This window comes from Polaribacter marinaquae, from assembly GCF_038019025.1.
GTDB lineage: Bacteria > Bacteroidota > Bacteroidia > Flavobacteriales > Flavobacteriaceae > Polaribacter > Polaribacter marinaquae.
Genome location: NZ_CP150496.1, coordinates 546,139 through 603,809 on the forward strand (window position 1 = coordinate 546,139; position 57,671 = coordinate 603,809).

Genomic DNA, 57,671 nt, shown 5'->3' on the forward strand with positions numbered 1-57,671 from the left:
TTGCGCTTTTTCCAGAGTTTTTTAATGCACCTTTAATGGCTGCTAATAATCATTTACCAGAATCGCAAGCCATAAGAGAATTGGCTAAATATACGCCAGAAATTGTTCAAAAATTCTCTGAATTAGCTATAACATACAACATCAATATCATTACCGGTAGTATGCCAGAAATTAAAGATGGCTTATTGTATAATGTTGGTTATCTATGTAAAAGAGATGGTACAACAGACCGTTACGAAAAACTACATGTTACACCAGATGAAGCAAAGGTTTGGGGAATGCAAGGTGGTAATGAATTAAAAACTTTTGATACCGATTGTGGTAAAATAGGTATTTTAATTTGTTACGATTCTGAGTTTCCAGAATTAAGTAGATTGCTTGCAGATGAAGGTATGGATATTCTATTTATTCCTTTTTTAACCGACACACAAAATGGCTATTCTAGAGTTAGACATTGTGCGCAAGCAAGAGCTATAGAAAATGAATGTTATGTGGCCATTGCTGGTAGTGTTGGTAATTTACCAAAAGTAAATAATATGGATATACAATATGCCCAATCTATGGTTTTTACGCCTTGTGATTTTTCTTTTCCGGCTAACGGAATTAAAGCAGAAGCAACTACAAACACAGAAATGATTTTAATTGCTGATGTTGATTTAGATTTATTAAAAGATTTAAACAAATTTGGTTCTGTTAGAAACTTAAAAGACAGAAGAAAAGATATTTTTGAATTGAAAAAGAAGAAATAATTAGATAATAAATAAAAAGCTCCGAAAATTTCGGAGCTTTTTTACTTATTAAGAATCTAAATCGTTAAATTGAAATTCGTCATCAAAAGAATCTTCATCTTCTGCATAATCTTCCATTGTTTGCTCTAATTTAGTACTAATCTTCACCAAATAAATGGTTTCCTCTGTCCTAACTTCAACAGCTTTTATATACTCTCCTTTTGCATTTTTAAAAGATAAAATATCCGAATAATCATATCCATCAGGATATTTTTCTATCAACAAATCTAAAATATCTGTTGTTAGTTTTGCATAATCTACAATTACTCTTTTCATATATATAGTTTTTAAATTGGCCTAAAAGCAAAATTTAAGTGTTACATTTCTAGTAAATAAGCAAATATTAAAGGCGCCACAATAGTTGCATCACTTTCTATGATAAACTTAGGTGTATCTATATCTAATTTTCCCCAAGTGATTTTTTCATTAGGAACTGCTCCAGAATAGGATCCATAACTTGTTGTAGAATCAGAAATTTGACAAAAATAACTCCAAAATGGTGTATCAGTTCTTTCCATATCTTGATACAACATTGGTACAACACAAATAGGAAAATCACCAGCAATTCCACCACCTATTTGAAAAAAACCAATGCCGTTTTTAGAATTCTCTGTATACCAATCGGCTAAAAAGGTCATATACTCTATTCCAGATTTTACTGTAGAAGCTTGTAATTCTCCTTTTAAAACATAAGATGCAAAAATGTTACCCATTGTAGAATCTTCCCAACCAGGTACAACAATTGGCAAGTTTTTTTCTGCCGCCGCATACATCCAAGAATCTTTTAAATCTATTTCATAATGCTCTTCTAAAACACCAGAAAGTAACAACTTGTACATATACTCGTGCGGTAAATAACGTTCTCCGTTCGCCTCTGCATCTTTCCAAATTTTTACAATATGCTCTTGAATTCTTCTAAAAGCTTCTTCTTCTGGTATACAAGTATCTGTAACTCTATTTAAGCCTTTTTCTAATAAATCCCATTCGTCTTGCGGTGTTAAATCTCTATAATTCGGTACACGCTTATAGTGAGAATGTGCTACTAAATTCATAACATCTTCCTCTAAATTTGCGCCTGTACAAGAGATAATATGAACTTTATCTTGACGAATCATTTCTGCAAAAATTTTACCCAATTCTGCCGTACTCATTGCACCAGCTAAAGAAACCAACATTTTGTTTCCTTTATTAAGTTGCGTTTCATAACTTTTTGCAGCATCTACTAAAGCCGCTGCATTAAAGTGAAGAAAATACTTTTCTATAAATTCTGATATTGGTTTTTGATTAGTATTCATCTTCATCATTTTTAAATTTTGCCACTTTTTTAAACACATTTTCTTTTGTAAGATCTTCTCCTATATCATAAGAATCTTCATTTGATGAAAACTTATAACTTAACATTTTGTAAAATAATTTTGCTGCTAAAAAATCAGATGATTTTTCATTTTCATTTGGGCAAAGTTCAACCATATCAAAACCAACAACATTTTTTTGCTCGAATACTGTTTTTAAAAATTCTAACGTTTCATAATAAAACAATCCACCTGGTTCTGGTGTTCCTGTAGATGGCATAATCGACGGATCTAAAGCATCCAAATCAAACGTAATAAAAACATTTTTACCTAATTGGTCGATAACATCTTCCATCCAATCTTCATTTACAGCCATATCGTGTGCAAAGAATACCTTATCTAAATTCATATTTCTTTTTTCAGAAATATCCATACTTCTAATACCAACTTGCACCAAATTTGTATTTTGATTTGCCTCATAAACAGCACAAGCATGGTTACAAGAAGAACCTTCATATTCTTTTCTTAAATCTGCATGTGCATCAATATGTAGTACTGTTAAATCGCTAAAACACTCGTTAAATGCTCTAATTGTCCCTATAGAAATAGAATGTTCTCCACCAAAAACAGTTACAAATTTATTTCTATTGATATATTTTTTTGTTATTTGATGTACTTCTTCTACCATTGCTTCTGGAGATGAATTTTCAGTAATCGCGTCAGCTAAATAAACGCCTTCTTTGTAAACCTCTGTATCTGTTTCTATATCATACAGCTCCATGTTTTCTGATGCATTTAAAAATGCTTCCGGACCTTTGTCTGCACCTTTTTGCCATGTACTTGTGCCATCATAAGGAACAGGGATAATTACTATTTTTGAAGTTGACAGGTTTCCGAACTCCTGCGGAATTCCTGCATATGTTTTATTTGTGTTCATTTTATTTGAGATACTTGTAATTGTAAAATCAATTAATAATTAAATTTAAAATCTAATTGATTATTTTCTTTTTAATAACCTAATATTGATAATAATTCGTTGCTTTTTTGTTGTTCTTTAAAAACGTTAAAAGTTAATTCTCCGTTTTCATCTCTATCGATTAATAAGTGTTTTGGGTGCGGAATTAAACAATGTTGCAAACCACCAAAACCACCTATAGATTCTTGATACGCACCGGTATTAAAGAAACCGATGTATAACGGATTATTCTTCTCATAAACAGGTAAATAAATTCCGTTTATATGTTGTTCAGAATTGTAATAATCATCACTGTCGCAAGTTAAACCGCCCAACAAAACTCGTTCGTACTGCTTGTTCCACTTATTAATTGGCAGCATAATAAAGCGTTTATTAATTGCCCAAGAATCTGGTAACGTTGTAATAAAAGACGAGTTTATCATGTTCCATCTTTCTCTATCGTTTTGTTTTTTCTGATATAAAATTTCATAAATAGCAGCACCGGATTCGCCAACAGTAAAGCTTCCAAATTCTGTAAAAATGTTTGGTACATCTACATCTGCTTCTTCGCAAGCCAATTTAATTTGATTGATAATTTCATCAATCATATATTGATAATCATATTCAAAACCCAAAGAGTTTTTTATGGGAAAACCACCACCAATATTTAAACTATCTAAAGACGGACAAACTTTTTTAAGGTTGATATAAACGTTTAAACACTTCATCAACTCGTTCCAATAATAAGCATTGTCTTTTATGCCTGTATTGATAAAAAAATGTAGCATTTTTAAATCTACTTGAGTATTATTAGCAATTTCTCTTTCATAAAAAGAAACAATATTTTTATAGCCAATACCTAATCTAGATGTGTAAAATTCGAATTTTGGTTCTTCTTCGGATGCAATTCTAATACCAACCTTAAAAGGTTTTTCTGTTTCTTTTTGCAACAACGGTAACTCCTCAAAATTATCAATAATAGGAATTACATTTTTATAATCAGAATTAATTAAATCACCAATATTTTTAATGTATTGATCCCTTTTAAATCCATTACATATTACAAATGTGTTGTCTTTAATTTTACCTTCTGCTTTTAATTTTTTTACAATATCGATATCAAAAGCAGATGAAGTTTCTATATGAATATCATTTTTTAAAGCTTCATTTAAAACATGCTTAAAATGAGAACTTTTAGTACAATAACTATAAAAATAGTCTGCTTTATAGTTATGCTTTTGCATACTATTTTCAAACCATTCTTTTGCTTTATTGATGTTTTCTGATATTTTTGGCAAGTAGGTAAACTTTAACGGTGCACCATATTTGGCTGTTAATTCCATTAAATTTATTCCGTGCCAGAATAATTTATTGTTTTCAGTTTTAAATTCTTCTTGAGGAAAATCGAACGTTTGTTCGATTAAATCTTTATATTTTGTGTTCACTTGTATTTTTAAATTAATTGTACGATAAACCTGTCTGAACTAAAACATTTTTAAGTTTTAGAATAGATATTATAACCTTTTAAAAAAGGGTTTATCACTGTAATATTTGCAAGTAAACTACATGCAACTTAGAAAAAAGCTGCAATTCTTGAAGAATTGAAAATGGAGATACCTTAATTTTTTCGTTGCATTTCCAAAATGCGATATAATTTTCATTCTCCGTTAGAAAATTATTTCCGAAATAAGAAAAACTAAACATTTTACTTAAATAAGTTAATCAAATGTATATTATTTTTCAATACAAAAAACAAAAGTGAAAAAAAATTTACTTTTATTTAATATGCAGTATTTCTTCTTTTAAACACTAAGGTTGTTCGACTTATTATTATCAAAAAAAATAATATTTAATGTAAAAAGTGTTTTTTAATTACTTTAAAAAAGTCTAAAACAAAAAAAAGCTCTGAATTAACAGAGCTTTTTATATTTATTCTTCAATTGGCGGATGCCCATGAATTTTTTCGAAATCTTCGTCGAAATTTGCACGTAAATATGCATTTAATTTCTTTCGATAATCATCTTTTAACCAAGTAACAAAATTGTGTGTACTTTTAGAAATACATTTAGCATATCTATTAATTCTATCATCAATTTCTTCACCTATCATTTTTGCTAAAATTAAAGCATCAAAAACATCTTCACTATTTTCGATACACATTTTTGCATGATGTACTATCGATTTTTCTAATACTCGCTTTGAAGATTCACCTGCTTTAATTGTATCTATATATACTTTTTTCATATCGAAATAAGTATCTGTAGATTTTGCAAATTCTTTTTTAATATCTGCAGGTAGTTCGTATTTAAAAGTACTTTCGATTTCTTCATCAGAAAGTATAGAATCTAAATAATAATCTGGCGCTCTAAACATTTTTTGCCAATCTAAATCTGCACCCCAAGGTCCAAATCTATGAAAGTTGTTACCTAAATCGATAACTTCAAAAGTTTTCTTGTCTCCTAAAATACGAGAACCACGACCAATCATTTGGTAATATAAAGTAAGCGATTTTGTTGCTCTATTTAAAATAATGGCTTCTATACTTGGCTCATCAAAACCTGTAGTTAAAATACTTACAGAAGTAATAATAGCGTTTGGTGTTTTATGAAACCACTTTAAAATAAGCTCTCTTTCTTTTTTAGTATTTGTATTATCTAAATGGGCAATTGGGTACCCCGCTTTTTTAAATGCATGAAATACTTGTATCGAAGTATTAATACCATTATTAAAAATAAGTGTTTTTTTACCTTTAGCTGTTTCTTCGTAAGCGCTTACTAATTTAGTAAGCATGTCTGTATTCATATACAAATCTTCAGAAGATTTTACTGTATAATCTCCGTTAGCACCAACTTCTAAAGAAGTTAAACCAACATTGTAAGAATACATATTTGCTTGTGCTAAATAACCACTTTCTATTAAATGATGAATTGGTTCTCCTACAAAAAGTTCTTGGTAGTTCTCGTACATTGGTAATTTAATGTTAGAACTTAAAGGAGTAGCTGTTACACCTAAAATAAAAGAATCATTAAAAAACTTAAATATTTTAGTAAAAGAGTTATAATGCGCCTCATCTACAATAACCAAACCGATATCAGAAATGTCTAACTTATCATCTGTAAGTCTATTCTTTAGCGTTTCTACCATGGCAACAAAACAATTAAAATCGTTTTGATCGTCTAATTTGGCTGTAGAATTAATAATTTTATTGTGCACACCAAACTCATTAAGCATCTTAGATGTTTGCTTGCTTAATTCTATTCTGTGTGTTAAAACTAATACTTTCTTCTGAAATTTTTCTATGTAACGTCGAACAATTTCAGAAAAAATAACAGTTTTACCACCTCCTGTAGGTAATTGATATAATAAATGATAATCTTTTGGTGCAGTTTCAAAACGATTAAAAATCTCTTGAAGTGCATCTTTTTGATATCCGTATAATTCTTTTCCTACCTTTACTTGTGAAGTGTTTGTTTCTGCCAAAAGTTTAAAAATTTTAAGCTACAAAAGTAAGACTTAAAATAGGTTTTTCCCAAATTTAAGCTATATAAATCTTGATAAGTTTGTTTGAGTGATATCATAATGCGATGCGTTATGCACAGAAACACCATTTTTTACCACAATTAGTTGTGGTGATTGGTGCATAATTTGAAACTTATACCCTACTTCATCAGAAATATTTCTATAACTTAATAAATCTAAATAATAGACTTTTAAATTTTGATGTTCTTCTAAAAAAAGGTTTTCAAACTGTTTTATAACCATACTACTAATTCCGCATCTAGTAGAATGTTTAAAAATTAAAACAGCCTCTGTTTCAGATTGTTTCTCTATAATCTCTAATTGATCTATACTATTTAAAGGAATCCAGTTTAAATATGACTTTTTTTCTGGTTTTGATTTTTTATCACTATTTCCTCCAAATACGTTGTTAAATATACCCATTTACTTGTTTTTTTACTTTGTCGATACAAATATAAGAAACTTTCATCAGTCAAAAAGTCAGTTAAAATAAGTGATTTACAGACATTTTGACCTATTTAAAGTTAAATAATCTAATGGTATTAAAATTGCTTTAATCTTATCAAAAAAACAAAAAAATAGAAAATGAATTTTAATAACTATACAACAAAATCGCAAGAGACCATTCAAATGGCGCAGCAAATTGCGCAAGGTTTTGGTCATAATCAAATAGAAAATGAACACATATTTAAAGCATTAACACAAGTAGACGAAAATGTTTTGCCTTTTCTATTAAAGAAATTAAATATAAATACAGCAATTTTAGAGCAAGTAATAGATAAACAATTAGAAAGCTTGCCTAAAGTTTCTGGTGCAGAATTAATGCTTTCTAGAGAAGCTGGTAAAAGTTTAAACGAAGCATCAATTATTGCTAAAAACATGAAAGATGATTATGTTTCTATTGAGCATTTAATTTTAGCAATCTTTAAATCGAAAAGTAATATTGCACAAGTTTTAAAAGACCAAGGTGTGAGTGAAAAAGATTTAAAAGCTGCTATTGACGAGTTAAGAAAAGGAGAAAGAGTTACTTCTCAATCACAAGAAGAAACGTATAATTCTTTAAATAAATTTGCTAAAAACTTAAATCAATTAGCGCAAGATGGCAAACTAGATCCGGTAATTGGTCGAGACGAAGAAATTAGACGTTTACTACAAATTTTATCTCGTAGAACTAAAAACAACCCAATTTTAGTTGGGGAACCAGGAACTGGTAAAACGGCTATTGCAGAAGGTTTAGCACATAGAATTGTAGATGGTGATGTACCAGAAAATCTAAAAGATAAATTAATTTTTTCTTTGGATATGGGCGCATTAATTGCTGGTGCAAAATATAAAGGTGAGTTTGAAGAACGCCTAAAAGCAGTTATCAAAGAAGTTACAACTTCTGATGGAGATATTGTACTTTTTATAGATGAAATTCATACGTTAGTTGGCGCAGGTGGCGGACAAGGTGCTATGGATGCTGCTAATATTTTAAAACCTGCTTTGGCTCGTGGAGAACTACGTGCAATTGGAGCTACTACTTTAGATGAATATCAAAAATACTTTGAAAAAGATAAAGCATTAGAAAGACGTTTTCAAAAAGTTCAAGTTGATGAACCAGACACAGAAAGTGCTATTTCTATTTTACGCGGAATTAAAGAAAAGTACGAAACTCACCATAAAGTTCGCATTAAAGATGAAGCCATTATTGGTGCTGTAGAATTATCTCAAAGATATATTACCAACAGGTTTTTACCAGATAAAGCCATCGATTTAATGGATGAAGCTGCATCTAAATTGCGTATGGAAATCAATTCTAAACCAGAAGAATTAGATGTTTTAGATAGAAAAGTAATGCAGTTAGAAATTGAAATTGAAGCCATTAAACGAGAAAAAGATGAAGTTAAATTAAAATCTTTACGTTCTGATTTGGCAAATCTAAAAGAAGAACGCAATGAAATTAATGCAAAATGGAAATCAGAAAAAGAGGTAGTAGATAATATTCAGAATGCAAAATTAGAAATAGAAAACTTTAAACTAGAGGCAGAAAAAGCAGAAAGAGAAGGTAATTATGGCTTAGTTGCAGAGTTGCGTTATGGTAAAATTAAACAAGCTCAAGAAAATTTAGAGCTTTTACAAAAAACATTGCAAGAAAATCAAACTGAAAGTTCTTTAATTAAAGAAGAAGTTACTTTAGATGATATTGCAGAAGTTGTTGCAAAATGGACAGGTGTTCCGGTTACAAAAATGATTCAATCCGAAAGAGAAAAATTATTAAAACTAGAGCAACAACTGCACAAAAGAGTTGTAGGTCAAGAAGAAGCAATTGTTGCTGTTTCTGATGCCGTTAGAAGATCTAGAGCAGGTTTGCAAAACCCAAACAAACCAATTGGTAGCTTTTTATTTTTAGGTACTACAGGTGTTGGTAAAACAGAATTAGCAAAAGCATTGGCAGAATATCTTTTTGATGATGAAAATGCCATGACTCGTATTGATATGAGTGAATATCAAGAAAAACATTCTGTTAGTAGATTGGTTGGTGCTCCTCCTGGTTATGTAGGTTATGATGAAGGTGGGCAACTTACAGAAGCGGTTAGAAGAAGACCTTATTCTGTGGTGCTTTTAGATGAAATAGAAAAGGCGCATCCAGATACTTTTAATATTTTATTACAAGTTTTAGACGAAGGTAGGTTAACAGACAATAAAGGACGTGTTGCAGATTTTAAAAACACCATAATTATTATGACATCTAATATGGGAAGTCATATAATTCAAGAGAAATTCAGCGACCCTAAAGCAGATTTAGAAGCTGTTACAGAATTGGCTAAAATTGAAGTTTTAGGCCTTTTAAAACAATCTGTTAGACCAGAATTTTTAAACAGAATTGATGATGTAATTATGTTTACACCACTTAAACAGTCTGACATTTTTGAGATTGTAAAACTTCAAATTGAAAGTTTAAAGAAAATGATTGGGAAACAAGAAATAACTTTAGACGCTACAGATGAAGCTATAAGTTATTTGGCTAAAAAAGGATATCAACCAGAATTTGGTGCAAGACCTGTAAAAAGAGTTATTCAAAAAGAAGTTTTAAACCAACTTTCTAAAGAAATTCTATCAGGAAAAATCACAACAGATAGTATTATTCTTTTAGATTCTTTTGATGACAAATTAGTGTTTAGAAATCAATCAGATCTGGTAGAAAAGTTATAGTTTAGTTAGGTTAATTAGTTAGTTAGTTGAAAGCGGTACTTTAATAAGTATCGCTTTTTTTTTATTTATATTCGTACATCAAAACAAATTATCATGAAAAAATATATTCTAGTATTTGGCTTAATTTTTAGTTTATTAGTTTCTTGTAACTCTCAAGAAACAACAACCTACTATTTAATTCGTCATGCAGAAAAAGACAGAACAGATAGCGGAAATAAAAATCCAGATTTAAATGAAAATGGATTAAAAAGAGCTAAAAAATGGGCAGAATATTTTAAAAACATCGATTTAGATGCCGTGTATTCTACAAATTACAATAGAACACAACAAACTGCAAAACCTACTGCTAGCAGTAAAAATTTAAATATTACAAGTTACAATCCTGGTAAAATGTACGACTCTGTATTTAAAGCAAATACCAAAGGTAAAAAAGTGTTAATTGTTGGTCATAGCAACACAACACCTGTATTTACAAATAAAATATTGGGTAAAAAGATGTATGAAAACATGAGCGATAATGACAATGCCAGTTTATTTATTGTTACTATTTCAGGTGATGATAAAACTAGTAAAATTGAAAAAATTGATTAGCATAATGTTTTCTAACACTAGAAAAGACTTGTAATTAGATATCTATCAAACTACAAGTCTTTTTCTTTTTTAAAACTACTTAAGTAATTTAACTTCAATATTTTCTAAAATAATTTCTGATACTTTTTTAAGCTCATTTTTTTCGAAAGCTTTATCAATATCAATAAGAGAAATTTCTTTATGCAACGGTTTGTAATTTTCGAAATCTACAAAACGAATTCCGTTTTTTATTGACTCTTTTTTTAAAGCTCTAAAACGTTTTCCACCACCGTTTGTGTGGTAAGAATACGCCAAGTAATCAATTAAAAAATCTTCTTTACCAATCCAATAAATAAATACATCTTCAAAGTCTTCTCCTCCTCCATCTTTAGAAAAAGTAACTTCAATTTTATGATAATCTTTACCTTTAATTTTTGATGATGCCAATAATTTCTTATGAACAGCTTTGTCATTTAAACCAAATGGTAAAACAGAAAAATAATGTACAGAATTTACCGCATTAGCAATAACATTTGCTATAGAATCGTTTGTTTTAACTAATTTACCATCAACAAAACGCTTAAATCCATTATTAGAAAGTACATCTTCTACAGTTTTATTATCAGAATTATTTGTAAATCGAAATAACTCAAAATTTCCATTTTTACGAACCGCAGCGTAATCTACATCTCTAAACTTAAACCCAATTTTAGAGTTTTTAACTTTATCTGCACCAGAAGAAACCATTGTTTTATCTATAATTTCTTGTGCATTCAACTCTTTCTTAGCAGGTTTACAAGAAATTGCAATCAGTAAAAAAAGTAATACTATTTTTTTCATTTTATAAGAATATTAGTTCTAGAATAGAATTCAAAATTACGTTTCTTTCCCGAATGTAAAAATGTATCTTTGTTAAAAATTTTTAAACATAAAATCAGTCTATGGCTGTACAGAAAAAAATAAACATACAGAATAAAAAAGCGAGATTCGAATTTGAAATTCTAGATAAATTTGTGGCCGGAATTCAATTAACCGGAACAGAAATTAAATCTATACGACTAAGTCAAGCAAGAATTACAGAGAGTTTTTGCGAGTTTAATGATCGCGGAGAATTGTTTATTGTAAATATGTACATACAAGAATACATGTTTGGGCATCATTTTAATCATAAGCCAAAAAGCGAACGTAGATTGTTATTAAACAAACGAGAATTACGAAGTTTAAAAAAAGATGTTGAAGCAAAAGGAAACACAATTGTGCCTCTAAGATTATTTATTAATGATAGAGGATTTGCAAAACTAGAAATTGCCTTAGCCAAAGGAAAACAAATTCACGACAAAAGAAATACGCTAAAAGACAGAGATAATAAAAGAGATTTAGCTAGAATTAAAAAGAACTTCAACTAAAATGCCTATTTTTTTAAAACTGATTCGTTATAAAAACCTCTTAATGGTTTTATTGACAATGGTTTTGACTAAATACGCATTATTAGAATCTAACTTTTCAAATACATTATTATCGCATTTTAATTTTATTATTTTAACGACCGCTGTACTTTTAATTACCGCAAGCGGATATATTATTAATGATATTTTTGATATTGAAACTGATAAAATAAACAAGCCATCAAAATTATTCTTAGATAAAAACTTTTCGATTAAAAAAGCTTGGTCTTTTTATATTTTACTTAACGTCTTTGGTTTAGCTCTTGGTATTTTTGTTTCCATCGCAACAAATACACCTTTAAACTCATTATATTTTATTGTAACTGCGATCATCCTGTTTTACTATTCTAAAAGTTTAAAAAAAATCGCTTTAATTGGTAATCTTATTGTAAGTTTCTTATGTGCTTTAGTGATTTTTTTAGTTTCTGAATTCGAATTTATTGGCACAAATTTAGAATCTAGTTCAAAAATTTCTTCTGATTTAATAATTGCTATTTATTTATTGTTTTCTTTTACAATAACATTAATTAGAGAGATTATAAAAGATATTGAAGATGTAAACGGAGATTTAAAAATAAAAGCTAAAACATTGCCTATTCTTATAGGAAGAAAAAGATCTGCAAGAATTGCTTTTTTTATCAGTTCTATGATGTTAGTTTTTATACTGATTATCTTACAATCAATAAAAAACGAATCATTATTCTTTTGGTATATTTTATTCTTAATTTGCATACCACTACTCTATTTATTATCTAAAATATGGTTTGCAAGAACTAAAAAAAACTACAATGTTATTAGTAAATTACTAAAAATTATTATGTTTTTAGGAATTTTATCGATGCTTTTATTTAGGTTTTAGAAGTACCTGTAACATTTTTCACTTTTCTTTTTCTTGAAGTGATAAAGTAAACTCCAGATAACAAAACTACAGATGCAATTATAGATTGAGTAGTTAATTCTTCATCTAAAAAATACCAACCTAAAACTAAAGCCACAATAGGATTCACGTATGCAGAAGTTGCTACTTTTTCTGTAGAAACTACTTTTAGTAAATAATTAAAAGCTGTAAAAGCAATAATACTTCCAAAAATTATCAGCATAATTACCGAAAACTGAACTTCTATTGCCCAATTTAAAGGAGAAGACATTGTTTCATTAAAAGAAAAACTCATCAATAATAATAACAATCCTGCAAATAGCATTTGGTATCCTGTTGTTACAAAAAAGTTTTTGGGTAAATCTGCTTTAGAAACAAAAACACCACCATAAGCCCAACTTAACACACATGTAAGAATCATAAAGATTCCTAATAAACTACCTTCTGAAGTTGTAATTGATTTTTGACTAACCAAAAGATACATTCCTACAATACCTAAACCAACACCAATAATCGATTGTCTTTGCATTGGTTTTCTATCGATCAATCTTAATAAAATTAGCACAAACAATGGTTGCGTAGCAGCCAATAATGCAGCAAAACCACTGTCTACATATTTTAAAGCCCAAACAAAAACTCCGTTACCATAAACCAAAAAAAAGAATCCAGAAACAGCACAGTTAATTAATTGCTTTTTAGAGATTTTTAAGTTTAACTTCATAATTTTAGAAATTATAAGTATTAAAACCGCAGAAATTAAAAACCTTACAGATGCCATAAAAAAAGCTGGTAAAGCAGTTACAGCAATTTTATTAAACAAATATGTAGACCCCCAAACAACGTAAATTGTAAAAAAAGCGAGAACTATTAATATTTTAGAATTTTTTAAAAACATCTATTTAAATTTAAAAAGCGAAAATACTACTATTAAAAATAAACAATGCATAAATTTTCGTCAGTTCTTATACTGACAAAGAAAATATAACTAAACATTAAAATTATTTTAAAGAAAACATAAGTTTTATCTTCTTATAAATATATTTTAAACCTATTTTTAAGAAATTTTAGAAATAGTATATTTAATTTTATATATTTAATTGAATAAATGAAAGGAGAAATTTTTGATAAACAACGTGTAATAAGTTTTAGTGATGCTGTCTTTTCTATTGCAATTACTCTTTTAGTTTTAGACATTGTAGCACCAACTTATAAAGAGTTAAAAGCAGCAGATACTTTACAAATTCTACAAAATAGAATTCCAAGTATTATTGGTCTAATAGTTAGTTTTATTGTGATAGCTCTATATTGGGTAGCACATATGAGAATTATGAAATATGTTTCTACAATAAATAAAAAGATATTACGATACAATATTTTCCTTTTATTTTTTATAGTTCTTCTCCCTTTTTCAACTGCTTTTTATGTTAGAGGCTTTATGTTAAAAGGCCCATTTGCTTTTTACTGCTTTAACTTATCTGCAATTGGTTTTTTTAATTATTTGCTTAACATTTACATTCCTAAAAAAGAAAAAGGTTTAACTGGCATAACCTCCGTTTTAGCCAAATATTTTAAATACCGAGCTTTAATTGCATTTATTATTTGGGTTTTGGCGGGTATTTTTGCTTTTTTGCTTCCAATGTTTGCCAGATTGTTATTCTTATTTATTTTTATATTAGAAGCTATCTTAGTTAAGATCTACAAAAAAAAACTAATTAGTGAAAAAACTATTGTATAGAAAATATCCTTTTGATCCATCAATAAAAAACCATTGTATTGTTGCTTTTGGTTTGGCTATTTGGGTGTTTATATTCTTGTTTTACACAGAACCTTTTGACGTTAATCAATTTAAAGATGATGAAATGCCACTTTACATGTCTTTATATGGATTGTTGGTAGGAACTTGTTATTTGGTATTTATACCAATACAAGAGATTTTATTTAAAAAGTATAAAGAAAATTGGTATGTTATATCAGAAATATTATTTCTATTAACTTATGTTATAATAAGTATTATAGCTGCAAGGTTATTTTATTTATATGCAGTTGTACCCGGAGAACCATACCCATATACCTTGGGTTATCATTTAAAAGCAATTTTAATACCTGCTTTTTTAACAATTTTACCAATTGTTATTTTTGGAAGATTTGCTTTTGGAAAATATAAAAATAAAAAAACTGAAGCAAAAAAAATTGAAATAAAAGGCGAAGGTAATTACGAAGGTTTGCGTTTACTTTTTAATGATGTAATTTGCATACAATCATCAGACAATTATATAGAAGTTTTTTACTTAAACGGTTCTATTTTAAAGAAGACTTTAATTAGAAATAAACTTTCAGTGATTGCAAATGAGTTTCCAGAATTATTAAGAACTCATCGTTCTTATTTGATAAATCCTTATCACTTTTTACAATGGAAAACAGAAAAAAGCAAACTATTTATTCTCTTATTTCACCACATAGAAGTACCCGTTTCTAAAACGTATCAAAATAATGTAAAAAGCATTTTAAATTCTACCACAGAATAGCTGTATTTCGCCCCAAACACTTATAAATATTGAGTTTTTTGTTGATTAGTTTATAGTTTTGTATCAGAAAGTTTAATCAATTAAAACCTCATTATGAAAACTCTAATTACATTAATTATCGTATTTATTTTATCAATTTCTAATTTATCAAGTCAAGAAAATCAACAAGAAATTTTAATTGTTGGCACAATGCACACAGTCCCTAAAATTGTAAAAAATAGCTACAAACCTATGTTACGATTTGCAAAAAAATACAAACCAGAAGCAATCTATGTAGAATCGCCAATGGCCAACGATTCTATTTCTTGGGAATATTTAAAAAAAGGTTGGTCTAAAGGATATCAAAAATTTTACAAATTATCAGATTCTTTACAAAAGACTTTTAATTATAACAACGTTAAATTTAACGCTACTATTGGAAAAAATTTTTCAAGTATGAGTGATGATGATTTAGATTACCTTATTAAATCATTTATTTACAAAAGAGATAATGGAAACTATGAATTATACACCTATTTAAAAAAATATGGTGTAAATGGATCTAAAAACCCAACAAGACATGAAGACGGAGATTTGACATATAAATTAGCATTAGCTATGAACCATAAAAGAGTGATTAATATGGATGATCAACAAACCAATAAAGAATATCATTTAGCTTGGAATAAGTGTAGTAAAGAAAGTGCTAAAAATGGCAATAACACAGCAAATTCTAAATTGTATAAAAAAAGTTATAATAGCGCTATTTTACCTGCTGTTTTTAGAAAATTGGGTAAACATACAAATAAAAGAAAATCATTGCAGCAATTGCATGATATGGCTTCATTTTCTTATGTGATTAAAGACACTGAAGGCTGTAAAGAAGGAAGGAAATATTTTGACGAAAGAAATATGAGAATGGCTAAAAACATTGCTAAACAAATTTTAGTTTCTAAAAAAACAAAAAATATTATTATTGTTGGTGCAGCACATGTAATTGGTTTAGAAAAAGAGTTTAAAAAAAACTATCCTCACCTTAAAGTAATTCTAATGAATGAGTATTAAACTTTCTATTTTTACTTTTAATTAGAAAACGCTCACAATATTTTGTGAGCGTTTATTTTTTAAACCTCATAAGTTTAAGCTTATGAGGTTTTGGTGTACAAACCATTATCAAACTAACTATTTTCTTCTTCAGTTTTAGTTTTGATAAAATCAAGATCTCTAGTATTTTTTTGAACAGTAATTGCACCAAATAAACTTAATAAGTAAGATATGGCGTAGAATCCTTTTTCACTTAAAAGTAAATCAGCATTTCTCAATCCAACTATTAATAATAGTAAAGATGCAATTACAATAACCCAACTAATTCCATAATAAATTTCGCTTACTTTTATGTCTTCAGCTTTATCTCTTACTGCTTTTTGTAGAGAAATAACAGCATAAATTCCCATTAAAAGAATAGCAAAATAATACCCTTTTTCATTTAACTGCATGGTTGCATTCCAGAGTCCAATACAATAAGAAAGTAATCCAATAATTACAACTCCCCAAGTTGCACCTACATAAGCAGATGTTGGTTTTTGGTTCAATTCATTTTTTAATTTGTTCTTTGCTCTTTTGTTCTTAGTCTCTTCTTTTGATGAAACTGTTGTTTGATAATTCATAATATTTAGTTTAATAATTATGATACAAATTTGCGACAGTTTTGAAGTTCTTAGAATTTAATTTCAATCAATTACTGACGATTAAAAACAACCAATAACACAATCAAAACAATAATAAATTATATTTACATATATTTTACTGACGATATAATGATAAATTTAAAAGAAATATTAGAAACTTTTACGAAAGAAAATCGGCAAGAGTTTATTTTATACTTAGAGAAAAAGAACAAAAGAAAAGATGCAAAAAACATTGCTTTAGTTCGTGTTTTATTGTCAGACAACTTTTCTTCTACAGAGATTTCTCTCAAATTATATGGCAAACAAAATAAAGTAGCATTAAACGCTTTAAGAAAAAGGTTATTTAAGTCTTTGATTGATTTTACAGCAAATCTAAGTATGAAAGAAGAAAATTCAATTGATATACAATTGATTAAATATATTCTTTCTGCAAGAAATTTTCTTAAAAAAGGACAAATTAAAATTGGATATCAAATTTTAGACAAAACTGAAAATATTGCTATTGAACATCAACTTTTTACAATTTTAAACGAAATTTATCACACTAAAATTGAATATGCTCATTTAAATAAAACTTTAAATTTTGATAATTTGATTTTAAATTTTAATGACAATCAAAAGCAGTTAATTATAGAAGACAATATTAATATTGCCTGTGCTAAAATTAGAATTTCATTAGCCGAATATCAACAAAAAAAATCAAAAGAAGATATCAAAACACTGATTCAAAATGTTTTAAAAGAGCAAAATATTATCATTTCAGATTCATTATCATTCAAATCTTTATATCAAATAATTCAAATTACTAGCATTTCTTCAGCGCAAAAATTTGATTACTGGAATATTGAAAAATTTCTGGTAGACACTTATGCTATTATTAAGCATCATACATCTAAAGACAAACAACTTTACTATCATATCGAAGTGTTATACCTTATTGCAAATGTTCTTTTTAGAAGCAAAAAATTTACAGAATCTAAGAAGTATTTAGCGTTAATGTATTTTTATATGAATGAAAAAAAGCAAAAATATTATTCTGATTTTGCTCCAAATTATCATTTATTATTGAGTTTAAATTATAACTATCATAATGAACAAGAAAAAGCTATAGAACTTTTAGAACCCTATATTACTAAGAAAAATATAAATCTTGTTTCTCAATTAGACATTTTACTTTCACTGATTGTTTATTATTATCAAAACAACTCTCTAGAAAAAGCTAAAAATTTGTTGGCTACTTTTTATCATACTGACAATTGGTATATAGATAAAGCAGGAATTGTATGGACCATTAAAAAAAATCTTATAGAAATTTTACTTCATATTGATTTAGGAAATATTGATTTGGTAGATTCTAGGTTTATAAGTTTTAAAAGAAACTATTTTAAACATTTATCTGAAATAAACCAAGAAAGAGTAATCTCTTATTTAAAATTGATTGAAATCTATTATAAAAAACCAGAAATAGCTACAACTATTGAATTCTACAATAGAGTAGAAAAATCATTTAATTGGATAAATAGAAATAATGAAGATATTTTCTTAATGAGTTTTTACGCTTGGTTAAAAGCAAAAATGACCAAACAAAATATTTATTTTGTTACTTTAAACTTGATAAATAATTAACTTTTTTACATATAAAATGGATTATATGCTCTTGGCATAATAGTTGGTTAAAAACTATTTAAAATCAACAATCATGAAAAAAATCTATGTATTCCTTTATATTTTCACCACATTATTATTGTTTAACTGCAGTAAAGAGAACAACGAAATAGATTTTAAATATACAGCAGCAGATTTAAAAAAAATAAATGATGATTCTTCTAAAACCTGGACAGTAAATCAATTTTATTTAAATTTTGCAAATGATGTATTAAGTGAGTTTAATGATTGTTATGTAGATGATACTTTTACTTTTTATCATGATAAAGAGCAAGTTGAAGCCACATTAGGCAACACATCTTGTTTCTATCAAAATCCAACAGAACAATACGCTACATTCACTTTAAATTTTTACGAAGAAACGGGCAAAATATTTCTAAATGTTTCTCGTGGAGAAAGTTTAGAGAATAATTTTAAAACCCGTTTATTTATATTACAATTAAAAGAATTATCAGAAACAAAAATGATTTTTGCTACAGGAGATGCGCCTAATAATTATGGAAAAACAATTGTTTTTACTGCTAATTAACAAAGTTTATTTCTGCCTTTTTATTAACTCTGCTTCAATATCTTTCAAGGTAAAACCTTTGGCTTGTAACAACATTAAATAATGAAACATTAAATCTGCAGATTCATACAAAAACAAGTCGTCATTGTTATCCATTGCTTCAATAACAGTTTCTACTGCCTCCTCACCTACTTTTTGGGCAACTTTATTAATTCCTTTAGAAAACAAACTGGCTACATAAGATTTCTTTGTGTCTTTATTTGCAACTCTTTCTGTAATTACATTTTCTAAAGTAGAAAAGAAACCATAATTTGGTGTGTTTTCTTCTCTCCAACAAGTATCTGTTCCTGTATGACAAGTTGGTCCATTTGGGTTTACTTGAATAAGAAGTGTATCATTATCGCAGTCTAGCTTTATATCAACTAGATTTAAAGTATTCCCGCTCTCTTCACCTTTAGTCCACAAACGATTTTTAGTTCTAGAAAAGAAAGTGACTAACTTTGTTTCTTCTGTTTTGTTAAACGCCTCTTCATTCATATACCCCAACATCAAAACTTTTTTTGTTGTTGCATCCTGAATAATAGCTGGCACTAATCCGTCATTATTTTTATTGAAATCTATATTCATTATCTTAATTTTAATTCCATTTTTATATCCTCAGTTACAAAATGTGTATCCTTAATTTCTACATGCTTAAAGCCTAATTTTTCATATAAACTTAGAGCTTTTTCTAATTTTGTACTAGATTCTAAAATAATTGTTTCAACATTATTTTGTTTACATAAATCAATACAAATTTGCATTAATTTATAACCTATTCCTAAACCTTTATAACCATCAATAACGGCAAATTTTAAAATTTCGCTACTATTTTTATTTATAGGATTTAAACATATAGTTCCAACAATTTCATTATTAATTCTAGCTAAAAATACATGTGCACCATTCTTTATAAATAAACTAGGATTATCTAATAACAGATCATCTGCTTTTTCATAAAGATCAAATTTCTTTAACCAATGTAAATTTATACTTTTAAACTCTTTTTGATATTGATCTTGATATTCTATAAACTCTAAATCTTTCATATTGGTAAAATTTAGAACTTAAATTCTTACTGGTATATTTTGTTTTTTTAAAGCTTCTTTTAATTCTAAAATTGGTATTTCACCAAAATGAAAAACACTTGCTGCAAGTGCTGCATCAGATTTTCCTTTAGTAAAAGTATCTGCAAAATGCTCGATAGAACCAGCGCCACCAGAAGCAATAATTGGTATGTTTAGTGTTTTTGATAAATAAGCCAATGCTTCATTTGCAAAACCTGCTTTTGTACCATCATGGTCCATAGAAGTAAATAATATTTCTCCAGCACCACGTTTTTCTACTTCTTTTGCCCAATCAAATAGTTTGATATCTGTTGGTATTGTTCCGCCTGCCAAGTGCACAAACCATTCGCCATTAATTTGTTTCGCATCAATAGCAACAACAACACATTGGCTACCAAATTTATCTGCCAATTCGTTAATTAAATCGGGTCTTTTTACTGCAGAAGAATTTATAGAAACTTTATCTGCGCCACATTGTAATAATTTATCTACATGCTCTACAGAAGAAATTCCGCCACCAACTGTAAACGGAATGTTTACTTGTTCGGCTACTTTTAAAACCATATCTAAAGTGGTTCCTCTATTTTCTAACGTTGCTGCAATATCTAAAAAAACCAATTCGTCTGCACCTAATTCTGCATATTGTTTTGCTAAAACCACCGGATCTCCTGCATCTATTAAATTAACGAAATTTACACCTTTTACAGTTCTTCCGTTTTTAATATCTAAACAAGGCACTATTCTTTTTGTTAACATTATTTATAACTTTTGGTTCTTGGCTTTTGGCTTTTTGCAAATAGCAAACTGCTAAAAGCAAATCACTATTTTTTTATTATAAAGTTTTCTAATTGTTTTAAGCTGATTTTATTCTCATAAATCGCCTTCCCTATAATTACTCCTTCACAACCATTTTCTGCTAATTTTGGAATTTCATCAAAAGAAGAAATTCCGCCAGAGGCGATTAATTTTAAAGGTTGTACTTCGGTTAATATTTCCTGATACATTTCAAAACTTGGTCCTTGCAACATACCGTCTTTAGAAATATCTGTACAAATTACATACTGAATTCCTTTTTTTTGATAATCAGCAATAAACGGTATTAATTCTAAAGAACTTTCTTCTTGCCAACCATTGGTTGCTATTTTACCTCCGGAATTATCAGGATAAAAATCGGCACCTAAAATAATTTTTTCTGATCCGTATTTAGCAATCCAACTTTCAAAAATTTCTTTATTTTTTACAGCAATACTTCCACCTGTTATTTGATTTGCGCCAGAATTAAAAGCAATTTCTAAATCTTTATCAGATTTTAAACCACCACCAAAATCAATTTTCAAATTTGTTTTAGAAGCAATTTGCTCTAATACTTTATAATTAATAATTTGACTTGCTTTTGCGCCATCTAAATCTACAACATGTAAATATTCGATACCTGCATCTTCAAATTCTTTAGCAACTTCTAACGGATTTTCGTTATAAATTTTCTTTGTATCGTAATCTCCTTTTGTTAAACGAACACATTTTCCGTCTATAATATCTATGGCTGGTATTATTCTCATTATTTTAGCTTTTAGCTTTTGGCTTTTAGCGAACTGCTAAATGCAAATAGCAAAAGGCATAATTTTATAAATTTAGAAAGTTTTTTAAAATTTGTTCACCTGCTTTTGAGGACTTCTCTGGATGAAACTGTACACCGTAAAAATTATCTTTTTGTAAAGCTGATGCGTATTCTAATTCGTAATCTGTTGTTGCTATTGCTTCTTTACAATTTTCTGCATAAAAACTATGTACCAAATACATAAATTCTTTTTCTTTAATTCCTGTAAATAATTCTGAATTTAGATTATAAATTACATTCCATCCCATTTGCGGGACTTTTACAGCTTTAGAAAACTTTTTAACATCAACATCAAAAATACCCAAACCTTTTGTGTTACCTTCTTCGGATGAATTACACATTAATTGCATACCTAAACAAATACCCAAAACAGGTTGTTTTAAAGTAGGAATTACTTTATCTAAACCACTTTCTTTTAGCATTTTCATTGCAGAACTTGCTTCTCCTACTCCAGGAAAAATAACTTTATCAGCAGCTTTTATTTCATCAATATTATTAGATAAAACAGCATCTAAACTTAATCGTTTAAAAGCAAACTGAATACTTTTAATATTTCCCGCTCCGTAATCTATAATTACTACTTTCATTTTTATTCTTTTAACTTTTAGCTATTAGCAAACAACTAACAGCTAAATGCAATTTTATAACACTCCTTTTGTAGATGGTAAAAACATTTTGTTTGCATCTCTTTTTACGGCCATTTTCATTGCTTTTGCAAAAGCTTTAAAAATTCCTTCTATTTTATGATGCTCGTTATCGCCTTCTGCTTTTATATTTAAGTTACATTTTGCACCATCTGTAAACGATTTAAATAAATGTAAAAACATTTCTGTTGGCATGTCTCCAATCATTTCTCGTTTAAAATCTGCTTCCCAAACCAACCAAGGTCTTCCTCCAAAATCTACAGCAGCTTGCGCTAAACAATCATCCATTGGTAAACAGAAACCGTAGCGTTCTATGCCTAATTTATTACCAAGCGCCTTATGAAATAATTCACCTAAAGCAATCATTGTATCTTCTATAGTATGATGCTCGTCTACTTCTAAATCTCCGTCAACTTTAACTGTTAAATCCATTGCACCATGACGACCAATTTGATCTAACATATGATCGAAAAACTTAACACCTGTATCAATATCATTTTTACCAGAACCGTCTAAATTTAACTTGATATAGATTTTAGTTTCGTTTGTATTTCTAGTAATTTCTGATACTCTATCTTCTAATTTTAAAAACTCATAAATCTCTTTCCAATCTGTAGAAGTTAGAGCTATACAATCAAGAATTTCTTGTTTTGAAGTTTCAATTTCATCTGCGCCTAATTCTGGGTTTTCTGATAAAAAGATTCCTTTAGCACCAAGATTTTTTGCTAATTCCATATCTGTGATTCTATCACCTAAAACAAAAGAATTTTCTAAGTCATAATCCTCAGAAAAATATTTAGTTAACAAACCAGTTCTTGGTTTTCTTGTTTCTGCATTTTCATGCGGAAAGGTTTTGTCTATGCAAACTTCAGAAAAAACAACACCTTCTTTTTCGAAAGCAGAAATCACCTTGTTTTGTGCAGGCCAAAAGGTATCTTCTGGAAAAGAATCTGTACCCAAACCATCTTGATTGGTTACCATAACCAACTCAAAATCTAATTCTTCGGCAATTCTTGCCATGTATCTAAAAACCTTAGGATAATATTCTAACTTTTCTAAACTATCTAATTGGTAATCTACTGGCGGTTCTAAAACTAAAGTTCCGTCTCTGTCTATAAATAGTACTTTTTTACTCATTTTAATAAATTTTATCGAATTCTAAAACTCAGAATTACTTTATACAAGAGATTTTAAAGCTCTTAATAATTTTTGATTTTCTTCGCAAACACCAACACTTATTCTTAAACAGTTTTCGCAAAGTGGTTGTGTTGTTCTATTTCTAATAACTACACCTAATTCTATTAATTGATTGTATCGTTTTGTGGCATTATCTACTTTTATCAATAAAAAATTCCCATCAGAAGGATACACCTTTTCAATAAAATCGACACAACATTCTAGTTCCTTTTTTAAGCGATCTCTTTCACTTTTTAATTGAGAAATTTCATTATCAATTTCATCCATTTTTTTCAAACGACTTATAGCTCTTTGTTGTGTTAATTCGTTTACGTTATATGGTGGTTTAATGGTATTTAAAATATTGATGATTTCTATTGATGCATAACAAATACCTAAACGTATTCCTGCTAAACCGTATGCTTTAGAAAGTGTTTGAGTTACTATTAAATTAGGATATTTTTGCAAGCTTTGCAACCAACTTTCTTCTTCAGAAAAATCTATGTAAGCTTCATCTAAAACTACTAAACCTTTAAACTTTATTAATAATTCTTTAACCGCTGGCACTGTAAAACTATTACCTGTTGGGTTATTTGGCGAACATAAAAATAAAATTTTACTATTATTATCTGCAGTTTTTAAAATTTGTGAAACTTTTGGTTGAAAATTTTCATCTAATAAAACTTCTCTGTTTTCTATTGCATTGATATTTGCCAACACATTATACATACCATAAGTTGGCGGTAATGTTATAATATTGTCTTTATTTGGTTCGCAAAATGCTCTAAAAATTAGATCTAAAACCTCATCACTTCCGTTACCCAACAAAATATTTTCTTTTGAAACATTTTTAATTGTGGCTAATAAATCTTTTACAGAGTTTTGCTGAGGATCTGGATATCGATTTACACCATTTTCGAAAGGATTTTCATTTGCGTCTAAAAAAATCATTTCTGTTGTAGCAACATCTTTATACTCATCTCTTGCCGAAGAGTATGGTTTTATTCCTTTGATGTTATCTCTAACTAAATCACTAATAATTTTACTTGTTTTCATACCAAAATAACTCTAAAAAAGAGCAACATTATTTATTTTACAAATCTTTTAAACGAATAGAAACTGCATTTTTATGCGCTTGTAAACCTTCTGCTTCTGCCATTAACTCTATTGCATTACCAATAGTTTTTATACCTTCTTTAGAAATTTTCTGAAAAGTAATACTTTTTGTAAAACTATCTAAATTTACACCAGAATACGATTTAGAAAAACCGTTTGTTGGTAACGTATGGTTTGTACCAGATGCATAATCACCAGCACTTTCTGGTGTATAGTTTCCTATAAAAACAGAACCTGCATTTTCTATATTATCAACATAAAAATCGTTATCACTTGTACAAACTATAAAATGTTCTGGCCCGTATTCATTAATTAATTCTAAAGCAATTTTTTCATTTTCTACAAAAATAGATTTCGAGTTTGCAATGGCTTTAGACGCAATTTCTTTTCTTGGTAATTTATCAAGTTGACGCTCTACTTCTTTTGAAACTTCTGCTATTAATTTTTCTGATGTAGAAACTAAAATAACCTGACTATCTACACCATGTTCTGCTTGACTTAATAAATCTGATGCTACATAACTTGCATTAGCTGCATCATCTGCTACTACTAATAATTCACTTGGTCCTGCTGGCATATCTATGGCAACCCCAAACTTTGTAGAAAGTTGTTTGGCCACAGTAACAAATTGGTTTCCTGGTCCGAAAATTTTATAAACTTGCGGAATAGTTGCTGTACCAAAAGTTAAACCCGCAATTGCTTGAATTCCGCCAACTTTTATAATTTTAGTAACATCACATAAATTGGCTGCAAATAAAATTGCCGGATTTATTTTACCTTCTTTATTTGGCGGAGAACACAATACAATTTCTTTACAACCCGCAATTTGTGCTGGAATTGCAAGCATTAATACAGTAGAAAATAAAGGTGCTGTACCTCCGGGAATATATAAACCAACTTTTTGAATAGCCCTTTTTTCTTGCCAACAAGAAACTCCGTTTGCTGTTTCTACAGAAACTTTATCCGTTTTTTGAGCTTTATGAAAATTTGTAATATTCGTCTTTGCTAATTGTATTGCTTCTTTTAATTCTGAAGAAACTAATGCAATTGCTTCTTCTATTTCACTTGAAGAAACCAATGTATTATCTAAAGAAACACCATCAAACTTAGTTGTGTATTTATTAACAGCTGCATCTCCGTTTTTTTGAACATCTAAAAAAACTTCATTTACAACACCTTCGATATCATCAACGGTTTTTGTTGGTCTTTCTAAAATTTTATTCCAATCTTTTTTTGATGGATTATTAATGATTTTCATAATTTACTATCTCTTATAAATGTGCTCTAGCGTTAGGGATTGCAGCAATTGTTTGAGCTCTTTTTTCTTTTGCTGAAAAAAAGCGAGTGCGAAAAGCCCGTTAAAACGCCCAAAAAAACATTTTTATTTCTCTTTTAAATACTGAAACGATTTTAAAGTACCATTTTTTCGATTGGACAAACTAGAATTCCTTCTGCACCATTTGCCTTAAGTTCATCTATAATTTCCCAAAATTCATTTTTATTGATAACTGTGTGCACAGAACTCCAACCTTTTTCTGCTAAAGGTAAAACAGTAGGACTTCTCATGCCTGGTAATAAATTTAAAATATCTTCTAATTTATCGTTTGGAGCATTTAACAACACATATTTAGAATTTCTACCTTTTAAAACAGACTGAATTCTAAATTGAATTTTGTTTAAAATTGCTTTTCTTTCTTCAGAAATTTTTGGTGAAACAGCTAAAACTGCTTCAGATTTTAAAAGAACTTCTATTTCTTTTAAACCGTTTTTAAACAACGTACTTCCACTAGAAACAATATCACAAATTCCGTCTGCTAAACCAATATTAGGTGCAATTTCTACAGAACCATTAATTTGGTGTAATTGTGCATCGATATTTTGTTCTTTTAAAAACTTTTTTACTGTTTCTGGATATGATGTTGCTATTCTTTTACCTGCTAAATCTTTTAAAGAGTTTGCATTAGAATCTTTTGGCACAGCAATAGAAACTTTACATTTAGAAAAACCTAAACGTTCTACAAATTCTATATCGCTTCCTTTTTCTATTAATACATTTTCACCAATAATAGCTGCGTCTACAACACCATCTTTTAAGTATTGAGGAATATCGCCATTTCTTAAATAAAATACCTCTACCGGAAAATCTCTGGCTGCTGCTTTTAATTGATCTTTACCATTATCGATAGAAATACCGATGTCTTTTAAGATTCTCATTGAATCTTCGTTTAACCTTCCTGATTTTTGTACTGCAATTCTTAAATTACTCATTTTGTTTTATTTGATGTTTGAACAAATACGGTTTTAAAATGAAAAAACCCGTTTGATTTGCTCAAACGGGTTTATAAATATCTTGATTTTATTCAATACACTTTTATATCGCTTGATTGCAATTGTAAAAATGATGATGATGTGATTGAATAAAATTCATGTTCTTTTTTTATATATGCAAATATTCTAAATTTATTTTCAATTAAACAAACTATATCTGTAAAATTTTAATTAAAGTTGAATATTTATCAAAATTTAATTTTTTGTTGAAATTTAAAACAAAAAAAACAGCACTTATTTGTGCTGTTTTTAATATTATTTATGAACAAGAATTAAGCTATTTGAGCAGCTATTTTCTTGTAAGTACCGTTTTCTAATTTTTCTCTAATTGCAGAAAAAGCAGTAATTGTTTCGTCTATATCTTCTTGTGTATGTGTTGCAGTAGGTATTAATCTTAAAATAATTAATCCTTTTGGTATTACAGGATATACAACAATAGAACAAAAGATTCCATGATTTTCTCTTAAATCATTTACCATAGCCATTGCTTCAGGAATATCTCCTTTTAAGAATACCGGAGTAATACACGTTTGTGTTGTACCTAAATCGAAACCAGCATTTCTTAAACCAGATTGTAACGCATTTGTGTTTTCCCACAATTTAGTTTTTAACTCTGGCATTGTTCTAATCATATCTAAACGTTTTAAAGCACCTTTTACCATTGCCATTGGTAAAGATTTTGCAAACATTTGAGATCTTAAATTATATTGTAAATATTGTATTACATCTGCATCACCTGCTAAGAATGCACCAATACCTGCCATAGATTTTGCAAAGGTTGCAAAGTAAACATCGATATCATCTTGTACTCCTTGTTCAAAACCAGTACCTCTACCGTCTTTACCTAAAGTACCAAAACCATGCGCATCATCAACTAAAAGTCTAAAATTATATTCTTTTTTAAATGCAACTATTTCTTTTAAACGACCTTGCTCTCCTCTCATTCCGAAAACACCTTCAGAAATTACAAGAATTCCTCCTCCTGTTTTCTCTGCCATTTTAGAGGCACGTTTAATGTTTTTCTCGAAACTTTCCATATCGTTATGACGATATACAAATCGTTTACCAGAATGTAAACGTACACCATCGATAATACAAGCGTGCGTATCCATATCATAAACAATGATATCGTTTTTAGTAACCAACGCGTCTATTGCAGACATAATACCTTGGTAACCAAAATTTAATAAATATGCTTTTTCTTTATCAACAAACTCTGCACATTCTCTTTCTAATTGTTCATGTAAAGGCGTGTGACCAGACATCATTCTAGCGCCCATAGGGTAAGCCATACCGTGTTCTAATGCAGCTTCACCGTCAACTTTTAGTATTTCTGGATGATTTGCTAAACCTAAGTAATCATTAATACTCCAAGTAACTACTTTTTTTCCATTGAAAGACATTCTATTAGAAATTGGTCCTTCTAGCTTTGGAAAAACATAATATCCTTCTGCTTTATCTGCCCATTTACCTAAAGGGCCTTTATCTTTTACAATTCTATCAAATAAATCTGTCGTCATTTTGTCTTCTGTTTTTTGAAGTTTGCAAAGTTAACAAATTTTAACAGTTTATACAATTAAGCTAAAAAGAGAAGAAAAAGAAAAAAATTAATCTAAAAACCCTTGATTTTTCATCCAAGAATCGTTGTAAATTTTATTTAAATATCTAGAACCGTGATCAGGAAAAATTACTACAACAAAGCTGTCTTTGTCAAAAAAGTTCATAGCATCATATTGTTTAGTAGCCTGCATTACAGCGCCACTTGTGTAACCACAAAACAAACCTTCTTGTTTTACAATATCTCTTGCGGCAAATGCAGCATCCTTGTCTGAAACTTTTTCATAAACATCAATCACATCAAAATCTGTTGCTGTTGGAATTAACGTTTTTCCTAAACCTTCTATTTTGTATGGTTTGATCTCATTTACATCGAATTCACCTGTTTCATGAAATTTCTTTAAAACCGAACCAATGGCATCTACACCAAGAATTTTAATATCAGGATTTTGTTCTTTTAGATACTTACCTGTTCCAGAAATAGTTCCTCCTGTTCCGCTTGCTGCAACAAGATGTGTAATTTTACCTTCTGTTTGTTTCCAAATTTCTGGTCCGGTAGATCTATAATGTGCTTCAATATTTAACTCGTTAAAATATTGATTGATGTAAACAGAATTCTTTGTTTTTTTATGAATTGTTTTGGCAACTTCGTAATAAGACCTAGGGTCATCTGCAGCAACATTTGCAGGACAAACGTGTACTTCTGCTCCCATTGTTTTTAACAAATCAATTTTATCTTGAGAAGATTTATCGCTAACTGCTAAAATACATTTGTACCCTTTAACAATACTTATCATTGCTAAACTAAAACCGGTATTACCCGAAGTTGTTTCTACAATTGTAGCTCCTTTTTTAAGAATACCTTTTTTTTCTGCATCATTAATAATATGTAAAGCAATTCTGTCTTTTGATGAGTGACCAGGATTAAAAGCTTCTACTTTAGCAAAAAAATTACCTTTAAAATTCTTTGTAATATTACGAAGTTTAATTAATGGTGTTTCTCCTACTAATTCTAAAATACTATTATTAATTGCGCTATTCTTTACCATTCTACATGCATAAATAAAACATCATTACTGATAAATAATGATGTTTGATTGTCTTTTTACCGTCTGCAAAAGTACATTTTCGTTTTGAATTACAAAATTGAATTAAAATTTAATTATTTCGCATCAATTTTACCTTCTAAAGCTAATAAAAACGAATAATCTTTAGCGGTTTCTTTTAATGCATTAAATCTACCAGATGCACCACCGTGTCCTGCTTCCATATTTGTTCTTAGCAACAATATATTATCATCAGTTTTTAAATCTCTTAATTTTGCAACCCATTTTGCAGGTTCCCAATATTGAACTTGAGAATCGTGAAAACCTGTAGTTACTAAAATATTTGGATAATCTTGCGGTTTTACTTGATCGTAAGGTGAATATGATTTTATATAATCGTAATATTCTTTGTCGTTAGGATTTCCCCACTCATCATATTCTCCGGTGGTTAACGGAATCGATTCATCTATCATTGTAGAAATAACATCTACAAAAGGAACTGCAGCTATAATACCGTTATACAATTCAGGATTCATATTTACAATTGCTCCCATTAACAATCCGCCAGCAGAACCACCCATTGCATATAAATGCGCTGCAGAAGTGTAATTATTTTCAATTAAAAACTTAGAACAATCTATAAAATCTGTAAACGTATTTTTTTTGTTTAACATTTTACCATCTTCATACCAGTTTCTACCTAAGTATTCGCTTCCTCTAATATGCGCCAATGCATACACAAAACCTCTATCTAATAAACTTAATCTAGTTGATGAAAATCCGTCTGAAATTGTATAACCATAAGACCCATAAGCATATTGTAACAATGGCGTATTTTCGTTTAAAACAGTGTCTTTGTGATATACTAAAGAAACTGCTACTTTTTTACCATCTCTGGCAGTAACCCAAACGCGTTCGCTTTTATAATTTTCTTTGTTGAATTTCCCTCCTAAGATTTCTTGCTCTTTTTTAACTTCTTTCGATTTATCTTTCATGTTAAAATCGATAATAGAAGCAGGAGTTGTCATCGAATTATAAGAATAACGTATCACATCTGTATCAAAATCTGGATTTGCATAAACACCCACAGAATAGGTTTCTTCTGTAAAAGGTAAATAATAATCTTCTACATTATCCCAACGTTTAATTCTAATTTTATTTAAGCCGTTTGTGCGTTCTTCTAGAACTAAATATTCTTTAAAAATAGAGAAATCTTCTAATAATGTATCTTCTCTGTGTGGAATTACATCAACCCAATTTTCTTTTGCTGTATTGGTTACAGGCGTTTTCATCAACTTAAAATTAGTAGCATCGTCTTTATTAGTTAATAAATAAAAATGATCTTCGAAGTGAGAAACACTATATTCTAAATCTCTTTCTCTTGACTGCAACATTGTAAACGAACCAGTAGGATTATCTGCATCTAAAAATTGTGCTTCTGTAGATACTGTGCTACTAGCACCTATGATGATATACTTGTCTGATTTAGATTTTGTAACATACGCATTAAAAGTTTCGTCTTTTTCGTGATAAACTTCTACGTCTGCAGAAGTTGGTGTTCCTAAAATATGTCTATAAATTTTTTCGCTTCTTAATGTATGCGGATTTTTTTTAGTGTAGAAAATAGTTTTATTATCGTTAGCCCAAACAGAGGCTCCTGTAGTATTTTCTATGATATCTTTATAAATTTTACCGGTTTCTAAGTTTTTAATTCTTAAAAAATATTGTCTTCTACTTACAGTATCTGTAGCAAAAACCACTAATTTATTATTTGTAGATATATTTAAGCCTCCTAATTGAAAATAATCAAAATCTTTAGCCATCTCATTTACATTAAACATAACCTGCTCTTCTGCATCTAAGTTGTCTTTTTTTCTACTAAAAATAGGATATTGCATTCCTTTTTCGAAACGCGTTATATAAAAATAACCATTACTCTTGTAAGGTACAGAAGAATCATCCTCTTTAATTCTGCCTTTCATTTCTTCAAATAATTTCTCTTCGAAATTTCTTGAAGACGCTGTAACTTTATCGTGATAAGTGTTTTCTTCCTCTAAATAATTTATAACTTTGGTTGTATGCTCATCTCTAACTTCAGATAGTTTTTGAGCGTCAGACAAACGCATCCAAAAATAATTATCTTCTCTAACATCGCCATGCTTTTCTAAAATTTCTAATTCTTTATCTGCAATTGGTGCTTTTGTATCTATATTTTTCATTACTTCATTTTTTAAAGCAATTGCAAAAATAAGATTATTAAAGTGAGTTTACCGTAAATATTTTCTCAATTTTAGCCTATATTTTTCTATAATGAATTCGTAAATTTGTAATCTAATTTTAAATTGAAAAAAGATGTTTGGAGATATTTCTGGAATGATGAATAAGCTAAAGGAAGCGCAACAAGAAGTAGAAAAAACAAAAACAAGATTAAACTCTGTTTTGATTGATGAAGTAACAGCAGACAAAAAAATTCAAGTAACACTAACTGCAAATAGAGAAATTAAAGCAATTACGATAGATCCTTCTTTACTTTCTGATGCCGAAGAATTAGAAGATTACTTAATTTTAACTTTAAATAAAGCAATTGCCAAAGCTTCTAAAATTAACGAAGACGAAATGGCCGCTGCTGCCAAAACAAACATGCCAAACATACCTGGTATGGATATGTTTAAATAACAATGCATTATCATTAATAAAAAATTAACTCAATTGAGTTACTTTTAACAGTATATAAACTAAAATACCTCTTTTAAAAGAGGTATTTTTGTGTGTATTAATTTATAATAGTACTTATTATGATGAAAGATAAAAACCAAACTTCTCTTGGTAAAAAAATATTAAAATGGGCAGCAATTACAATACTAGTTTTATTAATTGCCTTAATATCTGTTCCGTTTTTATTTAAAGATAAAATTGTAAAAATGGTTTCTAATACCATTAACAATAACGTAAATGCAACTGTAACTTTTAAAGAGACAGATTTAAGCCTTTTAAGAAACTTTCCTTTAGCCAGTTTAAAAGTAAACGACATCAACGTTACAAATAAAGCTCCTTTTTTAGGTGATACTTTGTTTAATGAAAAAAGAACTTAATTTAAATTTAAAAATTACAGAACTTTTTAAAAGCGCATCAGAAACTTTAGAAATTAATAGTATTTCTGCAAATAATGCCGCCGTAAACATCATACTAAACAAAGATAATATTGGTAATTATGATATCGCTAAAAAATCTGATAACAGTGCAAATAGCAGTGACAGTTCTCTTTCTTTAGCAATAAAAGAATATGAATTACAAAATGTAAATTTTAGCTATTTTGATGAAACTACCAAAATTAAATTAGCTGTAGATAGTATTTATCATATTGGTAAAGGTAATTTTGCCCAAGACATTCTAGATTTAGATACAGAAACTACTGCTAAAGTTTCTTTAGATATGGATAATGTAAATTATTTAAATGATGTAAATATAAAGCTTAACGCTGTTTTAGGAATCGACTTAAAAAATTTAAAATATTCATTTAAAGAAAATACAGGTTACATTAATCAATTGCCATTAGAATTTAACGGTTTTATACAATTAATAGAAGAAAATCAATTGTATGATATCACTTTTAAAACACCAACATCTTCTTTTAAAAACCTTTTAGCTTTAATGCCGAAACAATACGCTGGTAATTTAAACACTATTAAAACTGAAGGTAATTTTGATTTAAAAGGTATTGTTAAAGGTACATTATCAGAAACTACAATTCCGACTTTAGACATCTCGTTTGTATCTAAAAATGCAATGTTTAAATATGCTGAATTACCAAAATCTGTAAATAACATATATTTAGATGCCAATATTATTAATAAAACAGGTTTAGCTAAAGACACTTACATTGCAATTAATAATACTTCTTTTAAAATTGATAAAGATGTATTTAATGCAACAGGTAAAGTTGCAAACATTACAGATAACGCAACAATTAACCTAAAAGCTAAAGGAACAATTAATTTAGATAATATCAGTAAAGTTTATCCGGTAGCTTTAGAAAATGAATTAGAAGGAATTTTAACTGCGGATGTTACAACTAATTTTGATATGAATTCTATCGATAAAGGCAATTACCAAAACATTAGAAATAAAGGAAAAGTAGCTGTTTCTAACTTTAAATATTCTGGTGAAGATGTTGCAAATCCTTTTATTATCGATAAAACTGCTGTAAATTTTAATACAAATACAATTTCACTAGAAGAATTTGATGCAAAAACAGGAAGTTCTGATTTATCAATTAAAGGGAATTTGGAAAATTTTTATGGATTTTTATTTAAAGATCAAAAGTTAAAAGGAAATTTCAATCTAAACTCAACAAACTTTAAAGTTGATGATTTTCTAACAAAATCTGATAAAAATACCACAACAAATACAACCAGCAAATTAAAAATACCTGCTTTTTTAGACATTACTTTAAATGCAAATGCTAACACCGTTGTATACGACAACATTAATTTAGAAAAAGTTTCTGGTAAAATTTTAATTAAAGATGAAACCGTTAGTTTAAAAAACTTAGAAACTAGTGTTTTTGGAGGAAATATTGGTTTTGATGGAGAAGTTTCTACAAAAGGAACAACTTCAAAATTTAATATGGATTTAAACTTAAACGAATTAAATATTGCCGATTCTTTTAGCAAATTAGAAATGTTAAAAGCTATTGCACCTATTGCAAAATCTGTAGAAGGTAAAATTAATTCTAAAATTAAGGTATCTGGTAATTTAGGTGAAGATATGACGCCTCAATTAAAATCTATTTCAGGTGATTTATTAGGGCAATTATTAAACACAAAACTAAAGGCTAGTAATTCTAAAGTATTAAGTTTATTAGGTTCCAAAGTAGATTTTTTAGATGTAAGTAAATTAAATTTAAACGATGTAAGCGCTTTATTTACGTTTAATGATGGTGAAGTTAGCGTAAAACCATTCGATCTTAAATACAAAGATGTTGCAATTAATGTTGGTGGTTCTCATGGTTTTGACAATTCTATGAATTACAATATTACTTTTGATGTGCCAGTAAAATATCTAGGTTCTTCGGTAACAAATGCAATTGCAAAACTAACACCTAAAGACGCGGCAGAAGTTAAAAGTATTCCAGTAAATGCGACTTTAACGGGTAGTTTTTCGAGTCCTAATTTTTCATCAAACATTAAAAGTGCAACAGAAAATTTAGTGAAAAGCTTGGTAGAAAAACAAAAGCAAAGTCTAATCAATCAAGGTAAAGATAAATTGAAAGATTTATTATCTGGATCAGATAAGAAAGATTCAACATCAACTACAGATAAAACAAAAGATAAAATTAAAAATGTTTTAGGTGGTCTTTTTAATAAGAAAAAAGATACTACCAAAAACAATTAAAAAAAAAAACCGGAAGCTATTGACTTCCGGCTTTTTTTTTTAGACTAGAAAGCACTTGTCATGCCCAGAATACCTACTATAATTCCTAAGAAATATATAGATATTATAATAATGGTTAAAACACCAATAAATTTATAATGCGACTTTAACATCTCGAATGCCTTTGCCAAAACAGCATCATCTTTAGAAATTAAGGCTTTTTTCATTTTTACTGAAAAGTTGTATAAATAATAAACTGGTAATATGTAAATTAAAGCAAAAACAATATAAGTTATTGTTATAATTAAGCCCATATCTACAGGTGCAGGTTGTGCTGCAGGAAAGTTATTGTACATAGAACCTATAAAAAAACTTCCAAAAATCATTAAACCAATTAAAATAAAACCTAGAATAGATAGAAATTTACACCAACTCGCTGTTTCTTTTAGAAACTTTCTGGCAGAATTTGTTAAAGTTAATTGCTCTAATTCGGTAATTGCATTTTGCATACTAAAGTTTGTTTTAAGTTAGAAAAGCATCAAAAATAATAAATTTATAAAAAGAAAGCCACAAAAGTAAATTTGTGGCTTTTTATATATTGATACAGTAAGTTTTTTAAAACTCAGAAATTGTTTTCTTAATAATAGAAATACAATCCATTAATTCTTCTTCTGTCATCACTAAAGGTGGTGCAAAACGAATAATATTACCGTGTGTTGGTTTTGCTAACAAACCATTATCTCTTAATTTAATACAAATATCCCAAGCCGTAGAACTTTCTTCAGAATCGTTAATTAAAATTGCATTTAACAACCCTTTTCCTCTCACAGACTCTACTAAGTGATTATTTTTACAAAACTCTGTTAATTCTGCTCTAAAAATCTTTCCTAATTTATCTGCGTTAATTGCCAATTTCTCGTCAGTAACAACTTCTAATGCTGCCATTGCAACAGCTGCCGCAATAGGGTTTCCGCCAAAAGTAGAACCATGATTTCCTGGTCTAATAACACTCATTACGCTATCATTTGCCAAAACTGCAGAAACAGGATACGCGCCACCACTTAATGCTTTACCTAAAATTAAAACATCTGGCTTAACTTCTGGTGTACCAGAACAATTTTTTTCTGGACAAGAACAGTTACCACAAGTAGCTAATAATCTACCTGTTCTTGCAATACCAGTTTGTACTTCGTCTGCAATAAATAATACATTATGATCTGCACACATTTTTTTTGCAGCTGCTAAATAACCTTCAGAAGGCACATACACACCAGCTTCACCTTGAATTGGCTCCACTAAAAAAGCGGCAATATTATTACTACTTTCTAAAGTTTCTTGCAATTGCTGTAAATTATCATATTCTATTTTATGAAAACCTTTTGTATACGGACCAAAGTTTTTTCTAGCAACCGGATCATTAGAAAAAGAAATAATTGTAGTTGTTCTACCATGAAAATTGTTCTCGCAAACTATTATTTCTGCTTTATTTTCATCGATTCCTTTTACTTCATACGCCCATTTTCTAGCAATCTTTAAAGCCGTTTCTACAGCTTCTGCACCAGTATTCATTGGTAAAAGTTTATCAAAACCAAAATACTCTGTTGCAAATTTTTCGTATCTACCAAGCATATCATTATAAAAAGCTCTAGAAGTTAAGCTTAATGTTTTTGCCTGATTTGTCATTGCATCTACAATTTTTGGATGACAATGCCCTTGGTTAACTGCAGAATATGCAGATAAAAAATCGTAATATTTTTTACCTTCAACATCCCAAACATAAACACCTTCTCCTCTACTTAATACTACCGGAAGTGGATGATAATTATGCGCACCATGTTTGTTCTCTAATTCTATCGCTTCTTGCGACGTAAGTTTGTCTAAAACAGCCATTTTTATTGTTTTAAGTTTATAAAATAACCATTCCTATTCTACCTTTATCCTTCTGAAAAATTATCAGAAATTCAGCGTGGGAAAGAAATCATCCCCGAAGTTTCACAAAAGTAATAAAATAAACCTTTTAAATACAAAATTTTTGGGCGTTACCTAAAGGTCGCGCTTTCCACTAAATCTTTTTGTGAAAAACAAAAAGGATACCGTTTCAATCGCTAACGCGTATTGCAAACCTGTAAAGTTTTGTTATTTATAATTAATTAAAAGAATTCGTAGCAATAACAAGTACACTAATCAATATCTTTTACTAATTTTGCAGACCAAAATATTTTAAAATGCCACGTAGAGAACGAAACAAGTTTGTAAAAAAAAATCAGGTTTTAGAATTAAAAATTGAAGATTATGCTTTTGGCGGAAAAGGTATTGCAAGAATCCATTCCGAAGAAGGTAGTTTTGTAATTTTTGTTCCAAATACATTACCTGGTCAGTTGGTAAAAGCGCAAATAAGTAAGTCTAGTAAAAAATACGCAGAAGCAAAATTAATAGATGTTTTACAACCATCAGAAGATGAAGTTGCAGTTCCGTATCAAGACATACCTGGTGCACCTTACATTCAATTACCTATAGATTTACAGCATAAATACAAACAAGAAAGTACACTTTCTCTATTTAAAAGAATTGGTAAAGTAGAAAATATAGAAGATTTATTCGACGAATTTGTAAAATCGCCAAACGCATTTCATTATAGAAATAAAATGGAATATGGTTTTTCTGCAATTGGTTATGATAGAATTAATAAAACAGATAAAGACGAGTTTACACTAGGTTTTAAAAGACGCGGTGTTTGGTGGATGGGTGATAATCTAGAAAAAGATTCTGGCTTATTTGACAAACAATTAGAAGACAATCTAAAAAATATTAGAGAATATTGTAAAGCAACTGGTTTAGAACCTTGGCATGGTCCTAGAAAAACTGGTTTTTTTAGATATTTTGTAGTAAGAAAATCTTTTAAAACAGACGAGTTATTGTGTAATTTAGTTACAACTTCACCAGAATTAGAAAATTTTGATTTAGATAAATTTGCAAAATTTTTAAAAGATATTTTCGGAGATCGTTTAGCAGGTTTATTGCATACAATTAACGATGAAACTGGCGATAGAACTATAGCAACCGCGGGTAAATTAGACCTTGTGTATGGTAAAGATAAAATTGTAGAAGAATTATTAGGGCTAAATTTCGAGATTAGCATGAAAAGCTTTTTTCAAACCAACCCAAAATGTGCAGAAAAATTATACTCTAAAGTTGTAGAGTACGTTTTAGAAGATAAAGACAAAGTAGACAACACTGTTGTAATGGATTTATTTTGTGGTACAGGTACAATAGGTCAAATTGTAGCTTCTAAAAGCGAAAACGCAAAAATTGTGGGTGTAGATATTGTTGCTTCTGCCATAGAAGATGCAAAGAAAAACGCGAAAAGAAACAATATAGAAGGTTTACAATTTTATGCAGCAGATGTTGGTAAATTTTTAATTGCGCATCCAGAATATCAAAATAAAATTAAAACGATTATTTTAGATCCTGCAAGAGCTGGTATTGCACCAAAAACGCTTAAAAAAATCATCAATCTAAATGCAGATAGAATGGTGTATGTTTCTTGTAATCCGGCAACGCAAGCAAGAGACACAGAGTTATTAAGAGAAGCGGGTTATCAAATGAAAAAGATTAGTTTGGTAGATCAATTTCCGCATACAAGTCATATAGAAACTGTTGTTTTATTTGAGAAATAATAAACTTGTTTTAACATCTTTTTAATTCACTTTAAATTCACAAAGTTTATATTTAGAGGAATTAATTTAAATTTTACAAAAATGAAAAAATTAACAGAATTCGAAATTTCTAACAAATTAGAAAAATTAGTAGATTGGGAGTATTATGACAATGCTTTGCATACAGACTTTGAATTTGATAATTTTAAAGATTGTATGTCTGCAATGAATAGAATTGCTTTTGAATGTGAGGCTCTTAATCATCATCCAGAATGGACAAATGTTTACAATACCTTAGATATTACATTAACAACACATGATGCAGATGGCGTTACAGAATTAGACTTTAAATTAGCGACAGCAATTAATAAAATTGTAGAAGTTGAAGAAGAAGATTAATCTGTAGAAATAAATTAAAACATTTATCTAAATGATAAAAAAACTGATTCCTTTCTTATTGCTTACAATCGCTATTTTCTCAGCATGCGAAAAAGACGATTTTTGTTTACAAAACCCGGTAACACCAAAGTTAATCATAACTTTTTATGATGAAACCAATAGAGAAACATCTAAAAATGTGCAAAGATTATCTATTTGGTCGGGCACAAAAGATACGATTGCACAGTATACAAGCGTTACACAAGATAGTATTGCAATACCGTTAAACTCTTTAACAGAAGAAACAGTTTATTCGCTTAAAAAAAATGCAACAAACGGTTCTACAGCTGCAAATGAAATTGCAACTTTTACCATTAAATATAATACAGAACAAGAATTTGTTTCTAGATCTTGTGGTTTTAAAGTTATTTTTAACAACGTTTCTTTTTCATCAGAAAATAATACTTGGATAACCGATTTTACACCAGCAACAATTACGAATTTAAATGACCAAACTACAGCGCATGTTCAGATATTTCATTAGTTTTTGTTTTGTTTTTAGTTTTATAAATGGTTATTCTCAAGAAGAAAAAGAGAATGATAATTTAGACAAAGTTTCAGATTCTATTGTTTATAAAACCAATTATGGATTACGTTTAGGTGCAGATATTAGCAAACCAATAAAAGGTACTATTGATGGTGCTTACAGCGGTTTTGAAATAGTTGGAGATTACAGATTAAAAAAGAATTTTTATTTAGCTGCAGAAGCTGGTTTCGAAGAAGAAACTTCTAATGAAGATTATTTAAACACAACTTCAAAAGGAAGTTATATCCGTTTAGGATTTAATTACAATGCTTACAAAAATTGGTTAGACATGAATAACGAAATTTTTGTAGGTTACAGATATGGCTTTAGCTTATTTGAGCAAACGCTTAACAATTATACACCCAATGTTTCTGATGCTGAAAACGGTAATTACTTTCCTGCAGAATTAAATACGAATGCTGTAACAAGTACTGGTTTAAACGCACATTGGTCTGAACTTATGTTGGGTATCAAAGCAGAAACCTTTACCAATTTTTACATCGGCTTTAGTGTTTCTTACAAAGTAATGATGAGTGTTAAAGATCCCGACGGAGTTAAAGCCTTATTTTCCCCTGGTTTTAACAGAATTTTCGAAAGTAATACTGGTTTTGGTTTTAATTATACCTTAAGTTACTTAATTCCTTTTTCAAAAAAATAAGAACACTTTATCAATTACTGATTTTTTAGTAACTTTATAGGCTGTTTTTAATAAAAAAACTACAAAGATGAATAAAATACCAAGTGTAAACTTAGCCGATTTTTTATCTGATGATAAAAATAGAAAGCAAAAATTTATAGACGAAATTGGTCACGCTTATGAGAACATAGGTTTTGTGGCTTTAAAAGGTCATTTTTTAGATGATAAATTAGTAAGTGATTTGTACGAAGAAATTAAAAACTTTTTCGAACTACCTGTTGCAACTAAAGAAAAATATGAAATTCCTGGCATTGGAGGTCAAAGAGGTTATGTTTCTTTTGGAAAAGAATCTGCTAAAGGAAAAAAAGAAGGAGACTTAAAAGAATTTTGGCATTTTGGTCAATATGTAGAAGATGATCCTGAAAGAGCCAAAGAATATCCAGAAAATGTTCTTGTAGAAGAATTACCAAAGTTTAACGAAGTTGGTAAAGAAACTTATAAAATGTTAGAAAAAACTGCAAAATATGTTTTGCGTTCTTTAGCATTGCATTTAGGTTTAGAAGAAACGTATTTTGATAATTTTATTAAAAACGGAAACAGTATTTTAAGACCTATTCATTACCCACCTATAGAAACAGAACCAAAAGGAGCGGAAAGAGCTGCTGCGCACGGAGACATTAATTTAATAACATTATTAATGGGTGCACAAGGTAAAGGTTTGCAAGTACAAAATCATAATGGCGATTGGATTGATGCTATGGCAGAACCAGACGAATTAATGATTAATGTTGGTGATATGTTATCTAGACACAGTAACAATAAACTAAAGTCTACAATTCATAGAGTTACAAATCCGCCAAAAGAAATGTGGGGAACTTCAAGATATTCCATTCCGTTTTTTATGCATCCAATATCAGAAATGAAATTAGATGTTTTAGAAAATTGTGTTGATGAAAACAATCCTAAACAATTCGAAGATATTACTGCCGGAGAGTTTTTAGATCAACGTTTAAGAGAATTAGGATTAAAAAAATAATCTTTAAATCAAAAGTGTAATTTAAAATTAAATTACGCTTTTGTGTTTTAAAAAATTAATATCAAATTATTTAAATGGATTTAAAAGATCAATTAAAAAACCTTTTTCCAGAGCATAAAGAATCCGAAGAACCAAAAAAAGAAAAATCGAATGTTTGGTTACAAGACGATCCTATAATTTGTAAATACGAAAAAAGAAAAGGGAAGCCAATTACAATTTTAGAAGGTTATAATGGTGCAACTTCAGATTTTAAAACCTTAGCAAAAGAGATAAAAACAAAATTATCTGTTGGCGGAAGTTTTAAAGATGATAAAATTATTATACAAGGAGATTATAGAGACAAAATTATGACAATGCTTAAAGACAAAGGCTTTAAGGTAAAAAGAGTTGGTGGGTAATTAAATGTTAAACAAAACTTTACATATAACTAACGGAGATTGTACAACAAACTATCTTAAAAAACTTCAAGTAAAAGGTAAAATTATAACTTGGAGAGAAATGTTATGTGAAGGTAAAACGTTAACAGATGTTGGTAGCGAAAAATTTTGGAATACAAGATTTCAATTCTTTAAAAAAAGCTATAATGTTTCTAAAGAAATGTTTATCAATTTAACTTTAAAAGAATACAGAAGCCTTTGTAATACAAAAAATAATAAAGAAATTGTTTTATGGTTTGAGCATGATTTATTTTGTCAAATTAATATGCTAGCTGTACTTTCTTGGCTAAAAAAACATAGAAAAGGATATACTATATTTTTAGTTTGTAGCGGTAAAATTAAAGGTTCTGATAAAATGTTTTCGCTTACAGATTTGTCTGAAAATCAAATTTTGGAACACTATAAAAATAAAATTGAATTAGATCAAAATGATATTGAATATGCAGATTATATTTGGCAATTATACTGTTCTAATAGCCCATTACGCCTAGAAACTGTAAATAATTTTAAACCAAATAAAGCCTTTAAATATTTAGTTGATGCTTTAAAAGTTCATTTAAAAAGGTTTCCGTCTGTAGAAAATGGTTTAAATAATACTGAAAATTTTATTTTAGAAACGGCCAATAATTACACTTTTTCAACAAAAAAACAATTCATTACAAAATTATTAGAATTGCAACAAGTTTTTGGGTTTGGCGACATTCAATATGAAACAGCTATAAATAACCTTAACAATGCGTTTGATTCTATAAACCCAACAAAACTCTCTAAAAGAGGAAAAGAACTGCTTGTAAATGAAACGAATTATTACAGAGAATTACGTTCTGATAATTCGTACCTTGGCGGTTCTAAAAAATATAGCTTTTTGTACAGCAATGCTTCAGAAAAACTATTACAAATAACAAATTAGTATGAGTATACAACAATCGGAATTAATTTTAAATGCAGATGGTAGCATATATCATTTGAATTTAAAACCAGAAAATATAGCTAACGATATAATTTTTGTTGGCGATCAAGACAGAGTAGATAAAATTACAGATAGATTTGATTCAATTGAATTTACAACTCAAAAAAGAGAATTTAAAACAACAACAGGTGTTTATAAAGGCAAAAGAATGTCTGTAATTTCTACAGGTATTGGCCCAGACAATATAGATATTGTATTAAACGAATTAGATGCGTTGGTAAATATCGATTTAAAAACAAGAAAACCTAAAAACCAATTAACAGCTTTAAATATTGTTAGAATTGGTACTTCTGGTTCTTTACAAAAAGACATACCGGTAGATTCGTTTTTAATGAGTTCTTTCGGCTTAGACTTAAACGGAATGCTTCACTCCTATCAAATTGATGAAATTTCTAATCCAGAAATTGAAAATGCTTTTATAGAACATACTAATTGGAGTACAAAAAAATCGAATCCGTTATTAGTAAAAAATAGCAGTTCTTTAGAAGAAAAATTATCTTCGGATAAAATTTTTAAAGGAATTACTGCTACTGCTGGTGGTTTCTACGGACCACAAGGTAGAGTTTTACGTTTGGCTTTACAAGATGAAAAAATCAATAGTAAAATAGATTCTTTTAACTTTAATGGTAATAGAATTACAAATTTAGAAATGGAAACTTCGGCTATTTACGGTTTGTCTAAATTGTTAGGCCATAATGCCGTTTCTATGAATGCAATTATTGCAAATAGAGCAAACGGAACATTTAGTGAAGATTACAAAAAAGTTGTAGAAAATTTAATAGAATATTCGCTTAATAAATTAGCTGAATAAATGACGAATTTAAAAGTTGGTGGTGTACCAGAACACTTTAATTATCCTTGGTATTTAACACTTAAAAATAAAAAATACACAAAAGAAAACATCAATCTTAGATGGCAAGATTTCCCTGGCGGAACTGGTGCCATGTGCAAAGCATTACGTGCAGGAGAAGTTGATATTGCAATTGTTTTAACAGAAGGAATTATTAAAGATATTGCTGCTGGTAATCCATCTAAAATAGTGCAAACATTTGTAGAAACTCCGTTAATTTGGGGAATTCATGTTGCTAAAGATTCTAAATTCAAAAAAATTGAAGATTTAGAACATGCAACAATTGCAATTAGTAGATATGGTTCTGGTTCTCATTTAATGGCAATTGTAAATGCATTTAACCAAGGTTGGAATGTTGATAAACTTAAATTTAAAGTTATAGGAAATTTGCAAGGTGGTATTGATGCACTAACAAATGGTGAAGCAGATTACTTTATGTGGGAACATTTTACAACAAAACCATTGGTAGATAATGGTACTTTTAGAAGAGTCGATAATTGCCCAACACCTTGGCCATGTTTTGTTGTTGCTGTTAGAAATGAAGTTTTAGAAAACAATGCCAACGAAGTAAAAAAGGTTTTAGACATTATAAATGCCCAAACTAATAATTTTAAGGAAATCGAAGATATCGATAAAATTTTAGCAAAAAGATACGAGCAAAAACTAGAAGACATTCAGAAATGGTTAAAAATAACCGAATGGAATGACGGAAAACCAATTACCAAAAATTTAATTACCAGAATTCAAAATAAAATGGTAAGCTTTAACGTTATAGAAGAGAAGAAAAACTCAACTGAGTTCGTAAAAAATATGTACATTTAAATATTAAAATTTTTAAAAGATGAAAAAAGTAGTATTTGTTGCAATTTGTATAGTAAGTCTTATGTGTTTTTCTTCTTGTAGAAGTACTTCTAAACCTTGTGGTTTGGCAGATACTATAACAACAAACCAAACGACATTAAAACAAATAAATATTTTATAATTTATTTGTTTCTTAATTCCAAATTCAATGAATCCGCTTTTTACAGCGGATTTTTTGTTTCAATTTAACAATACTATTAATATAATAGTCTTAAAGTTTTGCTATTAAACCTCTAAGAAAAACACTGTAATTCTCTAATTCTAAAGGAACATCAGCATTTTTTTCCATATCATGAAAGTGATGAGTAGCTAACAACTTCATACCTGTAAAAGCATTCATTTTATGAAAGCCAAACATTGGGCCTTCATCTACATTCTTCTGATTAAAAAATTCGTTTTCAAGTGTAAATGCAGTTTTAGGAGCATTCCAACTAGTTGTAAGGATGTATTGTTTACCATGCATTAAACCACCTGTACCGTAGTTTATATTAGGATTTTTTCTACTTCTACCATCACTTGCATAAATTCCATTTTGATGTCCTTCCGTAAAAACTTCATCAATATATTGTTTAAAACCAAACGGAATTTGAAACCACCAAATTGGTGTATGATATATCACTATATCTGCCCACTTAAATTTTTCAACTTCATTTTTAACATCATAATTTTCACCAACTTGAGTAAATTTAACATCAAACCCTTCTAGTGTATCAAAATGTGAAATTGTAGTTTTAAAAAGTGTTTCATTAAATCTTCCTCCAGAATGTGCAAATGGATGACTTCCATTTATAATAAATATATTTTTCATGTTTCTAATTTTATCCGAAGCAAAATTAAAGCTACATTTACTATTGTAAAAATAATACAAATTATACCTTTGTATTAATATTATAATGATTATGGTAAGTTTAGAATGGTACAGAACTTTTAAAGAAATATATGAAAACGGAACTTTAACCAAAGCTTCTGTTGCACTTTACGCTTCTCAACCCGGTGTTAGTGTGCATTTAAATGCATTAGAAGCCTATGTAGGTAAAAAACTGTTTGAACGTACTTCTAGAAAGATGATTCCTACCGAAGATGGTAAGTTCTTATATGAATATATTATAGAATCGCTAACAAAATTAGAAGTAGCAGAGCAACATTTTAAAAAAACAACTCAAGAAAAAAACCCGTCTTTAAACATAGGAATGTGTTCTGAAATGTTTCAATTGATTCTAGAACCCGAAATTAAAAAATTAAGCTTTGATTTGGTTGCTAGGTTTGGTGCGCATACAGATTTAATAAAAGATTTAAATAATGGTATTTTAGATTTAGTAATTACTCCTAAAAAACAAGTTGAAAAAAAATCATTGGTAGAATATATTCCTTTTTCTAAAGAAAGAATTGTATTAATTGCAGGAAATAAAACAGATACTTCAGTAATAACAAACCATATCAATTCTAAAAATTATAAAAAACTAGAAGAAGAATTACTTAAAAATTTATGGTACAGTTCGTCAAACGAAATGGAGCATTTTAGACGCTTTTGGTTTGAAAACTTTAATAAAAAGCCAAGTTTTAAACCCAATTATATTTTACCAAATATTACTTCTATAATTAGATGTTTAAAAAATGGTAATGGACTTGCATTAGTTCCTGATTTTTTATGTGAAGAACAAATTTTAAAAAAGGAAATAAAATTAGTTTGGAAAGGTAAAATTAAGACAGAAAACACCTTATATTTTGCATTAAGAACAGACTTAAAATATAAAAAAGAATTAGATGTTATTAGAAAAATATTCACATCAAAATTAAAATAATTACCTAATAATTAAAGCACTACACTTAACACTTAGCTTACAATTTATAAACTTTTTAATAAGAATTAACTTACTTTTTTTTCATTATTAATTTACCATAACAAAACACAGTGTCTGTAAGTTTGATAAACTATATACAGAATGCGTTTGCGTACATTTTATTTAACCTTACATAACTATAAGTATCTTCTAAATACTTTATGTAACCAAAGAATAACTTCTAAACATTTACCTTTTTAAGATGAAAAAAAACAAAAAACGTAAGTTAGACTATGTTGTAATTTCTGATGTGCATTTAGGCACTTATGGCTGTAAAGCGGCAGAATTATTAAACTATTTAAAATCTATAGATCCAAAAGTTTTAATACTTAACGGAGACATTATAGACATATGGCAATTTAACAAACGTTATTTTCCTAAATCTCATATGAATGTAATTAAACACATTACCGGACTACTTTCTAAGGGAACAGAAGTGTATTACATTACCGGAAATCATGACGAAATGCTTAGAAAATTTAAAGGTTTTCAATTGGGGAATTTTAAAATTTTGAACAAACTTGTTTTAGATATTGATGATAAAAAAACATGGGTTTTTCATGGTGATGTTTTTGATGTAACCATGAAACATTCGAAATGGCTGGCGAAATTAGGCGGTAAAGGCTACGATTTACTTATTTTGATTAACACATTTATAAATTGGATTAGTAGATTATTAGGTTACGGAAAACTATCCTTATCAAAAAAAATTAAAAACAGTGTAAAAAGTGCTGTAAAATTCATCAATCATTTTGAAGAAACCGCTTCTGATATTGCAATTGATAACAACTACGATTATGTAGTTTGTGGTCATATTCATCAACCAGAAATAAGAGAAATTGCGAACGCTAAAGGAAAAACAACTTACTTAAACTCTGGTGATTGGATAGAAAATTTAACTGCATTAGAATATAAGAAAAAGCAATGGACTTTATACGAATATAATAAAGATGAAATTGTAAAAAACAATACAGTAAAGTTATCTAAAAAAGAGTTAAAAGCTTTAAAAAAACAAGATTCTCAAAACTTTATTTTTAATGAATTTTTAAAAGAATTTGACATAAAAAAACCGGTAAAATAATTTATGAAGATATTATACGCTATACAAGGTACAGGAAACGGACATTTAACCAGAGCAAAAGAAATTATACCAATTTTACAACAAAAAGGAGATTTAGATATATTATTAAGTGGTAACGAAAATAATATTCCGTTGGGTTTTGATGTAAAATACAATTTAAAAGGTTTAAATTTTACTTTTGGTAAAAACGGTGGAATAGACTTTATAGCGAGTTATAAAAAAATGAATTTATATCGATTTTATAAAGAAATAAAAAACTTACCTGTAAAAGATTACGACCTAATTATAAATGATTTTGAACCAGTTTCTGCTTGGGCTGCTCGGTTAAATAATGTAAACATCATTTCTTTAAGTCATCAAAATGCTGTTTTAGACGCAGCTTCACCAAAAATAGGTAAATTTAAAATTGAAAAGCTAATTTTAAAATATTATGCACCTTCTAAAGTAAGATTTGGCTTTCATTTTAACAGTTATAGTTCAGCAATATTTTTGCCAATTATCAGAAAAAAAATAAGACACAAAACAGTAAAAAACAAAGGCCATTTTACTGTCTATTTACCTTCTTATCATCATGATAAAATAGCAAAAATACTTTCTAAAATTCCGATTGTAAAATGGCATATTTTTTCTAAGGATACTACGAAATTAATCTTCGAGAAAAATATTACTATTTTTCCTGTTAACGAATTTGATTTTATAAAAAGTATGGCAAGTTCTAGTGGTGTCTTGTGTGGTGCGGGATTCGAAACACCTTCTGAAGCCTTATTTTTAAAGAAAAGGTTAATGGTTATACCTATGAAAAATCAATATGAACAACAATGCAACGCACTTGCGCTAAAAGAAATGGGGGTTCATACAATAAAAAAACTAAGTAAAAAACAGGTGCCTAAAATTGCAAAATGGATTCGTTCTGAAAATATTATTGAAGTAAATTATGCTGACACTACAGAAGACCTTTTAGAAGCTTTATTGTTGCCCTATTATAAATCTTCTTCTTTACCTACCATTTTATCGTAGTTTTCTGTAATTTTTGAAGAATTTTATTGGTTTTAGAAAAATGTTTAGAACCAAACCAACCTCTCCATGCGCCTAAAGGAGAAGGATGTGGCGCAGTAAGAATTGTATGTTTTTTTATATCAATCAATTTAGATTTACTTTCAGCAAATTTACCCCAAAGTAAAAAAACTACATTTTCTTTTTCATTAGAAATTTGTTTAATTATAGCATCTGTAAAGGTTTCCCATCCTTTTTTCTGATGACTTCCGGCTTCGTGCGCTCTAACTGTTAGTGTTGCATTTAATAATAAAACGCCTTGTTTTGCCCATTTTTCTAAGTTTCCACTTTCTGGAATTTCTTGATTTAAATCCGTAGAAATCTCTTTAAAAATATTTTTTAACGAAGGCGGGTGTTTCATATTATCTTGTACAGAAAAGCACAAACCATTTGCTTGATTTTCGTCGTGATATGGATCTTGACCAATAATAACAACCTTTAAATCATCGAAAGAACAATAATCGAAAGCAGCAAAAATATCTTCTTTTTTAGGAAAACATTGATGATTTTTATATTCTTCATCTACAAAATTGAGCAACTCTTTAAAATAAGGTTTATCAAATTCATTTTGTAAAATATTTTTCCAGCTATCAGCTATTTTTAGTTGCATTGTTTCTTATTTTTGTAGTACATCAAAATTACAAATTTGAGAACAAATATTTCAGAAAAAACATTACAAGATTTAGAATTTACGACTGTTTTACAGCATGTTTCAGAACATTGTATTAGTGGTTTAGGTAAAGAAAAAGTTTTTAATACAACACCTATAGAAAGTAGAAAGCAATTGTTTAGAGAATTGCATTTGGTAAACGAATATTTATCTTCTTTTGAGAGTGAAAACAGAGTGCCAAATCATGGTTTTGATAATGTTACAGAAAGTGTAAAACGTTTGGCAATAGAAAACAGTTTTATAGAAACAGAAGCTTTTTTAAAAATTGCAACAACTTCTTTAACTGTAAATGAATTGATTAAATTTTTTAAAAAATTTAAAGTTCAGTTCCCAACCTTTTTTGAAGTTTCTCAAAAAATAGAATTTACAACCTATGTAGATGATGAAATAAAAAAAATTATTGATATTTCTGGTGAAGTAAAAAACAATGCTTCTGCCGCATTAAAACAAATTAGAAGAGATATTAATAACATTAGAGGTAAAATTGGTGCAAGTTTTTCTAGTGCTTTATCAAAAGCAATTTCCGCAGGTTATTTAGATGATATTAAAGAAACAATTGTAGATAATCAGCGAGTATTGGCTGTTTCTGCAATGCACAGAAGAAAAGTTGCTGGTAGTTTATTGGGCGCTTCTAAATCTGGTAATATCGTTTATATAGCACCACAAGCAACTTTAGCATATAGTAGAGAATATCAAAATTTAGTGTACGAAGAAAAGCAAGAAGTAATTAAAATATTACGTGCTTTAGCAGAAACAATTCGTCCTTTTACGCCACTTCTAGAAGAATATTTAGATTTTTTAGTTCATACAGATGCTGTTGGTGCAAAAGCGAAGTATTCTAGAGAAATGAATGCTGTGTTACCTAAAATTACGAAAGAAAAAAGAGTTTATTTTAAAAATGCTTATCATCCCATTTTATGGAAAAAAAATAATGCGCAAAACTTAGAAACCATTTCGCAGTCTATAGAATTAAATGAAAAACAGCAAATTATAGTAATTTCTGGACCAAATGCAGGTGGAAAAAGTATCACTCTAAAAACAATAGGTTTACTGCAATTAATGTTGCAAAGCGGTTTGTTAATTCCGGTTGATGAAAGAAGTCAAACCTATATTTTTGATACAATTTTAACTGATATTGGAGATAATCAATCCATAGAAAATCAATTAAGTACTTATAGTTATCGCTTAAAAAATATGCGCTATTTTTTAAGAAAATGTAATGAAAATACGTTGTTTTTAATTGATGAATTTGGTACTGGTTCTGATCCTGAGTTAGGTGGTGCTTTAGCAGAAATTTTCTTAGAAGAGTTTTATAATAAAAAAGCATTCGGTATTATAACAACACATTATTCTAATTTAAAAGTTTTAGCAAACGAATTAGACAATGTTACCAATGCAAATATGCAGTTTAACGAGAGAACTTTAGAACCGTTATACAAACTATTTGTAGGACAAGCAGGTAGTTCTTTTACTTTTGAAGTTGCACAAAAAAACGGAATTCCTTTTAGCTTAATTAATAAAGCTAAAAAAAGAGTAGAAACAGAAAAAGTTAGATTAGATAAAACAATTTCTAAACTGCAAAAAGAACGCAGTAGATTGCAAAGAACTTCTGATAATCTTGAAAAACAAAAGTCTAAAGGACAAGAACATTTGGATAGTTTACAAGAAAAAGAAGATAAAATTCAGTCTAAACTAGCTGGTTTTCAAGAGTTATATGACAATAACCAAAGAATGCTTTCTCTTGGTAGAAAAATTAATGAGTTTCTAAACAAATACTTTCAAAATAATAATAAAAAAGAATTAAACACTAGTTTTAATAAATGGGTTGCAGACGAAAAAGTTAAGTATGCAAAGAAAAACCCGATAAAGCCTAAAACCAAATCTCAAAAACAAAAAGCAAAAGTTGTAGAAAAACAAATGCAAGAGGTTATAAAAAAGGTAGAAAAAGAAGTATTAAAAAAGGTAGTTGAAGTTAGAAAAGAGAAAAAAATAGAAGAAATTAAAGTTGCAAAAGAAAAGGCTTCTTACAATTATAAAATTAATGATCGTGTTAGAATTATAGACTCTAATTCTGTAGGAACTATTGATAAAATTGACAAGAAAAATGTTACTATTAATTATGGCGTATTCACTACAAAAACAACTTTAAATAAAATTGAACTTGTAGAAAAAGCTAAAAAATAGAAGCTTCAAAATTTAAAATACTAGAATTAGGCATAAAAAATTAATATAAATTTCAATTCAGTAATAATTTTGAGCCTTTTTTGTAAAATCAATAAAAATTTACAAACCACTTCCCTATTCTGTAATTATCATTATTTTATTCAGATATTTGTTTTAACAACACCTATTTAAAAAAGAAAATGATTCAAAATACTGTTTTAAAACAACTTCATAATTCACTTTCTGGAGACGTCTTATTCGACAATTTACATAAAACATTGTATGCTACAGATGCATCTGTTTATCGAAAAATACCTTTAGCGGTTGCTTTTCCTAAAAATGATAAAGATTTAAAAACATTAATTGAATTTGCAAAAAAAAACAACACGACTTTAATACCAAGAACAGCAGGTACATCTCTTGCAGGCCAATGTGTTGGTGATGGTATTGTAGTTGACGTTTCTAAACATTTTACAAAAATTATTTCTTTTGATGCAGTAAATAAAACTGTAACACTTCAACCTGGTGTTGTTAGAGATTCTTTAAATGTTTATTTAAAAGAATTCGGATTGTTTTTTGGACCAAATACTTCTACGTCTAATCGATGTATGATTGGCGGAATGGTTGGTAACAATTCATCAGGAAGCACTTCTATAAAATATGGTGTAACTAGAGACAAAGTTTTAGAAATTAAAGCCATTTTAAGTGATGGAAGTTCTGCTACTTTTAATGAAATTACTTCTGATGAGTTTCTTGAAAAAATAAAAGAAAATACGCAAGAAGGTAAAATTTATAGAGCAATTTACTCTGAGTTATCTCAAATTGAAAATCAGAAAGAAATAAAAAAAGAATTTCCGAAAGAAACAATTCATAGAAGAAACACAGGTTATGCAGTTGATGAGTTTTTATCTTCAGATTTATTTGGCGGAACTGAATCTACAATTAATATTGCTAAATTTCTAAGTGGTAGCGAAGGCACATTAGCTTTTTCTACATCGATTACACTTCAATTAGACGATTTACCACCTACTGAAAGTATAATGGTTTGTACGCATTTTAAAAGTGTAAACGAAAGCTTAATTGCTACTGTAACTGCAATGAATCATAATTTATACAATTGTGAGCTTATGGATAAAACCATATTAGATTGTACTAAAAACAATAGAGATTTGGCAAAAAATCGATTCTTTTTAAAAGGTGATCCAGAAGCTGTTTTAATGTTAGAAGTTTCTGCAAATTCTTTAGATAAAGCAGAGGTTTTAGCCGATAATTTAATTAAAGATTTAGAAAAAAATAATTTAGGTTATCATCACCCTAAAGTTTACGGTAAAGACATTGCAAAAGTTCATTATTTAAGAAAAGCAGGTTTAGGTGCTTTAGGTAATATGATTGGCGATATGAAAGCGGTTGCATGTATAGAAGATACAGCGGTTGCCCTAGAAGATTTGCCAAATTATATAGAAGAATTCACCCAAATAATGTCTAAATACAAGCAAAATGCTGTGTATTATGCACATGCTGGCGCTGGTGAATTGCATTTAAGACCAATATTAAATTTAAAAAAGAAGGCAGATGTTGTTTTATTTAGAAAAATAACTACTGAAACTGCAGAATTGGTAAAAAAATACAAAGGTTCCTTTAGCGGCGAACATGGGGATGGTATTGTACGTGCAGAATTTATTCCGTTAATGATTGGTGAAAAAAATTATCAATTGCTAAGAAGAATAAAAAAAGCTTTTGATCCCGATAATATTTTTAACAAAGGTAAAATTACAGATGCTTTTTCTATGGATGAGAATTTGCGTTATGAAATTGATCGTGATGAGCCAGAAATTAAAACAATTCAAGATTTTTCTGACAGTGAAGGGATTTTAAAATTAGCAGAAAAATGTAATGGTTCTGGCGATTGTAGAAAACCCGTAGAAGCTGGCGGAACAATGTGCCCTAGTTATAGAGCAACAAAAGACGAAAAAGATACCACACGTGCAAGAGCAAATACTTTACGTGAATTTCTAACAAATTCTAAAGAAGCAAATAAATTCAATCATAAAGAGTTAAAAGAAGTATTTGACTTGTGTTTAAGCTGTAAAGCCTGTGCTTCAGAATGCCCAAGTAATGTTGATATTGCTACTATGAAAGCAGAATTTTTATATCAATATCAAGAAACAAATGGTTATTCTTTTAGAATTAAATTATTTGCAGAAAATGTAAAATACAATAAGTTGGGTAGCATTGTACCTAGTTTAACAAATGCTATTTTAAATACACCGTTTGCAAAAGCTGCCATGGGTGTTGCTAAAGAAAGAACAGTACCTAAATTAGCAAAATCAACTTTAAAAAAATGGTATAAAAAACAACCAATTACAAAACATAAAAAAACAGTTTATTTATTTTGTGATGAATTTACTAACTTTTATGATGTAGAAATTGGTAAAGATGCTTATTACTTATTAGATAAACTTGGCTATAATTTAAAAATTGTAAATCATGAAGAATCTGGAAGAAGCTATATTTCTAAAGGATTTTTAAAACAAGCTAAAGCTGTTTGTAATTTTAATGTAACTATTTTTAAAGATATTATTACAGAGAAAACCCCTTTAATAGGAATAGAACCTTCTGCTATTTTAACTTTTAGAGATGAATATATTCGATTAGCAGATGACAAAAAATCCGCAGAAAAAATTGCAAAAAATGTGTTTACTTTTGAAGAATTTCTTGCAAAAGAATTAGAAAACAAAAAGTTTGATACTAATGTATTTACTAATAAAACTAAAACTTTAAAGGTTCATGGGCATTGTCATCAGAAAGCTTTATCTGGTACACACGCAAGTTTTCAAATTTTAAATATTCCTAAAAATTATAACGTAACAATTATAAACTCTGGTTGTTGTGGTATGGCAGGTTCTTTTGGTTATGAAAAAGAACATTACCAAATTTCTATGCAAGTAGGCGAAGATACTTTATTTCCAAAAATTAGAAATACACCTAAAGAAACAGAAATTGCCGCTGCGGGTACAAGTTGCAGACATCAAATTTACGACGGTACAAAACGAATTGCCAAACACCCAATAACTATTCTAAAAGAAGCATTATCTTAGTACAATGCAAAACAAAAATAAAATAGCTTCTATGCTTACGCTAATTATTGCAGGCGAAGCTATTTTTTTACTTCCGTTTATTTTAATGCGTGTTTTTAAACCAATTATTAGAGATGTTTTTGTAATTTCTGATGCTGAAATTGGTGAAGCCCAAGCATTATATGGCTTAACAGCTGTTATTTCTTATTTTCCTGGTGGCTTTCTAGCAGACAAATGGCAAGCAAGAAAATTACTTACGCTATCTTTAATTTTAACTGCTTTTGGTGGATTTTGGATGACTATGATTCCATCTATAAATAGCTTAAAAATATTATATGGATTTTGGGGAGTTTCTACAATATTATTATTCTGGGCATCGCTTATAAAAGCAACTAGGCAATGGGGAAATAAGAACAATCAAGGATTATCATTTGGTTTATTGGATGGTGGTAGAGGCTTTTTTGCAGCTTCAATCGCTTTGTTTGGCGCAAGTATTCTTACATACTTTTTTCCTAAAAATGCCCTAGAAATTAGCCAAGAAACTAAAATAGAAACTTTACAATACATAATTGGAGCAATAACCTGTATTGTTTTTTTAATTGCCTTTTTAGTTTGGAAATTCTTACCAAAAGATGATGTTAAAAATTTAAATACAGAAGCTAAATTCAATTTTAAAAAAGCTTTCTCTTTACTAAAACAGAAAAAAATAATTTATCATTCATTAATTATTTTTTGTGCATATTGTGCTTATAAGCTTACAGGAGTTTATGGTACTTATGCAAAAGATGTGTGGAATTTCAGTTTGCAAGAAGCTACATATTTTGCTGTTTTTATTCAGTTTTTAAGACCATTATCAGCAATTTCGATTGGGTATGTTGCTGATAAATTTTTACCTTCAAAAATTTTAATTCCTAGTTTTATACTATTAATCTTCTGCTCTTTACTATTAGGTTCTGGTGTTTTTAAAAACCAAATAATTGCATTTTCTTTTACAAGTTTTATTTTAATGGCTTTTGGTACTTATGCACTAAGAGGTTTATATTTTGCAATCATAGAAGAAACCAACACGCCTTTACAGTTTACAGGTACTTTAGTTGGTATTATATCTGTAGTTGGTTTTACACCAGATATTTTTATGTCTCTTTTTAACGGTTATATGTTGGGTGAAAATCCGACAATTAACGAATATGAAAATTTATTTTTAACATTTACCATAATCCCTATTATAGGCTTAATTGCAGCTTTGGGATTTAGAAAATCTATACAAAATGAGTAAAAAACAAAAGTACGCTCCTTCTAAAGAAAGGTATGACAAAATGAATTATAGAAGAACTGGAAATAGCGGATTATTACTACCGGAAATTTCTTTAGGTTTATGGCATAATTTCGGAGAAAATGACGATTTTAAAAATGCTAGAAATTTAATTAAATGTGCCTTTGACCACGGAATTACTCATTTTGATTTGGCTAATAATTATGGTCCACCATACGGTTCTGCAGAAACTACTTTTGGAAAAATCCTTAAAAAAGATTTTAAAAACTATAGAGATGAAATGATTATTTCATCTAAAGCAGGTTACGATATGTGGGAAGGACCATACGGGAATAATGGTTCAAAGAAATATCTAATTTCTAGTTTAGACCAAAGTTTACAGCGATTAAATCTTGATTATGTTGATATATTTTATCATCACAGACCAGATTACAACACGCCTTTAGAAGAAACAATGGGCGCCTTAGATTTAATGGTTAAACAAGGTAAAGCTTTGTATGTTGGTTTATCTAATTACAAACCAAAAGAGGCAAAAAAAGCGTTTGAAATTTTAAAAGAGTTAGGTACACCTTGTTTAATACATCAACCACGTTATAGTCTGTTTGACCGTTGGGTAGAAGATGGTTTATTAAATTTATTAGAAGAATCTAAAGTTGGTGCCATTTGTTTTTCTCCGTTAGCACAAGGTATGTTAACTGATAAATATATTAATGGTTTACCAAAAGATTCTAGAGCTATAAAAGATGGTAGATATTTAAAAACAGATATGGTTTTAGAAAATTTACTAAAGATTAAAGCATTAAATGAAATTGCAATAAATAGAAACCAAAATTTGGCTCAAATGGCTATTTCTTGGATTTTAAAAGATGAAAGAATTACATCTGTATTAATTGGAGCAAGTAAAACTTCTCAAATTTCTGATAGTTTAAAAGCTTTAGACAACATCATTTTTGATAATGATGAATTAGAACAAATTGAAAAAGTTTTAAAAATGAAATAATTTTTTAAACCAAATCAAAAAAAATAGTACCTTTATGTGCATAATAAAGTAAAAATATGATTCTGAAAAAGATAACCCCCATCCTATTTTTAGCTATATCTATAGCTAGTTGCTCAATATTAAAAGCACAAAATTCTGTAAATCTTTCTTTACATCAAGACATGAAACTTCTTATTTGGGGTGATGAACTTGGTAACCGAGCAGGAACTTTAAATTATAACTTTAGATTAAAACACGAAACCCAAGACAAAAAATACGGATATTTTATGTACGGTTTAGAGTTTGAACAAGCTCTTTTAGATGATATTTATACTCGATTTGGCGCTTTTGGCGGATTTTCTTTTATGGAAGTCTTAGATGATTACAATTTTCATGTAACACCAAGTATTGGCGCTGGTATTATCAACCGAACAGGTAAAAATTTATTTAGTTTATCTGCAGGTTTGCAATTTGAATACTTTTTAGGAGACAGATTTAGATTAAGTGTATTAAATCAAATAACTCAGAGAACAGATTTAGAATATTTATACGATGATTTAAAATATCGATATAGTTTCTTTATCGGTTTTGAATACACTTTATTTGAATTGAAAAGAAAAAGAAGGCCTTAATTTTTAAGACCAAAACTCTCTTTGCTTATTTAACTCTTCTTCTTCCTTAGTTAATTGTTCTATCTGCTCTACAGTTAAAACTTTTAAAAATGAAGGATGTTGTTCGATCGCATATTCAATTTTAGTTACAATTTCTGCAACCGTTTCGTTATCATAATCAATATCTAAAGGCTCTTTAATAACCATAGATTGTAAAACATTTCGCTTTTTTATAGACAAGCCTTTTTTATCAAAAGAACGTCTAAAACCATCAATAACAATGGGTACAACTACTGGTTTACAAGTTTTAATAATATGTGCTGTTCCTCTTCTAATTGGTTTAAAAGGAGTTGTTGTTCCTTGCGGAAATGTTATAACCCAACCATCTTTAATGGCTTTCTGAATATTAGAAATATCAGAGTTTTTAACTTGCCTGTTTACATTTTTACCAGCACTTCGCCATGTTCTATCAATAGAAACAGAACCGGCATAAGCAAATAATTTAGGTAAAATACCAGATTTCATAGTTTCTCCGGCAGCAA

The 57,671-nt window shown here is 28.7% G+C and carries 57 protein-coding genes (2 of these 57 only partly in view); 31 read left to right on the forward strand and 26 right to left on the reverse strand.

Annotated features, from left to right (window positions below):
- Positions 1-749, forward strand: the 3' end of a protein-coding gene (locus WG950_RS02565; RefSeq protein WP_340934018.1) for a carbon-nitrogen hydrolase family protein. It extends 778 nt beyond the left edge of the window; 749 of the gene's 1,527 nt are visible here — the last part of the coding sequence; its start codon lies off the left edge, out of view; the stop codon is at positions 747-749.
- Between the two features lie 48 nt (positions 750-797).
- On the opposite strand, the gene WG950_RS02570 is transcribed toward WG950_RS02565, so the two are convergent.
- From WG950_RS02570 to ytxJ, 6 genes are all read right to left on the reverse strand, one after another.
- Entirely contained in the window at positions 798-1,064 is a 267-nt protein-coding gene (locus WG950_RS02570) for a hypothetical protein (RefSeq protein ID WP_077809204.1), read from the reverse strand.
- Between the two features lie 41 nt (positions 1,065-1,105).
- Entirely contained in the window at positions 1,106-2,083 is a 978-nt protein-coding gene (locus WG950_RS02575) for a deoxyhypusine synthase family protein (protein ID WP_077811337.1), read from the reverse strand.
- Entirely contained in the window at positions 2,073-3,017 is a 945-nt protein-coding gene (gene speB, locus WG950_RS02580; RefSeq protein WP_079738769.1) for an agmatinase, read from the reverse strand. The genes WG950_RS02575 and speB overlap by 11 nt, the downstream gene beginning before the upstream one ends.
- Positions 3,018-3,088: 71 nt before the next feature.
- Positions 3,089-4,480: an arginine decarboxylase gene (locus WG950_RS02585; RefSeq protein ID WP_340934019.1), complete on the reverse strand. Its 1,392-nt coding sequence runs from the start codon at positions 4,478-4,480 to the stop codon at positions 3,089-3,091.
- Positions 4,481-4,964: 484 nt separating this feature from the next.
- Positions 4,965-6,515, reverse strand: a complete 1,551-nt coding sequence (locus WG950_RS02590; RefSeq protein ID WP_079738767.1) for a DEAD/DEAH box helicase — start codon at positions 6,513-6,515, stop codon at positions 4,965-4,967.
- 60 nt (positions 6,516-6,575) lie between these two features.
- Positions 6,576-6,977 carry a bacillithiol system redox-active protein YtxJ gene (gene ytxJ / locus WG950_RS02595; RefSeq protein WP_340934020.1) on the reverse strand — a complete coding sequence of 134 codons (402 nt, stop codon included), beginning with the start codon at positions 6,975-6,977 and terminating at the stop codon, positions 6,576-6,578.
- Positions 6,978-7,139: 162 nt separating this feature from the next.
- On the opposite strand from ytxJ, the gene clpB reads away from it, so the two are divergent.
- Together clpB and WG950_RS02605 are read left to right on the forward strand one after the other, a co-directional pair.
- Positions 7,140-9,749 carry an ATP-dependent chaperone ClpB gene (clpB, locus tag WG950_RS02600; RefSeq protein WP_340934021.1) on the forward strand — a complete coding sequence of 870 codons (2,610 nt, stop codon included), beginning with the start codon at positions 7,140-7,142 and terminating at the stop codon, positions 9,747-9,749.
- Between the two features lie 93 nt (positions 9,750-9,842).
- Complete coding sequence (locus WG950_RS02605) at positions 9,843-10,340, forward strand: SixA phosphatase family protein (protein WP_340934022.1); 498 nt, start codon at positions 9,843-9,845, stop codon at positions 10,338-10,340.
- Between the two features lie 75 nt (positions 10,341-10,415).
- Here the strand turns inward: WG950_RS02605 and WG950_RS02610 are convergent, their stop codons facing one another.
- Positions 10,416-11,159 (reverse strand): DUF6503 family protein, encoded by a 744-nt coding sequence (locus WG950_RS02610; protein WP_340934023.1) that lies wholly within the window; start codon positions 11,157-11,159, stop codon positions 10,416-10,418.
- 101 nt (positions 11,160-11,260) lie between these two features.
- Here WG950_RS02610 and smpB point away from each other — a divergent pair, with 101 nt between their 5' ends.
- Entirely contained in the window at positions 11,261-11,725 is a 465-nt protein-coding gene (gene smpB / locus WG950_RS02615) for an SsrA-binding protein SmpB (protein ID WP_077809196.1), read from the forward strand.
- Position 11,726: 1 nt separating this feature from the next.
- Positions 11,727-12,623 (forward strand): geranylgeranylglycerol-phosphate geranylgeranyltransferase, encoded by an 897-nt coding sequence (locus tag WG950_RS02620; protein WP_340934024.1) that lies wholly within the window; start codon positions 11,727-11,729, stop codon positions 12,621-12,623.
- Here the strand turns inward: WG950_RS02620 and WG950_RS02625 are convergent.
- Positions 12,613-13,536 (reverse strand): EamA family transporter, encoded by a 924-nt coding sequence (locus tag WG950_RS02625; RefSeq protein WP_077809194.1) that lies wholly within the window; start codon positions 13,534-13,536, stop codon positions 12,613-12,615. The genes WG950_RS02620 and WG950_RS02625 overlap by 11 nt on opposite strands.
- A 210-nt stretch (positions 13,537-13,746) precedes the next feature.
- Here WG950_RS02625 and WG950_RS02630 point away from each other — a divergent pair, with 210 nt between their 5' ends.
- The 3 genes from WG950_RS02630 (at position 13,747) to WG950_RS02640 (ending at position 16,210) form a co-directional block, all read left to right on the forward strand.
- A complete protein-coding gene (locus WG950_RS02630; RefSeq protein ID WP_340934025.1) occupies positions 13,747-14,376 on the forward strand; it encodes a TMEM175 family protein in 630 nt (209 codons plus the stop codon).
- Positions 14,357-15,166 (forward strand): LytTR family DNA-binding domain-containing protein, encoded by an 810-nt coding sequence (locus tag WG950_RS02635; protein WP_340934026.1) that lies wholly within the window; start codon positions 14,357-14,359, stop codon positions 15,164-15,166. The genes WG950_RS02630 and WG950_RS02635 overlap by 20 nt, the downstream gene beginning before the upstream one ends.
- 93 nt (positions 15,167-15,259) lie before the next feature.
- Complete coding sequence (locus tag WG950_RS02640) at positions 15,260-16,210, forward strand: DUF5694 domain-containing protein (RefSeq protein WP_340934028.1); 951 nt, start codon at positions 15,260-15,262, stop codon at positions 16,208-16,210.
- 113 nt (positions 16,211-16,323) lie between these two features.
- Here the strand turns inward: WG950_RS02640 and yiaA are convergent, their stop codons facing one another.
- Positions 16,324-16,812, reverse strand: a complete 489-nt coding sequence (yiaA, locus tag WG950_RS02645; protein ID WP_340934029.1) for an inner membrane protein YiaA — start codon at positions 16,810-16,812, stop codon at positions 16,324-16,326.
- Positions 16,813-16,962: 150 nt separating this feature from the next.
- Here yiaA and WG950_RS02650 point away from each other — a divergent pair, with 150 nt between their 5' ends.
- Both WG950_RS02650 and WG950_RS02655 read left to right on the forward strand, forming a co-directional pair.
- The gene (locus WG950_RS02650) at positions 16,963-18,459 is read left to right on the forward strand and encodes a hypothetical protein (protein ID WP_340934030.1); all 1,497 of its coding nucleotides are present in this window, start codon (positions 16,963-16,965) and stop codon (positions 18,457-18,459) included.
- Between the two features lie 73 nt (positions 18,460-18,532).
- On the forward strand, positions 18,533-19,027 hold the full coding sequence (locus tag WG950_RS02655; RefSeq protein ID WP_340934031.1) for a hypothetical protein: 495 nt from the start codon (positions 18,533-18,535) through the stop codon (positions 19,025-19,027).
- A gap of 6 nt (positions 19,028-19,033) precedes the next feature.
- Here the strand turns inward: WG950_RS02655 and hisIE are convergent, their stop codons facing one another.
- The 12 genes from hisIE to WG950_RS02715 all read right to left on the reverse strand — a co-directional run bounded on the left by hisIE (position 19,034) and on the right by WG950_RS02715 (position 31,816).
- Positions 19,034-19,633, reverse strand: a complete 600-nt coding sequence (gene hisIE, locus WG950_RS02660; RefSeq protein WP_340934032.1) for a bifunctional phosphoribosyl-AMP cyclohydrolase/phosphoribosyl-ATP diphosphatase HisIE — start codon at positions 19,631-19,633, stop codon at positions 19,034-19,036.
- Positions 19,633-20,094, reverse strand: a complete 462-nt coding sequence (locus WG950_RS02665) for a GNAT family N-acetyltransferase (RefSeq protein ID WP_340934033.1) — start codon at positions 20,092-20,094, stop codon at positions 19,633-19,635. The genes hisIE and WG950_RS02665 overlap by 1 nt, the downstream gene beginning before the upstream one ends.
- 18 nt (positions 20,095-20,112) lie before the next feature.
- Positions 20,113-20,868 carry an imidazole glycerol phosphate synthase subunit HisF gene (gene hisF / locus WG950_RS02670; protein WP_340934034.1) on the reverse strand — a complete coding sequence of 252 codons (756 nt, stop codon included), beginning with the start codon at positions 20,866-20,868 and terminating at the stop codon, positions 20,113-20,115.
- A 65-nt stretch (positions 20,869-20,933) separates the two neighbouring features.
- Positions 20,934-21,671 (reverse strand): 1-(5-phosphoribosyl)-5-[(5-phosphoribosylamino)methylideneamino]imidazole-4-carboxamide isomerase, encoded by a 738-nt coding sequence (gene hisA, locus WG950_RS02675; RefSeq protein ID WP_340934035.1) that lies wholly within the window; start codon positions 21,669-21,671, stop codon positions 20,934-20,936.
- 64 nt (positions 21,672-21,735) lie between these two features.
- Entirely contained in the window at positions 21,736-22,317 is a 582-nt protein-coding gene (gene hisH / locus WG950_RS02680; RefSeq protein ID WP_079738751.1) for an imidazole glycerol phosphate synthase subunit HisH, read from the reverse strand.
- 54 nt (positions 22,318-22,371) lie between these two features.
- Entirely contained in the window at positions 22,372-23,511 is a 1,140-nt protein-coding gene (gene hisB / locus WG950_RS02685) for a bifunctional histidinol-phosphatase/imidazoleglycerol-phosphate dehydratase HisB (protein WP_077809182.1), read from the reverse strand.
- Positions 23,512-23,550: 39 nt separating this feature from the next.
- A complete protein-coding gene (hisC, locus tag WG950_RS02690; protein WP_340934037.1) occupies positions 23,551-24,606 on the reverse strand; it encodes a histidinol-phosphate transaminase in 1,056 nt (351 codons plus the stop codon).
- 37 nt (positions 24,607-24,643) lie between these two features.
- On the reverse strand, positions 24,644-25,924 hold the full coding sequence (gene hisD / locus WG950_RS02695; protein WP_340934038.1) for a histidinol dehydrogenase: 1,281 nt from the start codon (positions 25,922-25,924) through the stop codon (positions 24,644-24,646).
- A gap of 152 nt (positions 25,925-26,076) precedes the next feature.
- The gene (gene hisG, locus WG950_RS02700; protein ID WP_079738747.1) at positions 26,077-26,934 is read right to left on the reverse strand and encodes an ATP phosphoribosyltransferase; all 858 of its coding nucleotides are present in this window, start codon (positions 26,932-26,934) and stop codon (positions 26,077-26,079) included.
- A 332-nt stretch (positions 26,935-27,266) separates the two neighbouring features.
- Positions 27,267-28,514 (reverse strand): aminotransferase class I/II-fold pyridoxal phosphate-dependent enzyme, encoded by a 1,248-nt coding sequence (locus WG950_RS02705; RefSeq protein WP_077809178.1) that lies wholly within the window; start codon positions 28,512-28,514, stop codon positions 27,267-27,269.
- A gap of 87 nt (positions 28,515-28,601) precedes the next feature.
- A complete protein-coding gene (locus tag WG950_RS02710) occupies positions 28,602-29,600 on the reverse strand; it encodes a PLP-dependent cysteine synthase family protein (protein WP_340934039.1) in 999 nt (332 codons plus the stop codon).
- Between the two features lie 113 nt (positions 29,601-29,713).
- On the reverse strand, positions 29,714-31,816 hold the full coding sequence (locus WG950_RS02715) for a S9 family peptidase (RefSeq protein ID WP_340934040.1): 2,103 nt from the start codon (positions 31,814-31,816) through the stop codon (positions 29,714-29,716).
- Positions 31,817-31,949: 133 nt separating this feature from the next.
- Here WG950_RS02715 and WG950_RS02720 point away from each other — a divergent pair, with 133 nt between their 5' ends.
- The 3 genes from WG950_RS02720 (at position 31,950) to WG950_RS02730 (ending at position 34,991) form a co-directional block, all read left to right on the forward strand.
- Complete coding sequence (locus tag WG950_RS02720; RefSeq protein ID WP_079738743.1) at positions 31,950-32,273, forward strand: YbaB/EbfC family nucleoid-associated protein; 324 nt, start codon at positions 31,950-31,952, stop codon at positions 32,271-32,273.
- Between the two features lie 119 nt (positions 32,274-32,392).
- Positions 32,393-32,689, forward strand: coding sequence for a hypothetical protein (locus WG950_RS02725; RefSeq protein ID WP_340934041.1), 297 nt, complete (start codon positions 32,393-32,395; stop codon positions 32,687-32,689).
- Positions 32,673-34,991 carry an AsmA-like C-terminal region-containing protein gene (locus WG950_RS02730; protein ID WP_340934042.1) on the forward strand — a complete coding sequence of 773 codons (2,319 nt, stop codon included), beginning with the start codon at positions 32,673-32,675 and terminating at the stop codon, positions 34,989-34,991. Before WG950_RS02725 ends, WG950_RS02730 begins: the two co-directional genes overlap by 17 nt.
- A 44-nt stretch (positions 34,992-35,035) precedes the next feature.
- Here the strand turns inward: WG950_RS02730 and WG950_RS02735 are convergent, their stop codons facing one another.
- The gene (locus WG950_RS02735) at positions 35,036-35,479 is read right to left on the reverse strand and encodes a hypothetical protein (protein ID WP_340934043.1); all 444 of its coding nucleotides are present in this window, start codon (positions 35,477-35,479) and stop codon (positions 35,036-35,038) included.
- A 106-nt stretch (positions 35,480-35,585) separates the two neighbouring features.
- A complete protein-coding gene (gene rocD / locus WG950_RS02740; protein WP_340934044.1) occupies positions 35,586-36,860 on the reverse strand; it encodes an ornithine--oxo-acid transaminase in 1,275 nt (424 codons plus the stop codon).
- A gap of 335 nt (positions 36,861-37,195) precedes the next feature.
- On the opposite strand from rocD, the gene rlmD reads away from it, so the two are divergent.
- The 10 genes from rlmD (at position 37,196) to WG950_RS02790 (ending at position 44,502) form a co-directional block, all read left to right on the forward strand.
- Complete coding sequence (gene rlmD, locus WG950_RS02745) at positions 37,196-38,647, forward strand: 23S rRNA (uracil(1939)-C(5))-methyltransferase RlmD (protein ID WP_340934045.1); 1,452 nt, start codon at positions 37,196-37,198, stop codon at positions 38,645-38,647.
- Positions 38,648-38,728: 81 nt separating this feature from the next.
- On the forward strand, positions 38,729-39,025 hold the full coding sequence (locus WG950_RS02750) for a 4a-hydroxytetrahydrobiopterin dehydratase (protein WP_079738739.1): 297 nt from the start codon (positions 38,729-38,731) through the stop codon (positions 39,023-39,025).
- 31 nt (positions 39,026-39,056) lie between these two features.
- On the forward strand, positions 39,057-39,548 hold the full coding sequence (locus WG950_RS02755; protein WP_340934046.1) for a DUF6452 family protein: 492 nt from the start codon (positions 39,057-39,059) through the stop codon (positions 39,546-39,548).
- Positions 39,529-40,248: a DUF6048 family protein gene (locus WG950_RS02760; RefSeq protein ID WP_340934047.1), complete on the forward strand. Its 720-nt coding sequence runs from the start codon at positions 39,529-39,531 to the stop codon at positions 40,246-40,248. Before WG950_RS02755 ends, WG950_RS02760 begins: the two co-directional genes overlap by 20 nt.
- 67 nt (positions 40,249-40,315) lie before the next feature.
- A complete protein-coding gene (locus tag WG950_RS02765; protein WP_079738736.1) occupies positions 40,316-41,263 on the forward strand; it encodes an isopenicillin N synthase family dioxygenase in 948 nt (315 codons plus the stop codon).
- Between the two features lie 74 nt (positions 41,264-41,337).
- Positions 41,338-41,661, forward strand: coding sequence for a translation initiation factor (locus WG950_RS02770; protein ID WP_340934049.1), 324 nt, complete (start codon positions 41,338-41,340; stop codon positions 41,659-41,661).
- A gap of 4 nt (positions 41,662-41,665) precedes the next feature.
- Entirely contained in the window at positions 41,666-42,610 is a 945-nt protein-coding gene (locus WG950_RS02775; RefSeq protein ID WP_340934050.1) for a DUF1835 domain-containing protein, read from the forward strand.
- Position 42,611: 1 nt separating this feature from the next.
- Complete coding sequence (locus tag WG950_RS02780) at positions 42,612-43,481, forward strand: nucleoside phosphorylase (protein ID WP_340934051.1); 870 nt, start codon at positions 42,612-42,614, stop codon at positions 43,479-43,481.
- Entirely contained in the window at positions 43,482-44,342 is an 861-nt protein-coding gene (locus WG950_RS02785; RefSeq protein ID WP_340934052.1) for a substrate-binding domain-containing protein, read from the forward strand.
- 19 nt (positions 44,343-44,361) lie between these two features.
- Positions 44,362-44,502 (forward strand): hypothetical protein, encoded by a 141-nt coding sequence (locus WG950_RS02790; RefSeq protein ID WP_154066975.1) that lies wholly within the window; start codon positions 44,362-44,364, stop codon positions 44,500-44,502.
- Between the two features lie 90 nt (positions 44,503-44,592).
- Here WG950_RS02790 and WG950_RS02795 read toward each other — a convergent pair whose 3' ends face one another.
- Positions 44,593-45,189, reverse strand: a complete 597-nt coding sequence (locus WG950_RS02795; RefSeq protein ID WP_340934053.1) for an NAD(P)H-dependent oxidoreductase — start codon at positions 45,187-45,189, stop codon at positions 44,593-44,595.
- Positions 45,190-45,280: 91 nt separating this feature from the next.
- Between WG950_RS02795 and WG950_RS02800 the strand changes: the two genes are divergently transcribed.
- The 3 genes from WG950_RS02800 to WG950_RS02810 all read left to right on the forward strand — a co-directional run bounded on the left by WG950_RS02800 (position 45,281) and on the right by WG950_RS02810 (position 48,320).
- Positions 45,281-46,183, forward strand: coding sequence for a LysR family transcriptional regulator (locus WG950_RS02800; RefSeq protein ID WP_340934054.1), 903 nt, complete (start codon positions 45,281-45,283; stop codon positions 46,181-46,183).
- A gap of 241 nt (positions 46,184-46,424) precedes the next feature.
- On the forward strand, positions 46,425-47,303 hold the full coding sequence (locus WG950_RS02805) for a UDP-2,3-diacylglucosamine diphosphatase (protein WP_340934056.1): 879 nt from the start codon (positions 46,425-46,427) through the stop codon (positions 47,301-47,303).
- Positions 47,304-47,306: 3 nt separating this feature from the next.
- Entirely contained in the window at positions 47,307-48,320 is a 1,014-nt protein-coding gene (locus WG950_RS02810; protein ID WP_340934057.1) for a glycosyltransferase family protein, read from the forward strand.
- Here the strand turns inward: WG950_RS02810 and ung are convergent.
- Positions 48,304-48,966: a uracil-DNA glycosylase gene (gene ung / locus WG950_RS02815; protein ID WP_340934058.1), complete on the reverse strand. Its 663-nt coding sequence runs from the start codon at positions 48,964-48,966 to the stop codon at positions 48,304-48,306. The two genes, WG950_RS02810 and ung, sit on opposite strands and share 17 nt — an antisense overlap.
- Before the next feature lie 36 nt (positions 48,967-49,002).
- Here ung and WG950_RS02820 point away from each other — a divergent pair, with 36 nt between their 5' ends.
- The 5 genes from WG950_RS02820 to WG950_RS02840 all read left to right on the forward strand — a co-directional run bounded on the left by WG950_RS02820 (position 49,003) and on the right by WG950_RS02840 (position 57,150).
- Positions 49,003-51,210: an endonuclease MutS2 gene (locus WG950_RS02820; protein ID WP_077809156.1), complete on the forward strand. Its 2,208-nt coding sequence runs from the start codon at positions 49,003-49,005 to the stop codon at positions 51,208-51,210.
- A 179-nt stretch (positions 51,211-51,389) separates the two neighbouring features.
- Entirely contained in the window at positions 51,390-54,287 is a 2,898-nt protein-coding gene (locus WG950_RS02825; protein ID WP_340934059.1) for an FAD-binding and (Fe-S)-binding domain-containing protein, read from the forward strand.
- A 31-nt stretch (positions 54,288-54,318) separates the two neighbouring features.
- Entirely contained in the window at positions 54,319-55,542 is a 1,224-nt protein-coding gene (locus WG950_RS02830) for an MFS transporter (RefSeq protein WP_340934060.1), read from the forward strand.
- Complete coding sequence (locus WG950_RS02835; RefSeq protein ID WP_340934061.1) at positions 55,535-56,539, forward strand: aldo/keto reductase; 1,005 nt, start codon at positions 55,535-55,537, stop codon at positions 56,537-56,539. The genes WG950_RS02830 and WG950_RS02835 overlap by 8 nt, the downstream gene beginning before the upstream one ends.
- Positions 56,540-56,700: 161 nt before the next feature.
- Positions 56,701-57,150, forward strand: a complete 450-nt coding sequence (locus tag WG950_RS02840) for a hypothetical protein (protein WP_299060806.1) — start codon at positions 56,701-56,703, stop codon at positions 57,148-57,150.
- 3 nt (positions 57,151-57,153) lie between these two features.
- On the opposite strand, the gene WG950_RS02845 is transcribed toward WG950_RS02840, so the two are convergent.
- A protein-coding gene (locus WG950_RS02845) for a lysophospholipid acyltransferase family protein (protein WP_077809151.1) crosses the window boundary here: on the reverse strand, positions 57,154-57,671 show its 3' portion. The gene runs 298 nt beyond the window's last position; the window shows 518 of its 816 coding nt (coding positions 299-816); the start codon falls outside the window, past its right edge; the stop codon is at positions 57,154-57,156.

What these genes read in the sequence shown, in the direction of transcription:
- WG950_RS02570 (WP_077809204.1), bottom strand. Translation starts at nt 1,064, where the DNA reads ATGAAAAGAGTAATTGTAGATTATGCAAAACTAACAACAGATATTTTA.
- WG950_RS02575 (WP_077811337.1), bottom strand. Translation starts at nt 2,083, where the DNA reads ATGAATACTAATCAAAAACCAATATCAGAATTTATAGAAAAGTATTTT.
- speB (WP_079738769.1), bottom strand. Translation starts at nt 3,017, where the DNA reads ATGAACACAAATAAAACATATGCAGGAATTCCGCAGGAGTTCGGAAAC.
- ytxJ (WP_340934020.1), bottom strand. Translation starts at nt 6,977, where the DNA reads ATGGGTATATTTAACAACGTATTTGGAGGAAATAGTGATAAAAAATCA.
- clpB (WP_340934021.1), top strand. Translation starts at nt 7,140, where the DNA reads ATGAATTTTAATAACTATACAACAAAATCGCAAGAGACCATTCAAATG.
- WG950_RS02605 (WP_340934022.1), top strand. Translation starts at nt 9,843, where the DNA reads ATGAAAAAATATATTCTAGTATTTGGCTTAATTTTTAGTTTATTAGTT.
- WG950_RS02610 (WP_340934023.1), bottom strand. Translation starts at nt 11,159, where the DNA reads ATGAAAAAAATAGTATTACTTTTTTTACTGATTGCAATTTCTTGTAAA.
- smpB (WP_077809196.1), top strand. Translation starts at nt 11,261, where the DNA reads ATGGCTGTACAGAAAAAAATAAACATACAGAATAAAAAAGCGAGATTC.
- WG950_RS02620 (WP_340934024.1), top strand. Translation starts at nt 11,727, where the DNA reads ATGCCTATTTTTTTAAAACTGATTCGTTATAAAAACCTCTTAATGGTT.
- WG950_RS02625 (WP_077809194.1), bottom strand. Translation starts at nt 13,536, where the DNA reads ATGTTTTTAAAAAATTCTAAAATATTAATAGTTCTCGCTTTTTTTACA.
- WG950_RS02630 (WP_340934025.1), top strand. Translation starts at nt 13,747, where the DNA reads ATGAAAGGAGAAATTTTTGATAAACAACGTGTAATAAGTTTTAGTGAT.
- WG950_RS02640 (WP_340934028.1), top strand. Translation starts at nt 15,260, where the DNA reads ATGAAAACTCTAATTACATTAATTATCGTATTTATTTTATCAATTTCT.
- yiaA (WP_340934029.1), bottom strand. Translation starts at nt 16,812, where the DNA reads ATGAATTATCAAACAACAGTTTCATCAAAAGAAGAGACTAAGAACAAA.
- WG950_RS02650 (WP_340934030.1), top strand. Translation starts at nt 16,963, where the DNA reads ATGATAAATTTAAAAGAAATATTAGAAACTTTTACGAAAGAAAATCGG.
- WG950_RS02655 (WP_340934031.1), top strand. Translation starts at nt 18,533, where the DNA reads ATGAAAAAAATCTATGTATTCCTTTATATTTTCACCACATTATTATTG.
- hisIE (WP_340934032.1), bottom strand. Translation starts at nt 19,633, where the DNA reads ATGAATATAGATTTCAATAAAAATAATGACGGATTAGTGCCAGCTATT.
- WG950_RS02665 (WP_340934033.1), bottom strand. Translation starts at nt 20,094, where the DNA reads ATGAAAGATTTAGAGTTTATAGAATATCAAGATCAATATCAAAAAGAG.
- hisF (WP_340934034.1), bottom strand. Translation starts at nt 20,868, where the DNA reads ATGTTAACAAAAAGAATAGTGCCTTGTTTAGATATTAAAAACGGAAGA.
- hisA (WP_340934035.1), bottom strand. Translation starts at nt 21,671, where the DNA reads ATGAGAATAATACCAGCCATAGATATTATAGACGGAAAATGTGTTCGT.
- hisH (WP_079738751.1), bottom strand. Translation starts at nt 22,317, where the DNA reads ATGAAAGTAGTAATTATAGATTACGGAGCGGGAAATATTAAAAGTATT.
- hisB (WP_077809182.1), bottom strand. Translation starts at nt 23,511, where the DNA reads ATGAGTAAAAAAGTACTATTTATAGACAGAGACGGAACTTTAGTTTTA.
- hisC (WP_340934037.1), bottom strand. Translation starts at nt 24,606, where the DNA reads ATGAAAACAAGTAAAATTATTAGTGATTTAGTTAGAGATAACATCAAA.
- hisD (WP_340934038.1), bottom strand. Translation starts at nt 25,924, where the DNA reads ATGAAAATCATTAATAATCCATCAAAAAAAGATTGGAATAAAATTTTA.
- hisG (WP_079738747.1), bottom strand. Translation starts at nt 26,934, where the DNA reads ATGAGTAATTTAAGAATTGCAGTACAAAAATCAGGAAGGTTAAACGAA.
- WG950_RS02705 (WP_077809178.1), bottom strand. Translation starts at nt 28,514, where the DNA reads ATGACGACAGATTTATTTGATAGAATTGTAAAAGATAAAGGCCCTTTA.
- WG950_RS02710 (WP_340934039.1), bottom strand. Translation starts at nt 29,600, where the DNA reads ATGGTAAAGAATAGCGCAATTAATAATAGTATTTTAGAATTAGTAGGA.
- WG950_RS02715 (WP_340934040.1), bottom strand. Translation starts at nt 31,816, where the DNA reads ATGAAAAATATAGATACAAAAGCACCAATTGCAGATAAAGAATTAGAA.
- WG950_RS02720 (WP_079738743.1), top strand. Translation starts at nt 31,950, where the DNA reads ATGTTTGGAGATATTTCTGGAATGATGAATAAGCTAAAGGAAGCGCAA.
- WG950_RS02725 (WP_340934041.1), top strand. Translation starts at nt 32,393, where the DNA reads ATGATGAAAGATAAAAACCAAACTTCTCTTGGTAAAAAAATATTAAAA.
- WG950_RS02730 (WP_340934042.1), top strand. Translation starts at nt 32,673, where the DNA reads ATGAAAAAAGAACTTAATTTAAATTTAAAAATTACAGAACTTTTTAAA.
- WG950_RS02735 (WP_340934043.1), bottom strand. Translation starts at nt 35,479, where the DNA reads ATGCAAAATGCAATTACCGAATTAGAGCAATTAACTTTAACAAATTCT.
- rocD (WP_340934044.1), bottom strand. Translation starts at nt 36,860, where the DNA reads ATGGCTGTTTTAGACAAACTTACGTCGCAAGAAGCGATAGAATTAGAG.
- rlmD (WP_340934045.1), top strand. Translation starts at nt 37,196, where the DNA reads ATGCCACGTAGAGAACGAAACAAGTTTGTAAAAAAAAATCAGGTTTTA.
- WG950_RS02750 (WP_079738739.1), top strand. Translation starts at nt 38,729, where the DNA reads ATGAAAAAATTAACAGAATTCGAAATTTCTAACAAATTAGAAAAATTA.
- WG950_RS02755 (WP_340934046.1), top strand. Translation starts at nt 39,057, where the DNA reads ATGATAAAAAAACTGATTCCTTTCTTATTGCTTACAATCGCTATTTTC.
- WG950_RS02760 (WP_340934047.1), top strand. Translation starts at nt 39,529, where the DNA reads ATGTTCAGATATTTCATTAGTTTTTGTTTTGTTTTTAGTTTTATAAAT.
- WG950_RS02765 (WP_079738736.1), top strand. Translation starts at nt 40,316, where the DNA reads ATGAATAAAATACCAAGTGTAAACTTAGCCGATTTTTTATCTGATGAT.
- WG950_RS02770 (WP_340934049.1), top strand. Translation starts at nt 41,338, where the DNA reads ATGGATTTAAAAGATCAATTAAAAAACCTTTTTCCAGAGCATAAAGAA.
- WG950_RS02775 (WP_340934050.1), top strand. Translation starts at nt 41,666, where the DNA reads ATGTTAAACAAAACTTTACATATAACTAACGGAGATTGTACAACAAAC.
- WG950_RS02780 (WP_340934051.1), top strand. Translation starts at nt 42,612, where the DNA reads ATGAGTATACAACAATCGGAATTAATTTTAAATGCAGATGGTAGCATA.
- WG950_RS02785 (WP_340934052.1), top strand. Translation starts at nt 43,482, where the DNA reads ATGACGAATTTAAAAGTTGGTGGTGTACCAGAACACTTTAATTATCCT.
- WG950_RS02790 (WP_154066975.1), top strand. Translation starts at nt 44,362, where the DNA reads ATGAAAAAAGTAGTATTTGTTGCAATTTGTATAGTAAGTCTTATGTGT.
- WG950_RS02795 (WP_340934053.1), bottom strand. Translation starts at nt 45,189, where the DNA reads ATGAAAAATATATTTATTATAAATGGAAGTCATCCATTTGCACATTCT.
- WG950_RS02800 (WP_340934054.1), top strand. Translation starts at nt 45,281, where the DNA reads ATGGTAAGTTTAGAATGGTACAGAACTTTTAAAGAAATATATGAAAAC.
- WG950_RS02805 (WP_340934056.1), top strand. Translation starts at nt 46,425, where the DNA reads ATGAAAAAAAACAAAAAACGTAAGTTAGACTATGTTGTAATTTCTGAT.
- WG950_RS02810 (WP_340934057.1), top strand. Translation starts at nt 47,307, where the DNA reads ATGAAGATATTATACGCTATACAAGGTACAGGAAACGGACATTTAACC.
- ung (WP_340934058.1), bottom strand. Translation starts at nt 48,966, where the DNA reads ATGCAACTAAAAATAGCTGATAGCTGGAAAAATATTTTACAAAATGAA.
- WG950_RS02825 (WP_340934059.1), top strand. Translation starts at nt 51,390, where the DNA reads ATGATTCAAAATACTGTTTTAAAACAACTTCATAATTCACTTTCTGGA.
- WG950_RS02830 (WP_340934060.1), top strand. Translation starts at nt 54,319, where the DNA reads ATGCTTACGCTAATTATTGCAGGCGAAGCTATTTTTTTACTTCCGTTT.
- WG950_RS02835 (WP_340934061.1), top strand. Translation starts at nt 55,535, where the DNA reads ATGAGTAAAAAACAAAAGTACGCTCCTTCTAAAGAAAGGTATGACAAA.
- WG950_RS02840 (WP_299060806.1), top strand. Translation starts at nt 56,701, where the DNA reads ATGAAACTTCTTATTTGGGGTGATGAACTTGGTAACCGAGCAGGAACT.